Below are 56,746 nucleotides of genomic sequence, written 5' to 3' on the forward strand. Positions count from 1 at the left end.
CCCGGTGCCAGGAACGTGGCTGGGCCACCGCTCAGGTCGTGGAGCCTCAGGCGCTCCTGTGGTCGCGGCGCGCGGCGGCGGCGCGGAGGGAGTCGAGCTCCGCGCGGAGGACGTCGATCTCGGCCTCGAGCTCGGCGACGATCACGATCGCCTCGGCGGCACGGCCCTCGGCGTCGTCGCGGCCACTCTGCGCCTCGTCCCGGCCGCGCTCGGCGGCGTCGGCACGCCGGGCCTCCTGGCCACGCTTGAGGGTCTGCTCGGCCGCGTTCTTCTGGGCGTTGGAGAGGGCCCGCTCGAGGACGTCGATGGCCTCCTCGCGCTCGTTGATCTTGCGGCGCATGTCGGCGGCGAAGGCCGCGGACTCGGCCGTACGGCGCTCCGTCAGGGTGCGGTACTCCTGCGCCTGCACGGCGCGGTCGCGCGCGGCGTCGCGACGCGCCTGCATGAGCTCGGAGTGGGTGATGCGGGTGGCGGCTGCTCCGGCGAGCACGGCCACGACGGCAGCGACAGCGGTCAGTCCGGCCGACGAGGACGCGAGCGCGCCGATCACGAGCGCCGCGCCGACGGCGAGGAGCGTGACGGCCACGGCCAGGCGCGTGCTGCGCTGGCGGCGACGAGCAGGCGTACGAGACACCTGTGACTGCTGTGACTCCTGGGAAGGCATGGCGCCAGACTAGGCGCGCGGCAGCCCGCCGTCCGTGCGACACGCACGCTCCAGGGCCAGCGAGGCGAGGGTCACCCCCGCCGCACCGGCGGCGGCGACCAGCGAGCGGAGGATCCACCGGTCGGCGTAGTGCGACTCGTCGCCGAGCCAGCTGACGGCGTAGCCGACGTAGCCGGCGGTCACCGCGGCACCGGCGAGGGCGCACGCCCGGGCCAGGACGAGTCGGTTGACCGCCTGGTGCGGCTCGAGCCGTTGACCCCGCACCTGGACGGTCTGCCACGTGTGCCAGGCGAGGAAGCCCATGATCGCGGCGACCATCACCAGCACGAGGGCCTGCGCCCACGACACCAGCGGTGGCCGGCCGGCCACGGAGGTCATCACGGGGTGGATCGCCCAGCCGAGCGCCAGTCCGACGACGATGGACGCCGTCAGGGCGCGCGCAGAGGTGGGACGGAGCGTCCCGCGCGGCTCGTCAGGGTCCTCGTGGGGCGCGTCCGGGCCGGACTCGGTCACTCGGGGTCCCCGCGGCGTCCTGGGGAGGAGCGCAGCGGAGGAGCAGGAGGTCGCGGGGTGGTCACTCGACCTCGAGGGTGAGGTCCTCGCGCCTCTTCACACCCGAGGAGTCGGACGCGTCGAGCAGCTCGGCGATCGGGCCACGGTCGGGGAAGACCGCGTCGGGCTCGAGGTCGTGCCACGGCTGGAGGACGAAGGCGCGCTCGTGGGCGCGCGGGTGCGGCAGTCGCAGGAAGTCCTCGTTGGAGCGGCGGTCACCGACCACGATCAGGTCGACGTCGAGGGTGCGCGGGGCGTTGCGGATGTCGCTGCGCTCGCGGTCGAAGGCGTCCTCGATGGCCAGCGCACGCTCCATCAGCCGGGCGGCGGGGAGCGTGGTGTCGGCGAGCAGGACGGCGTTCAGGTAGGGGCGCGAGCCCTCCGGCGCGTCGACCGGCTCCGTCTCGTAGACCGGCGAGACGCCCGTGACGAAGAAGTCCGGGGTGTCCGCGAGCGCGTTGACCGCGCCCTGCAGGGAGCCCAGACGTTCGCCGAGGTTGGAGCCCAGGCCGAGCACCACCCGGCGGATCGGGTGCATCTCCCCCGTGAGGGAGTCGGCGTCCACGATGTGGGGGTTGGGAGTCTCAGTCATGAGCGTTGCCTCGCGTTCTGGTGATCGTCAGCGCGACGTCCGAGTACGTCGCGTCGATGGGCGCATCAGGTTTGTGGAGCGTGACTCGCGCCCATTCAACACGAGTGTCCAACAGGCACACGTCCGTGATGCGTTGAGCGACGGTTTCTATCAGGTCGACGGGGTCGCGCTCGACGGCAGCCTTCACGTCCGCCACCAGCGTGCCGTAGTTGACCGTGTCCACCAGGTCGTCGGAGGCAGCCGCAGGCCGGGTGTCGATGCCCAGCACGAGGTCGACGACGAAGACCTGGCCCTCGCGCCGCTCGAAGTCGAAGACACCGTGGTGGGCGAAGCACTCGATGCCCGTCACGGACAGCTCGTCCGTCATGTCGTGCCTCCATCCATCGCTGCCACGACCGCGAGTGCGTCCCGCGTGGCTCGTACGTCGTGCACGCGCAGGAGGTCGACCCCGCGGACGGCCAGCAGGGCGACCAGGGCGGCGTGGGCGTGCTCGCGCTCGTCGACCGGCCGCGGCACGCCGTCGACGGCCAGCAGGGAGCCGAGGAACGACTTGCGGCTGGCACCCACGAGCAGCGGGCAACCCAGCTCGCGCAAGCCGTCGAGCGAGGCGAGCAGCTCCCAGTTGTGGCCGGGCTTCTTGGCGAAGCCCAGCCCCGGATCGAGGACGACCCGCTCACGCGGGACGCCGGCGGCGAGGACCGCATCGAGCCGTTCGCCCAGCTCACGGCGTACGGACTCCACGACGCCGTCGGGCGAGTAGTCGGTGAAGTTGCGCATCCGGTCGGCGTGGGCGCGCCAGTGCATCGCGACGTAGGACGCGTCGCTGTCGGCGACGACGTCGAGGATCCGCGGGTCGGCGAGGCCGCCGGAGACGTCGTTGACGATCCCCGCGCCGGCGTCGATGGCCGCCGCGGCCACCTCGGCGCGCATCGTGTCGACCGACACCACGACGCCGTCGGTCGCCAGCTCACGGATGACCGGGACGACGCGGCCGAGCTCCTCGGCGACCAGTGGGCGGGTCGCGCCCGGCCGGGTCGACTCACCCCCGATGTCGAGGACGTCGGCCCCCTGCACCACGAGGTGTCGGCCGTGGGCGACGGCGGCCTCGGTGGTGTCCCACCGGCCGCCGTCGGAGAACGAGTCGGGCGTGACGTTGACGATCCCCATCACCCGGGTCGACCGGTCAGCGGGGGACGCCCCCTCGCTCACCTGGTGCCTGAGTGGATGAGCGCCATCGCCTCGGCGCGGGTGGCCTGCTGGGTCAGGAACATGCCGCGCACGGCAGACGTGATCGTGCGGGCGCCGGCCTTCTTGACCCCGCGCATCGTCATGCAGAGGTGCTCGGCCTCGATGACCACGATGACGCCGCGCGCCTCCAGGATCTCCATCAGCGAGTCGGCGACCTGCGTGGTGAGCCGCTCCTGGACCTGCGGGCGCTTGGCGTAGACGTCGACGAGCCGCGCGAGCTTGGACAGGCCGGTGATCTTGCCGGTCTCGGCCGGGATGTAGCCGACGTGGGCCACCCCGGTGAACGGCACCAGGTGGTGCTCGCACATCGACCAGAGCTCGATGTCACGCACCAGCACCATCTCCTCGTGACCGAGGTCGAAGGTGGTGGTCAGCACGTCGCGCGGGCTCTGGCGCAGGCCCTGGGTGAGCTCGGCGTAGGCGCGGGCGACCCGCGCCGGGGTCTCGTGCAGCCCCTCGCGCTCGGGGTCCTCGCCGATCGCGTAGAGCAGCTCGCGCACGGCGGCCTCGGCCCTGGCCTGGTCGAAGTCGGGCACGTCCTCCGGCTCGACCTGGGGCACGGTGACCGGGTCGGTCACGGCGCGTCCGGGCTGGGCGGGGTGGGGGTGTCCGGGTGGACGCCCTGGACGCCGTGGACGTCTCCACCCGCGCCGGGCGGCGTGAGGATCGCGCCGCTGGTCTCGGACTGCTGGGAGGCGATGTCGGCGTTGACCCGGTCACGGATCTCCTGCGGGATGTCGACCGGCGGGATCGTCGACGGCACGCGCTCGGGCGAGCCGGTCCACGCCGGACGCGTCGGACGCCGGGTCAACGGCTCGAAGATCGCCGCGATCTCACCCTTGTCGAGGGTCTCCTTGTCGAGCAGCGCGAGCACCAGCGCGTCGAGGACGTCGCGATTCTCGTGGAGGATCTCGAAGGCCTCCTGGTGGGCGTGGCCCAGCAGCGTCTTGATCTCCCCGTCCACCGCCGCGGCGGTCTCCTCGGAGTAGTTGCGCGTGTGGCCCATGTCGCGGCCCAGGAAGGGCTCGGAGTTGCTGTCGCCCAGCTTGACCGCACCGAGGCGCTCCGTCATGCCGTACTGGGTGACCATCGCCCGCGCGAGACCCGTCGCCTTCTCGATGTCGTTGCCGGCACCGGAGGTGACGTCGTGGAAGATCAGCGCCTCCGCGGCCATGCCGCCGAGCATGTAGGCGAGGGAGTCGAGCATCTCGCTGCGCGTCTGGGAGTACTTGTCACGGTCCGGCAGCACCATCGTGTATCCGAGCGCACGACCACGCGGCAGGATCGTCACCTTGTGCACCGGGTCGGTGCCGGGCAGGGCCGCGGCGACCAGGGCGTGGCCGCCCTCGTGGTAGGCGGTGATGAGCTTCTCGCGCTCGCTCATCAGGCGCGTACGACGCTGCGGACCGGCGATGACGCGGTCGATCGCCTCGTCGAGGGACTCGTCGGTGATCATCTTGGCGTTGCTGCGCGCGGTCAGCAGCGCCGCTTCGTTGAGCACGTTGGCCAGGTCGGCACCGGTGAAGCCGGGCGTGCGGCGGGCGATGCTGAGCAGGTCGATGTCCTGCGCGATCGGCTTGCCGCGCGAGTGGACCTTCAGGATCTGGTGGCGGCCGTTGAGGTCGGGGGCGTCCACCTGCACCTGGCGGTCGAAGCGGCCCGGGCGCAGCAGCGCGGGGTCGAGCACGTCGGGACGGTTGGTGGCGGCGATGAGGATGACCCCACCACGCACGTCGAAGCCGTCCATCTCGACGAGCAGCTGGTTGAGCGTCTGCTCGCGCTCGTCGTGGCCGCCGCCCATCCCGGCGCCGCGGTGGCGGCCGACGGCGTCGATCTCGTCGATGAAGACGATGGCCGGCGGGTTCTCCTTGGCCTGCTCGAAGAGGTCGCGGACGCGGCTCGCGCCCACACCCACGAACATCTCGACGAAGTCGGAGCCGGAGATGGAGTAGAACGGCACGCCCGCCTCGCCCGCGACCGCGCGCGCGAGGAGGGTCTTGCCGGTTCCGGGCGGGCCGTAGAGCAGCACGCCCTTGGGGATCTTGGCGCCGACGGCCTGGAACTTGGCCGGGTCGGTGAGGAACTCCTTGATCTCGCCGAGCTCCTCGATCGCCTCCTCGCAGCCGGCGACGTCGCTGAACGTCGTCTTCGGCATGTCCTTGGTGATCAGCTTGGCCTTGGACTTGCCGAACTGCATGACGCCGCGTCCGCCGCCGCCCTGGGCCTGGTTCATCAGGAAGATGAACAGCAGGATGATCAGCGCGAAGGGCAGCAGGGTGGCGAGCAGCGAGCCGAGGAAGCTCGGCTGCGGGACGGTCGAGTTGGCCTTGTCGATCGTGCCCGCGGCGACCTGCTCGTCGACGGCAGCGAGCAAGATCTCCTGCTGCCCGTCGATGTACTGCGCGACGACCTTGTCGCCGTCCTCGCGGGTGCCCTTGTCGAGCGTCGCCTGGATCTCGAAGTCGGCGCCGTTGAACTCGATCTCGTCGACCTTGCCGTCGTCGATGTAGGAGGCGAGGGTCGAGGTGTCGACCTCGTCGTAGCCGTCGCTGGGTGCGAGGAACTGGATCGCCAGGAGGACCGCGAACGCGGACAGGACGATCCACAGCCAGGGACCCTTGAATATGCGCTTCACAGGCAACTTTCGGCGGTTTCGGAGGTGAGGAGGCGACGCTACACGCCGCCGGGGCCCTTATTCTTTCAGGCGGGGTGAAGCGGTGCGACCCGTTCGAGGTCAGTGGCGCGCTCGGGCACGCTCGCTCAGGAGTAGACGTGGGGCGCGAGGGTGCCGATGTCGCGCAGGTTGCGGTAGCGCTCGCGATAGTCGAGGCCGTAGCCGACGACGAACTCGTTGGGGATGTCCCAGCCGATGTACTTCGGCTCCACGGGCATCGAGAGCGCCTCGGGCTTGCGCAGGAGCGTGGCGATCTCGACGCTCGCGGGGCTGCGGCTCGAGAGGTTGTTGACCAGCCAGCTCAGGGTCAGGCCGGTGTCGATGATCTCGTCGACGATCAGCACGTCGCGGCCGCTGATGTCGGTGTCGAGGTCCTTGAGGATGCGGACCACGCCGCTGGACTTGGTGCCCGACCCGTAGGAGCTGACGGCCATCCAGTCCATCTCCAGGTGCCGCGGCATCGACCGCGCGAGGTCGGCCATCACCATCACCGCCCCCCGCAGGACGCCGACGACGAGCAGGTCGCGTCCCTCGTAGTCCTCGGTGATCTGGAGGGCCATCTCGGCCAGCCGCTGCTGGATCTGCTCCTCAGTGAAGAGGATGTTGACCAGGTCGTTCTCCACGTGGGACGAGTCCATGGACGTCAGCCTAGGGGGCGACGGAGGGCACCGTGCAGGCAGTTCGGCCCGGCGCCGGTCACAGGTGGGCGTGCCCGCGGTGGCTGGTGCCGCGAACTGCCGTCACGGTGCCTCGATGAGCAGGAGTCCGTCGCGGCGAAGGGCGCGGAGCGGGCCGGGCAGGTCGATCCACTTCTGGCCCCGCCACCCGACGAGCAGCTCGTCGACGGCGAGGACGTGGTCGCGGGTCAGCTCGGACGGCGGTGACCCGGCGTCGAGGGCGGCGCGGTGGAGGACGCGGTGCCGGATCGACGGCTGCTCGCCGGTCAGGGTCTCGATGTCGAGGCCGCCGTCGCGGCGGGCGCGGGCGAGCGCCCGGTCGGCGAGGTCGTCGAGCAGCGCGGTGTCCTCGCGCAGCTGGTCGGCGGTGCGGGCCAGGGCGGCGGCGATCCCGGGTCCGAGCTCGGCCTCGAGGACCGGCAGCACCCGGTCACGTACGCGCACCCGGGTGTGGACCGGGTCGGAGTTGTGGGGGTCGTCCCAGGCCTCGAGCCGCTCCACCAGGCAGGCGGTGACGGTGTCGTCACGGCGTACGCCGAGCAGCGGGCGTGCGAACACCCCGAAGGACGACCGCATGCCCTGCAGGGACCGGCCGCCCGAGCCACGGGTGAGGCCGAGCAGCACCGTCTCGGCCTGGTCGTCGAGGGTGTGGCCGAGCAGCACGAGCCGTGCCTCGAGGTGCTCGGCGACCTGCTCCAGGACGGCGTACCTCGCCTCGCGCGCGGCGGCCTCCGGCCCCATCCCCGACGCGGCGTCGACGTCCACGCGCGCGGTGAGCGTCTCGTCGACGCCCATCGCGGCGAGCTGGGCGACGACACGGTCGGCCTGCTCCGCGGAGCCGGCCTGCAGGCCGTGGTCGACGGTCACGCCGACCACGCGCAGCCCGAGCTTGTGTCCCTCGAAGACGACCGCCGAGGCGAGGGCGAGGGAGTCCGCACCGCCGCTGCACGCCACGGCGACGGTCGCGCGCCCACCGTCTCGAGCCTCGAGGCGGGACAGCATCCGGCGCACCGGCAGCCGGACCGCCGCGACCGAGGGGTGGAGCGTCACAGCACGCGGGCGATCCAGGCGTCGGGGTCGCTGATCTCGGCCTTGGAGGGCAGGGTCTCGGTGCCGGTCCACACCGCGTTGAACTCCTCCATGCCGACCTTGTCGACGACGTGGCGCACGAAGACGGCCCCGTCGCGGTACTGCGCCATCTTGGCGTCGAGGCCCAACAGTCGCCGCAGCAGCTTGTCGACGCCACCGACGCCCTTGCGACGCTGGTTGAACTTCCGGCGGATCTCCGCCACCGACGGGATGACGGTCGGGCCGACGCCGTCCATCACGACGTCGGCGTGGCCCTCGAGCAGCGACATCACGCCGGTGACCCGGTCGAGGATCTCCTTCTGCTCGGGCGAGGAGACGAGGTCGATGATGCTGCCGTTGCTGCCGCGGAGCACGTCGGCGCCGCGGCGGAGCCCGTCGAGCACCGCGCTCGGCTCGAGGGTGTCGGCGACTGCGTGCATCTGGCTCATCAGGTGCTGGCCGAGCCACGGGTTGGCCGTGAACTGCACCCGGTGGGTCTCCTCGTGCAGGCACACCCACAGCCGGAAGTCGGTCGGGTCGGCGCCGATCTCGCGCTCGACGTGGACGATGTTGGGGGCCACCAGCAGCAGCCGGCCGAACGGCTCGTGGAACGGGTCGAACTGCCCCAGCACCTTGCTGCCGAGGAAGCCGAGCATCAGGCCGACCTCGGCGCCGGTGACCCGGGTGCCGACGGCCTCGGCGAACGCCGACGGGGGGCCCTTCTTCTCGATGAGCTTGTCCACGACCGGGCTCAGGAGCTTGGCGAAGCCGTCGGCGTTGGCCCGGAGCCAGCCGCTGCGATCCACGACCAGCACCGGCGCGGTGCCGGCCTCGGTGTGCAGCCCGGTGAACTCACGGACCAGCGGGGTCGAGCGGGTCGCACCCTCGCGGAGCTCGACGACCGCGGCGGCCGCCTCGTCGGGCGACACGTCCGGCCCGGGCCCGGCCACCCGGGTTCCCACGGTGACGGCGAAGTCCCAGTCGACGAGGTTCATATCGTGACCCTAGCCGGGAGCGAAGAATGAGCCCCCGGCGTGGGGAAGGAGGTCGAGTGGCCCCACGACCGAGCCTGCGAGGTCGTGACGGGACGTATCGAGACCCGCGGGCGGTGTCCGGGCGACAAAGGGATATGGGTCTCGATACGGACGCTCGCCGGGGCTCGCGACCTACTGGACCACCGAGTCGGCGGACGAGCTGCATCTGCAGGAGGCGAGGGAGGCGGCCGCGCGGTCGAGGGCCTCCTGCGAGTCGTAGCGCTCGATCGGCGGGGACTTGTCCGCGCCGAAGACGAAGGCGAGCGGCTGCCCGTCGCGGTCGACGGCGATGCCGGCGAGGGCGTGCACGCCGGTGAGGGTGCCGGTCTTGGCGCGCACGAGGCCGCGGGCGACGGCGGGGCCCTCGGCGAAGCGGTAGGTGAGCGACCCGGTGAACCCGGCGACGGGCATCCCGGTGACCAGGCTGCGCATGCCCGCGCCGTCCGGGCCGGCGGCGTGCTGGATCAGGTCGATGAGCAGGGACGTCGAGACCCGGTTGCGCCGCGACAGGCCGGAGCCGTCGTACACCTCGGCGCCGGCGACGTCGATCCCGAGTCCGCCGAGGGTGTCGAGCACGCCGGCCGCGCCCGCCTCGAACGACCCGGTGCCGGAGGTGGCGAGGCCGACCTGGTGGCCCACCACCTCGGCGCCCTCGTTGTCGCTGACGTCGAGGATCCGCTCCGCGACCTGCGACAGCGGCGCGCTCTCGACGGAGGCCAGCTCCTCTGCGCCGGCGGGCGCGACGACCCGCTGCGGCTGCCCGTTCACGCGCAGCCCCGCGGCGCGGAGGCCGTCGGCGAAGACCTGGGCGGTTGCCAGCGACGGCTCGTCGGACTTGAGGTCGCTGTCGGGCTCGTCGCCCCCGTCGACCATGAGCGCGGTGATCGGGCTGACGATGTCGTCGGGGACGTAGTCGCGGCGCCAGGCCGGGTTGTCGGTCGGGCCGGTGAAGAGGCTGTCGTCGAAGCGGACCCGGACGCGTCCCTGGCCGCCGAGCGCCTCCGCGACCTGCAGGGCGAGGGTCGTCACGTCGGCGCGGGCGGGGTACGTCGACTCGGCCTCGGCGACCGTGAGCGACCTGCTGGCCAGCAGCGGGTCTCCCCCGCCGACCAGCACGACGTCGCGCGGACCGGCGCCGCGCACGACCCGCGTGGTGAAGGTGTGGTCGGGCCCGAGCACGTCCAGTGCGGCCCCCAGGGTGAGCAGCTTGGTGGTCGAGGCCGGCAGGTAGCGCCCGTCCCCGGTGGTCCACTCGGCCGAGCCGGGGGCCAGGGGCGCGACCGCCCCCACGACGTGCTTGCCGAGGTCGGGGTCGGAGAGGTCGTCGGAGACGGCCGTGGCGACCCGGTCCGCGTCGAGGGCACCGGCGGTGTCGAGGGCGACGGCGTCGTCGGCCGGCGGCGTCCACTCGGGCAGGTCGAGGCCGGCGGGCGCGAGCACCTGCTCCGGCTCGGTCTGCGGGTCGGCGGCCAGACCCGGCAGGTAGCGCTGGCCCCACTCGAAGCGGTAGGCCCCCACTCCGGCCGCCAGCAGGGCGAGGACGAGGACCGTCGGCAGCCAGTGCCACACCGACCACCGGCGTCGCCGCGGGCCGGAGTGGCGTAGGTCACGTCCCACCCTTTTCGACCCTCTCGCTTCGCGCATCGGGGCCATTGTGCGCGACACTGCCCCCGTACCCATGCGTCGGGCCGTGCCCGGCGCAGCTGAGCGGCCCGATGGCGTGCCGGAGAAGGTGAGGAAGACGTGCTCGAGTTCGACGTGCTGGTGGAGATCCCCAAGGGTGAGCGCAACAAGTACGAGGTCGACCACGAGAGCGGGCGCCTGCGCCTCGACCGGATGCTCTTCACCTCGACCGCCTACCCGGCGGACTACGGCTTCATCGAGAACACCCTCGGCCAGGACGGCGACCCGCTCGACGCGCTCGTGATCCTGCAGGCGCCGACCTTCCCGGGCTGCCTCATCGCCTGCCGCGCGATCGGCATGTTCCGGATGACCGACGAGGCCGGCGGTGACGACAAGGTGCTGTGCGTGCCTGCCCACGACCCGCGACTGGAGCACCTGCGCGACATCAACCACGTCTCCAAGTACGACCGCCTGGAGATCCAGCACTTCTTCGAGGTCTACAAGGACCTCGAGCCCGGCAAGTCCGTCGAGGGCGCTGACTGGGTCGGCCGCGTCGAGGCCGAGGCCGAGGTCCAGGCCTCGTTCGAGCGCTTCAAGACCGAGGGCCACGGCAACGACCTCGACAACATCGCCGACGAGAGCCTGGGCGAGGACGCCTGAGGCTGTCGCCGGCGTTGCAGCTGCTCAGGCGGCCGCGTCCGTCGCGCCGAGCGACGAGGCCACAGGCTCGAGGGCCTCGGCCAGGATCTCGGTCACCCGCCCGACCGGACGCACGTCGAGCTCACTGAGCAGCTCGGCGGGTACGTCGTCGAGGTCGGCACGGTTGCGCTCCGGGACGTAGACCGTCGCCAGACCGGCCCGCTGGGCGGCGAGCAGCTTCTGCTTCACGCCACCGATCGGCAGCACCCGCCCCGAGAGCGTGACCTCGCCGGTCATGCCGACGTCGGAGCGCACGGGCCGTCCGGTGAGCAGCGAGACGAGGGCGGTCACCATCGTCACACCCGCGGACGGGCCGTCCTTGGGGATCGAGCCGGCCGGGAAGTGCACGTGGATCGACTGCTCGAACACGTCCGGGTCGATCCCGAGCTCGTCCGCGTGCGCGCGCACCCAGGACAGCGCGATCGAGGCCGATTCCTTCATCACGTCGCCGAGCTGGCCGGTCACGGTGAGCCCCGCCTTGCCGGCTGACACGGACGTCTCGACGTAGAGCACGTCGCCGCCGAGGCCGGTCACGGCGAGGCCGGTGGCGACACCGGGCACGTCGGTCCGCTCGTGGCTGTCGGGCGTGAAGCGCGGCCGCCCGACCAGGTCCACGAGCTCGTCGCGGTCGATGTCGAGCCGCTCGACGGCGCCGGTCGCAAGCCGGGTGGCGGCCTTGCGGAACGCCTTGGCCAGCAGCCGCTCGAGCTGGCGTACGCCGGCCTCGCGGGTGTAGTTGGCCGCGAGCTCGCCGAGCGCGTCGTCGGAGACGGTGACCTCCTCGGGGGTCAGCGCCGCCCGCTCCAGCTGGCGTGGGATCAGGAAGTCGCGCGCGATGGCGACCTTGTCGTCCTCGGTGTAGCCGTCGATGGTGACGAGCTCCATGCGGTCCAGCAGGGCCGACGGGATCTGCTCGACCACGTTGGCGGTGGCGATGAAGAGCACGTCGGACAGGTCGAGGTCGAGCTCGAGGTAGTGGTCGCGGAACGTGTGGTTCTGTGCCGGGTCGAGCACCTCGAGCAGCGCCGCGGCGGGGTCGCCGCGGTAGTCCGCGCCGACCTTGTCGACCTCGTCGAGCAGGACGACCGGGTTCATCGAGCCGGCCTCCTTGATCGCCCGCACGATGCGGCCGGGCAGGGCGCCGACGTACGTGCGCCGGTGGCCGCGGATCTCGGCCTCGTCACGCACGCCGCCGAGGGCGACGCGGACGAAGGTGCGGCCCAGTGCCCGGGCGACGGACTCGCCGAGCGAGGTCTTGCCGACGCCGGGAGGACCGGCGAGCAGCACCACAGCGCCGGAGCCGCGACCGCCGATCACCTCGAGGCCGCGCTCGGCGCGACGAGCACGCACGGCGAGGTACTCGGTGATGCGGTCCTTGACCTCGTCGAGGCCGTGGTGGTCGGCGTCGAGCACCGCTCGGGCGGCCGCGACGTCTGCACTGTCCTCGGTGCGCTCGTTCCACGGCAGCTCGAGGACCGTGTCGAGCCAGGTGCGGATCCAGCCGGCCTCCGGGGCCTGCTCGCTGGAGCGCTCGAGCTTGTCGACCTCGCGCAGCGCGGCATGCCGGACTGCCTCGGGCAGGTCGGCTGCCTCGACCCGGGCGCGGTAGTCGTCCGAGCCGTCGGGCTCGCCTTCGCCGAGCTCCTTGCGGATGGCGGCGAGCTGCTGGCGCAGCAGGAACTCGCGCTGGTTCTTCTCCAGGCCCTCGCGGACGTCCTGGCTGATCTTGTCGTTGACCTCGTCCTCGGCGTCGTAGGACCGCGTCCACTCGATGAGCAGGCGCAGCCGGTCGCCCAGGTCGGGGGTCTCCAGCACCTGGCGCTTCTGGTCGTCGGAGAGGTACGGCGCGTAGCCGGAGGTGTCGGCGAGCGCGTCGGGGTCGGCGAGGTGTCGGACGGTCTCGATCACCTGCCACGCCTCGCGGCGCTCCAGGATCGAGACGACGAGGGTGCGGTAGTCCTCGGCGAGCGCGCGGAGCTCGTCGGTGACGACCGCCTCGGGCACGGGCTCGGCCTCGACCCAGAGGGCCGCACCGGGTCCGGTCACCCCGGCGCCGATGGCGACGCGGCGCTCGGCGCGCAGCACCGCGGCGGGCCTGCCGCCGGCGAAGCGGCCGACCCGGTCGACCACGGCCACCACGCCGTGGGTGGCGTAGCGGTCCTCGAGCCGCGGGGCGACGAGGACGCGGGTGGGCTCGTTGTCGGCGGTGTCCGACTTCTGGGAGGCGTCGTGGGCGAGGCGGGCGGCGTCGATGGCCGCGCGGGCCTGGTCGTCGAGCTCGATGGGCACGACCATGCCGGGAAGCACGACCGTGTCGTGGAGGAACACCACCGGGAGGGAGATGGGAAGCGAAACGTTCTGCGTCATGTCCCTCCCAACGCACGGGATCGCGAGGTCGATGCCCGGACGGGTTTCGCCCACCGCGAACGGCCGGCGGCCGCTGTCACGAGCGGGAGAGCGGCACCTCGCCGGCCACCGAGCCGAGCTTGTCGGGGTTGCGGACCAGGAACAGCTGCGTCACCACGCCGTCCTCGACGAGCATCGTGCCGACGCCGTCGCGGTGCCCGGCGACCACGAACTGGATCGCCGGCGACCCGTTGAGCCAGACCGGCTCGAGCTCGAGCGCCTCCGGGGCGACGGCGGTGAGGAAGCGGAAGACCTTCTCGCGCCCGAAGATGGGGTTGAGCGCCGCCTTCACCTTGCCGCCGCCGTCGGTCATCAGCACGACGTCGGGGGCGAGCACGTCCATCAGGCCCTGCAGGTCGCCCGTCTCGGTGGCCGCACGGAACCGCTCGATCACCGCGTCGCGCTCGGCTGCGCTGACGGACGCGCGCGGGCGCTTGTCGGCGACGTGGGCCCGCGCGCGGCTGGCGATCTGACGCACCGCGGGCTCGGACTTCTCGACCGCCTCCGCGATCTCGGCGTACGGCACGTCGAAGACCTCGCGCAGCACGAAGACCGCCCGCTCGGTGGGCGGCAGCGTCTCCAGCACGAGCAGCATCGCGGTCGAGACGCTGTCCGCGAGCTCCACGTCCTGCGCCACGTCGGGCGCGGTGAGCACCGGCTCGGGCAGCCAGGTGCCGACGTAGTCCTCGCGACGCCGGGCGAGGGTCCGCAGCCGGTTGAGCGAGAGCCGGGTGGTCATCCGCACCAGGTAGGCCCGCGGGTCGCGCACCTCCTCGACCACGACGTCCGCCCAGCGCAGCCAGACCTCCTGCAGCACGTCCTCGGCGTCGGCGGCCGAGCCGAGCATCTCGTAGGAGACGGTGAAGAGCAGGTTGCGGTGGGCGGTGAAGTGATCGGTCGCGCTCACCTGCTGATCGTCCCAGCCTCCGCGAGCGGGAGCTCGCAGACGTCGCTGAAACCCTGCGAGACCAGGCCCATCGCCGAGTTGAAGCGCGAGCGCTGGTTCTCCACGGCGACCATCATCGTCAGCTCGACCATGGCGGCGTGGCCGAGCTGCCGGTCCAGGTCGGCGACCATCTCGTCGGTGACCCCCGGCGGCGTCACGGTCATCGCCTCGGCGTACGCCATCACGTCGCGCTCGAGGTCGGTGAAGACGTCCGACTCGCGCCAGCGCGGCACCTCGCGCACCTTGGCCTCGTCGAGGCCGTTGGTGTGGGCGAGGAAGTAGCCGAAGTCCAGGCACCACGAGCAACCGATCACTCCGGCGCTGGCCATCTCGGCGTACGTCTTGAGGTGGGGGTCCAGCGCGGACCACGTGCCGACCTTTCGCTCGAAGCCGAAGACCGCCTTGAGGACCGGCTTGTTGTGCCAGAGCACGTAGGCGTTGTCGGGGACCTTGCCCCACATGCGGCGGGCGACGCGGGTCATGATCGCGCCGTAGGCGCCGTCGATGGTCGCCTTCGGCAGTCTCATTCTCTGGGGCGGGAACTGGCTGGGCATGTCATCACTCCGTCTGGTGGGGGTCTCGATGACATGGAGACACCGGCCGGTTCAGACCTGTGACACGTCCCCCGGGAGGTCGGTCAGGAAGGCCTCGACCGCTCGCGCGACCTCGAGGTGGATCTCGGCGGTGCGGACCACGTCGGCGGTGCCCATGCTGTGGTCGGCGTCCGTCACCTCCAGCACCTCGCAGCCGGCGTCGGCGAGCTCGCGCGCGACGGAGACGTCCCACAGCTCGTCGGCGACACCGCCGACCAGCAGCTGCCGCCCCGGGTTGGCGGCGATCCCCTCGGCGACGACCGGGTCGACGAGGAGCGGCGTGAACCAGATCGCGTCGAGACCGCGCTCGGCGGCGTACGACGCTGCGCGGGTGCCGAGCGACTTGCCGACGACGAGCACGTGGTCGGCGTCCTCGCGGGCGTGCGCGGCGGCCACGTGCCGACGTACCCACGCCTCCGCGTCCTCGTCGCCGCGGGCGGTCGAGTCCCACCAGATCTGCTGGACGGTGAGGTCGTGCTGGAGAAGCGCGTTCCTGGCGAGCTCGAGAAGCGGCGCGGCCGGCGAGTACGCGCGGCCGGGAGCGACGAGCGCGACGCCGTGGCTGCGGCCCGCCGGCTCGAAGCGGGTGGGCAGTCCTCCGAAGGTCATCCGCGGTCCTCCTGCTTGGTCGCGTGGAAGTAGCCGAGCCCGCCGTGGAGCGTGAGCTCGACGTCGCGGCAGCCGTGCTCCCGCAGCCAGGTGACCGCCTCGGTCGAGGTGCACATCGGCCCGAGGATCCCGGCCCGCGTGCCGACCCGGCGCAGCAGCTCGTAGCGCGGGCCGGTGTCGGTGAACAGCGAGCTCCCCGTCAGCGCGGCGCCGGGGGCGAGCACGCGCACCATCTCGGCGATGGCACGGCGCGGGTCGGGGAAGCAGTGGATGCCGGTCAGGGAGATGACCAGGTCGAACGACGCATCGGCGAACGGAAGGGCGCCCACGTCGGCCGGGACGGTGGTGACCTGGTCGATGACGCCGAGGCGGGCCGCGGCCGCGCGCGCCCGGCCGAGCATCGTCGGCGAGATGTCGGCGGCGACGTAGTCGATCCCCTGACCGGGACGCAGGCCGCGCAGGGCGACGCCCGACCCGGTCGGCACGTCGAGGACCCGGGCACCGCCCGGGAGGGTGCCGATCTCGTCGGCCGTCTCGCGCAGGAGGGCCAGGTCGCTGCCGGTGCCGGCCCGCCAGGCCGCGCCGCCGACGCGGTCGTGCTCCACGAGCCACGGGTAGACGTAGGACCACAGCGGGTCCTCGTGCCAGCCACCCAGCGCGCGGAGCCGCACGTCAGTCGTCCGATCCGATGGGCCAGCCGAGGAGCTCGGGGCTGCGCAGCATCTGCTCCGGCACGCCGAACGCGTCGACGAGGTCGACCGCGAGCGGCCTCACCTTGCGGCACAGCGCGTTGATCTCGCGGCTGATCGCCTTGGAGCGGGCGCTGGAGAGTCGGCCGTGCTCCATGAACCAGGCCCGGTCGGCCTCGATCGTGGCGAGGGCGTGGAGGTCGCACAGCAGGTTGAGGGCGACCTTGAGGTCACCGTCGGGCAGGTTCGCGGTCTTCGAGACGAACGCCTCGAGCACGAGCCGCTCGGTGTGGGCGCGGGCGGCGGCGATGACGTGGTCCTGCACGCGGGAGAAGACGGCCCCGGGGTTCGCCCCCTGGTCGATGCCGCGCTTGAGCCGGCGCGCGACGCCGCCGATCATGTGCTCCTCGCGGAAGCGCAGCATCGCGAGCTGGTAGTTCGGGTCGAGCAGCCCGGCCTCCTGGTCCCAGGTGTCGCCCCCGGGCAGCAGGTCGCGCACCGACTGCACGAGCTTGTGCACCGCCGTCCGCTCGACGACGGTCTCGACCGCCAGGCCGGCGACGAAGCGGGCCATGCCGAGCTGGTCCATCTCCTCGAACTCGCCGGCGTAGTCGGTGAGCAGCCCCTTGGCGACCAGCTGGAGCAGGACGTGGTTGTCGCCCTCGAAGGTGGTGAAGACGTCGGTGTCGGCCTTCAGCGCGGCGAACCGGTTCTCGCTGAGGTAACCCGCACCGCCGCACGCCTCGCGGCACTCCTGGATGGTGCGGGTGGCGTGCCAGGTGCCGAGGGCCTTGGTGCCGGCGGCGCGCGACTCCAGCATCCGCCGGGCGTGCTCGTCGCTGCCCCCCTCGATCGGGCCGGGGCCGGAGAACACCTCGTGCAGCTGCCCGGCGACGATCTCCTGCGCGAAGTGGAGGGCGTACGTCCGCGCGATGAGCGGCAGCAGGCGGCGCTGGTGCATGCCGTAGTCGAGGAGCACCTGCTCCTCGTCGGGGTCGCTCGCCTCGAACTGGCGGCGGCGCACGGAGTAGCGGGTGGCGATGGCGAGCGCGACCTTCGACGCGTTGATGCCCGCGCCGCCGACGCAGACGCGGCCCTGGACGAGGGTGCCGAGCATCGTGAAGAAGCGCTTGTTGGGGTTGTCGATCGGTGACAGGTAGCGACCCTCGGGCGTCACCTCGGCGAACTGGTTCAGCAGTGCGGTGCGCGGCACCCGGACCCCGTCGAACCAGATGCGTCCGTTGTCGACGCCGTTGAGGCCCATCTTCGGGCCGCAGTCCTCGATGCGGACGCCGTCGAGCACCCGGCCGTCCTCGCGGACCGGGACGACGAAGGCGTGCACGCCGTGTCGCTCGCCGCCGACCTCGAGCTGGGCGAACACGACGGCCAGCTCGGCGTGGGCCGCCGCGTTGCCGATGTAGTCCTTGCGGCTCGTGTCGTCGGGCGTCGTGATCACGAACTCCTGCGCCTCGGCGTCGTACGTCGCCACGGTGCCCAGCGCCTGCACGTTGGAGCCGTGACCGCTCTCGGTCATCGCGAAGCAGCCCATCGTGCGGCCGCTCACGAGGTCGGCGAGGTAGGCGTCGTGGTGGTGCTTCGTGCCCAGCTGCAGGATCGCGCCGCCGAAGAGGCCGAACTGCACGCCCACCTTCACCAGCACCGACAGGTCGCCGAGGGCGAGGGTCTCGAAGGCGGCGATCGAGGCGCCGATGTCGCCGCCACCGCCGTACTCCTCCGGGAAGCCCATGCCGGTCTGGCCGGTCTCGGCCATCATCACCACGACGTCCTTGACGCGCTCGCGGAAGTCGGCGGTGGTCATCTGCTCCTGGTCGAGCAGGATCTGCGCGTGCTCGGTGAGGTTGTCGCGCACGAGGTCGCGGACCTCGCCGTAGCGGCCGTCGAGCAGCGTGCGCATCGCGTCGACGTCGACCTCCGGCCGCCGGTAGCCCGAGTCGTCGGCGTGGACGCCGTCGTCCTCGACGCGGGCCGGAGCCGTCTCCGGCAGAGGCGTGGGCAGCTCGTCGGCAATGGGCGGGACCTGGTCGGTGGCCATGTCGCCAACGGTAGCCATCCCTGTAGGTTCACCGCGATGAACGTGTCGGATGCCACCCCTCAGGGCGAGACGTTGGGGTCGATGCCCTACAACTTCGCCGTCGTGGGCGTGCAGAAGGGCGGTACGTCGACGCTGGCGGTCACGCTGAACCAGCACCGGCTCGTGTGCCAGGCGCCCGACAAGGAGCGCCACTACTTCGACGACGAGACCGTCGACTGGTCGGCCCCGGACTACGACCGCGACTACACCGCGCCGCGTCGCGCCCGCGTGCACCGGCTGCTCGGCGACGCCTCGCCCACCTACCTCTACTGGCCGCACGCGTTGGAGCGGATGCGCGCCTACAAGCCGGACATGCCGCTCGTCGCGGTGTTCCGCGACCCTCTCGAGCGGCTGTTCTCCCACTGGGTGATGCTGCGCTCGCGCAACCTCGCGTGGCCCGACTGGCCGGACTTCCTCACCGAGTGGCCGCACACCTCGCTGCCCGACGAGGTCCCCGACGACGTACGCACCATGCGGTGGCGGCACATGACCGGCCTGGCGCGCGGGTTCTACGGCGAGCAGCTGCAGCGCGGCTTCGAGCTCTTCGACCGGCGGCAGTGGCTGCTGATCGAGCTGCGCGCGATGCTCGGCGACTTCTCCGCCACGGTCGACCGCACCACCGACTTCCTCGACCTGCCCCGCTTCGAGCAGGTGCCGCCGCTCCAGAACTGGCACGCCGGCGCCGAGCAGGTGCCCGGCACCGCTCCCACCGGCGACGACCTCGCGCACGTCGCCGAGGTCTACGCCAAGGACCTCGCGCTCTTCGAGGAGCTGTCGGGCATCGACACGTCCGCCTGGCCGACGCGTCTCATCCTCGACGGGCAGCTCGACCCCGGCGAGCTGGCCGCGCGGCTGGCGCGCAAGGTCCGCTGACGCGATCCCCGGATATCCGGGGAACTTCCCGCTTGTCGGCCGAAACTTCGGACGCCAGGCGGGAGCTTCGGACGACAAGTCCGACGATCAGGGGCGGGCGAAGAAGTTCGGCGCCCGCCAGTAGTACATCGACTCCTGGCTCACCGGCCGGCCCGTGCGCGGAGCGTGGATGATCTGGCCGTCGCCGATGTAGAGGGCGACGTGGTAGATCGAGCCCGGGCTGCTCGAGGACCCCCAGAAGACCAGGTCTCCCGGTGCGAGCTGACCGGCGGTGATCTTCGTCGACTGGGTGTACTGCGCGACCGAGTAGTGCGGCAGCGCCTTGCCGGCCGCCGCCCACGCGCCCGCGGTGAGGCCCGAGCAGTCCCAGGCGTTCGGGCCCGAGGCGCCCCACTTGTACGGCTCGCCGATCTGTGCGGCGGCGAAGGCGATCACGGCCGCGGTACCGGTCGACGCCGGCGGGGGCGGGGTGGGCGGCGGGGTGGGCGGCGTGGTGGGCGGCGTGGTGGGCGGCGTGCTGGGCGGCGCGGTGGGAGTCGGTACCGGGGTCGGAGCCGGGGTCGGGGTCGCTGTCGGCGCTGGGGTCGGCGTGGGGGTCGCCGTCGGCGTCTCGGTAGGCGTAGGCGTAGGCGTAGGCGTCGCGGACGGCGTGGGTGTGGGCGTGGGCTCCGTGGTCGGCGTGCTGGTCGGAGTTGGCGTCGGCGTCGGCGTCGGCGTCGGCGTGGACTGTTGCTCCTGCTCCGCCTGGGCCTGCGCCTGGGCGTCCGCCTCGGCCTGCGCCTCAGCCTGGGCCGCGGCCTGCGCCTGGGCTGCGGCGGCCGCCGCCTCGGCGGCCTCCCGCTCGAGCGCGGACTGCCGCTTCTCGGCCAGGCGGACGCTGATCCCCTCGAGCTCGGCGAGCTCGGCGATCAGGTCGGCCTTCGTGGCGGACACCGACTGCGCCTCGGCACCGGCGGTGGCCTCGGCGGCCCCGGCGGCGGCGTACGCCTCCTCGGCCTCCGCCTCGGCGACCTCGGCCCGCTCGGAGGCCTGGGTGGCGGTCGAGGCGGTGACGTCGGCGACGGCCGACGAGGCCAGGAAGGAGTCGTACTGGTGGTTGAGCGCGTCGGAGGTGTTGCCCATCGTCACCGTGCGGTCGATCAGCGACTCGACCCCGTCGGCCTCGACGATCGCCGAGAGTCCCTGCACCTGGGTGCCGTCCTCGTAGGACTGCACGACCGTCGCGGCGTAGAGCTCGCGCTGCGACTCGACGTCCTCGCGCGCTGCCTCGGCGGCGTCCTCGGCCTCGTCAGCGTCGGCCCGCGCTTGCTCGGCACGCCAGCGGGCGCCGTTCCACGCCTCGGCGGCCTGGGCGGCGCGGTCACCGGCGGTCTCGAGCGCGAGGTTGGCGCGGATCAGGTCGGCCTGCACGGTGGCGACGCCGCGCCCCTTGGCGTCGGCGCGGTCCTTCGCGGCCGCGACGTCGGACTCGCTGGGCGTCGGGTCGTCGTCGGCGTACGCCGCGTGCCCGCCGCCGACGGCCAGGCCGGCGACGAGGACGACCGCGCTCGCCCAGCGCGACGTCGTACGCCGTCGTGGCTCGTGGTCGTGCGGTGCTGCGACGGGCACGGGGCTCCCTGGGTGGTCTCGGGCCCGTGCGACTTCCCCTTCGCACGGGCAACTCGAGGCACGTTAGTGAACTTTCGTCACACTGGGAACAGTTTCCTCAACTTTTTCACCTTCGCCCGGCGTGTCGACTTGCGAACTACATGGATGTAGTTCTATGCGCACGCCGGGGAGGTTCCCCGGATATCYGGGGATCGCGCGGGCAACGAGGGACGAGGGCGTACGCCGGTCACTCGGCGTCGACGGGAACCTGGCTGGTCGTCGAGGTCGGATGGCTCGCCAAGCCATGTCGATCGAACTTCTGCCCGCTCGCGAGCCCGCCGAGCCAGAAGGAGAAGAGGGCGATCACGACGCCGGCGAGGTCGTCGGCGATGTAGTGCCAGCCGAAGTAGAGAGTCGCCACGACGGTGATGGCGAAGTTGGTCCAGAACACGATGTGCAGGACCTTGTTGCGGAGCGTGTACTGCACCATCAGCGCGACGAGCAGGGTGATCGCGACGTGGAGCGAGGCGAAGCCGGCCACGGATTGCACGGCTCCTTCCGCGCCGTCGCGGATCACCCCCTTGCGTCCGTAGAACAGGGACTCCATCAACGCGCTCGACCCGGTGTCCGGGAGGTCTGCGTAGAGGTAGCTGTACTGGAAGCCGGGACCGAGGGTCGGCAGCGCGAAGTAGGACGCGGTGCCGAGCGACCAGGCCAGGCACTGCGAGGTGGCGAACCAGTAGCCGAAGGTGATGTTGCGCGACCACACCAGCCAGGCGGCGAGCGCCAGCGGCACGAGCGGCAGGAACCACAGGTAGATCGTGGACAGGATGTGGGCGGAGAACCCGGTGCCGAAGACCGTGTGCAGGATCGTCGCCGGCTCGTGGCCGAACATCAGCGCGCGGTCGACCAGGTGCAGCTCGCGGTCGTACTTGTCCTCGCCCATGATGAAGGGGAGGAACGACTTGAGGTTCCGGTAGCAGACGTAGGTGATGTAGAAGGACACGAGCCCGAGCACCACCAGGGTGATGCGCTCGCGGTCCCAGTGCTCGCGGATCCGCGTGTGCGCGATGTCGCGCATCAGCGCTGGGTTCATCCGCGAGTACCACAGCGTCCGGGGCAGGATGTCGAGCAGGAACGCGCCGAGGATCAGCAGGGGCAGCCGCAGCCACGACGGACCGAGGAAGCCCTCCGGGTCGACCAGAGGGCGGTCGAGCACGAGCGCAGCCGTGACAGCCAGCGCGCCCATGGTGGCGGCGACTCCCACGAGCAGGGCATAGGCCGGTCTGTACACGGGGGCCAGTCTAGGGACGCGGCACCGTCACCGGGTGATCGGCAGCACAGCGAGACGTGTCACGTCGACGCGCAGCGACACCTCGTCGCCGGGGGCCACCCGGCCGCCGAGCGGAGCGACGGCGTCCACGATGCCGACGCCCTCGACGCGGACGACCAGCCGGACCAGCTCCGGTGTCACGCGTGCGGACTCCACGACGGCGTGCAGGGAGCCGGCGTCGTCGACGACCAGGGCGGAGCGGCGGAGCGCGACGGCGTACGCCGGCGGCAGCGCGGCGGCGGCCAGCACGCGGTGCGCAGCATCGTCGCGCACCACCCGCGCGTAGCCGAGGAACAGGGCGGTCTCCTCGTCKACCGGCTCGCGCCACACCTCGTCGATCGCGCCGTGCTGCACGACGCGCCCGCCACGCATCACGGCCAGCCGGTCGGCCAGCGCGAAGGCCTCCTCGTGGTCGTGGGTGACCAGCAGGGCGGTCGTCCCCGCCGCGTGCAGGATCGACCGCAGGTCGCCGGCCAGCCGCTCGCGCAGGGAGGCGTCGAGCGCCGACAGCGGCTCGTCGAGCAGGATCAGCCGCGGCTCGACGGCCAGCGCCCGGGCGAGGGCGACCCGCTGCCGCTCTCCCCCGGACAGCGTGCCGGGAAGCCGGTCGTCGTACCCCGAAAGCCCGACGAGGTCGAGCAGCTCGCGCACCCGCGCGGCGACGCGCGCCGACGGCGTACGACGGAGCCGGAGCGCATAGGCGACGTTGCGGGCGACGGTCAGGTGGGCGAAGAGCTGGCCGTCCTGGAACATCAGCGCGAAGCCGCGCTTGTGGGTGGGCGTGCCGGCCAGGTCGGCGCCGTCCCACGCGATCGAGCCGGACGCGAGCGGCTCGAGGCCCGCGACGGCGCGCAGCAGGGTGGACTTCCCGCAGCCCGAGGGGCCGAGCACGGCGAGCACCTGTCCCGATGCGAGCTCGAGCGACACGTCGTCGACGGCCGCGGTGTCGCCGTAGCGCACGGTCACGTCCCGCAGGGCCAGCACCTCAGAACGCTCCCACACCCGGCACGCGCAGGCGCTCGACGGCCAGGACCACGACGGCCGTGACGACGGCGAGCACGACCGAGGCGGCCAGGGCCATGCCGTAGTTCATCTCGCCGGGATGCCCGATCAGCCGGAAGATCACGACCGGCAGGGTCGGGTTGGTGTCGCGGGCCAGGAAGGACGTCGCGCCGAACTCCCCCAGCGACACCGCGAAGGCGAAGCCGCAGGCGGCGAGCATCGGCTTCCAGACCACCGGCAGGTCGACGGTGAGCAGCGTCCGCCACGGGGAGGCGCCCAGCGAGGCGGCGGCCTGGCGCTGCCGGTCGTCGATGCCGCCCAGCACGGGGGCGAGGGTGCGCACGACGAGCGGCAGGGCGACCAGCGCCTGGGCCATCGGCACGAGCAGCGGCGAGTCGCGGAGGTCGAGCGGCGGCTCGTCGAGGGTGATCAACCAGCCGAAGCCGAGCGTCACCGCGCTCACGCCCAGGGGCAGCATGAAGAAGCCGTCGAGGGTCGAGCGCACGCGCCGCTCGCCGACCGAGTGCGAGCGGCGCGTGACGATCAGCGACACGACGCCGCCGACCAGGAGCGCCATCCACATGGCGTCGACGGCGGTGCGCAGGCTCGTCGCGAGCGCGGCGGTGACCGGCACGAGGAGGACCTGGTCGTCGCCGGCTGTGGTGAGCGCACGGTAGTTGTCGAGTCCCCAGCCGTCGCCGACGCTCAGCGACCCGAGCACGAGCGTGAGGATCGGCACGAGCATCGCCATCAGCACCAGCAGCGTCGCGACGACGACGGGCACGTCGGAGCGGCGGACGGCCCGCACGGGCGTCACCACGCGCTGGGCCGTCGCGTCCGGGGTCGCCCGCAGCCGTGCGGACAGGGCGAGCAGGCCGACGACGACCACGATCTGCAGCACGGACAGCGCGGCCGCGGCCTGCAGGTCGAAGACGGTGGTGGTGAGCAGGTAGATCTCGGTCTCGACCGTCGAGTAGCGGACCCCGCCGAGGGTGAGCACGATGCCGAAGGCGGTCGCGCAGAAGAGGAAGACGATGCTCGCGGAGCCGACGATGGCGGGCCGCAGAGCCGGCAGGGTCACGGTGCGCAGCACCTGCCACGGCGAGGCACCCAACGCAGCCGCGGCCTGCCCGGGCCGCGGGTCGAGCGACTCCCACGCGACCCCGACGGTGCGCACCACGACGGCGACGTTGAAGAAGACCAGCCCGCAGACGATGGCGATCGGCGTGCCGTCGAGGCCGAGGAACCCCAGCGGGCCGCCCTCCCCCAGCAGCTGGCGGAAGGCGACGCCGACGACGACCGTCGGGAGCACGAACGGCACGAGCAGCGCCGCGCGCACCGCCGTGCGGCCCGGCAGCGCGAGCCGGTGCAGGGCGTACGCCGCCGGCAGCCCGACGGCGACCGCGAGCAGCGTCGCGAGCCCGGAGGTCCACACGGTGAACCAGGCGACCCGGTGCACGCGGGGCCGCGCCAGGACGTCGAGCACCGCGCCCGGCGCGAAGCGCCCGTCCACCACGAACCCCTCGGCCACCATGCCGGCCACCGGCAGGACGAAGAGGACGCCCAGCACCAGGACCGGCGCGGCCGCGAGGGCGAGCAGGCCGGCGATCCGGCGCGAAGCCCTCGGTGGTCGAGTGGCCGGGCGAGGAACGAGCCCGGACGTGGCGGGACTCACCGGGAGATGACGTCCGTCCAGTCGGTCAGCCACTGCTCGCGGTTCGCGTCGATCTCGGCGGGGTCCACCTCGAAGGGGTCGCTCGGCTGCGGCGCGAACTCGGCCCAGTCCTCGGGGACGGTGGCGCCCGGCATCACCGGGAAGACGTACATCGACTCCGGCAGCGCGCTCTGCACCTCGTCGGTGAGCATCCAGTCGACCAGGGCCGCGGCGCCGTCGGGGTTGTCGGCACCCGCCAGCACACCGGCGTACTCCACCTGCCGGAAGCACGTGTCGAGCAGCGCCGCCGTCGTGGTCCTGCCGCCGCTCACGGTGAAGGCCGGGGAGGAGTCGTAGGACACGACGATCGAGCGGGTGCCGTTGTCGGCGGCGGCGGTGAAGTCGCCGTAGTAGGCGTCCTCCCACCCGTCGACGACCTTGGTGCCGTTGTCGAGCAGCTCGGTCCAGTAGTCGGGCCACGAGTCGCCGAAGGCGGCGACCGTCGCCAGGAAGAAGGCCATCCCGGGGCTGCTGGTCGAGGCGCCCGGCGTCACGAAGAGGTCGCGGTAGCGGTCGTCGGTGAGGTCCTCGAGGCTGCGCGGCGGCTCGAGGCCCTCCTGCTCGAACCACGCGGTGTCGACGTTGACGCACACGTTGGCCGAGTCGATCGGCACCAGCCGGTCGCCGCCCTCGGGCAGGGCGTACTCCGCCGGCGGAGTCGCCGTGGTCGTGACCTCGGCGAACGCGCCCTCGCCGAGCGGGCGGGACGCGAAGGTGTTGTCGATGCCGAACGCCGCGTCGGCGATCGGGTTGTCGGCGGTGAGGCTGAGCTTGGTGGCCAGCGTGCCGGCGTCGCCCGCGGCGCGGACCTCGAGGTCGTAGCCGGTCTCGGTCTCGAACGCCTTCACCAGCTTCTTGGGAAGGTGGAAGGACTCGTGGGTGGCCAGGACGACGGTGCCGCCGCCCTGCTCGGCCCCCGAGGAGGAGGCCGACGGCTCGGTGGCGGTGGACCCGTCACCGCCACCCCCGGCGAGGCTGCAGCCCACCAGGGACAGCGCCGCCACGGAGGCGAGGCTCGAGGCCGTGAGGGCAGCGCGGACGCGTACGTGCAACATGTGTGACTCCCTTGCGCCGGTGCTAACCGGATCAGGTTCGGAGGGTCTGCGGCTGGTCCGCACTCTCAGCACGCCTGCACGTGCTCCCCTGTCTTCGTGGTCCAACCCTAGCCTCCCCCTACGCTGCCTCCCATGCCGAGCCGCCGCCACGACCTCCTCGCCCGCCTGGTGCCCGCGCTGCGCCGCTCGCGCGAGCTCGACGACGAGCCGACCGAGCGGGCACGCGTCGAGGCCTGGCACGCCACCCTCGACCGGACGCTGCCGACCCGCGCGGTCCCTCGCTTCGCGAAGCGGTGGGAGGCCACGGTCACCGACATCGGCTTCCCGTGCCACGTCCTCACCCCGCGCGGCCGGCCGGTGACGCGGACGCTCTACTACGTGCACGGCGGCGGCTACATGGCGCCGATCGACCCCTTCCACGTCCGCTACGCCACCCGCCTGGCCGACGCGATCGGCGCCCGGGTGGTGATGCCCGACTACCCGCTCGCGCCCGAGCACACGTGGAAGGACTCCCACGACGCACTCGTCGACGACGCCGCGCGGTGGGCGGGCTCGGAGGGCGGCGCGGTGCTCGCCGGCGACTCCGCCGGCGGCGGGCTCGCGCTGTCGATGGCGCTGTCGATGCGCGACCGCGGACTGGCGCAGGCGACGTCGCTCGTGATGCACGCGCCGTGGGTGGACCTCACCACCTCGACGCCGGAGACCTTCGCCGCCGACGCGATCGACCCGTGGCTGTTCATCGGCAAGGTGCAGGCGTACGCCGCGTGGTGGGCGGGGTCGGCCGACGGCCTCGACCGTCCCGAGGTGTCGCCCGCGCTCGGCGACCTCACCGGGCTGCCGCGGGCCCTGATGCTCTACGGCACGCGCGACCTGCTCGCCCCCGGCTGCCGCCTGCTGGCGCGTCGGGGCGCGGAGGCCGGCTGGGACCTCAGCGCGATCGAGGAGCCGGACCTGATCCACGTCTACGGCCTGCTCCCCTTCGTCCCCGAGAGCGCCCGCGCCTTCCGCCAGGTGACGGAGTTCCTCCGGTGAGGGTGCTGGTCGCCGGCTTCGACGAGCTGCCAGTGCGCACGGCGTACGACGTGTGGCGGCTGCGCCAGCAGGTGTTCGTCGTGGAGCAGGACTGCCCCTACCCCGACCTCGACGGCCGTGACCTCGAGGACCCGACCCGCCACCTGGTGCTCCTCGACGACGAGGACGCGGTGATCGGCACCCTGCGCGTGCTCGACGACGGCGGGTGGTCGCGGATCGGCCGCGTGGTGGTCGCCCCGGCCGCCCGGGGGCGTGGCCTGGCGGCCGTGATGATGGACGAGGCGATGGCCCTCTGCGGCGACCGCGAGGTGCGCCTCGACGCCCAGACCGGGCTCACCACCTTCTACGAGGGCTACGGCTTCGTGGTGACGGGTCCGGAGTTCGACGAGGACGGCGTCATGCACGTGCCGATGGCCCGCGAGGGGCATCCCTCCACCTTGTGATCGGTGCCGGGCGAGCGAGACTGGAGGGACACGGCTCTTCGAAGGAGATGATCGCCGTGATCACCCTCGCCCACGACCTCGCCACGACCCACCACGACCTCCAGTACCGCCTCGACCTGGCCAGCAGCGCGCGCGGCGACCGGCGTCACCCCCGCGACCACTACACCGCGATCGACACCTTCCTCGCCATCGCCAGCCGCCACAACGCGGCGATGGTCGACGCGATCGCCCCCCTCGTGCGCCACCTCCCCGGGGGCCACGACCTCGCCCACGAGTACCTCGCCGCGAGCCGCACCTACGAGGAGGCCCTCGGCCAGGTGAAGGCCCGGCTCTACGGCTCGTCCTACGCCGTCAGCCGGCCGTGGCCCGAGATCTGGGCGGAGGTGCGCCGCGAGCTCGGCACGGTGTGCACGCTCGAGCTCCGGCTCGCCGAGGCGCTGCTCGACGAGGACCACGGCACCGAGGACCTCGGCACCCGTCTCCACCACGCCGAGCTCGCCTCGCCCACCCGCCCGCACCCGTGGATCCCGCACCAGGGCGTCGCGGGTCACCTCGCCCGGGCGGTGGCCCGGCGCATCGACCGCTTCTGGGACGCCGCGGAGGGCCGCATGGTCCCCGAGCCCGTACGCCACCACGACCGCACCCACCAGGGGAAGCTCACCCAGTACCTGCTCGCCGACCCGCACCTCGACGAGGAGGAGTGAGCGCCGCGCCCGCGGGTCAGCCGGCCGGGACCACCATCAGCACCGGGCCGAGCACCTCCTCGCGGACCAGCCGCGAGCCGGGGGCGACGCCGCCGACGACCGTCGGGGCGAACCACCACCCGGGCCGGTCGAGCGGCTGACCGCCGAGGGCGACGTCGCCGCCCTCCGCACGACCGAGGTCGACGTAGCGGCGCACCCGGTCGCGGGCGACGACCGAGCGCAGCGGCCCGCACCGGGTGGCGGGATCGGTCGGGTCACCGACGGCGACGTCCGCCATGCCGGCGACGGCGGCCTGCAGCGCCTCGGCGTGCCGGTGCACGGGCACGACGACGCTCGTCGGGAGCCCGCAGCCCTGTCCGGCGTTGGCTGCGACGTCGTACGCCGCCGCGGAGACGACCGCCGCGAGGTCGGCGTCGTCGGCCACCCGGACGGCGCGCGGACCGCCGACGTCGAGGCGGACGCGCTTGCCGGCCCGCTCACCGGCGACCTGCATCCGCTCGGCCACGTAGGGCGACCCGGTGAGGGAGACCGCGTCGACGCGCTCGTCGAGGCTGAGCCCGATGGCGACGTCGACGTCGCGGGTGGTGACGACGTTGAGCACACCTCGCGGCAGCACGTCGAGAGCGATCCGGCCGAGCTCGAGCGCGGCGGTCGCGGCCTCCGGCGCGGGCTTCAGCACGACGGTCCCGCCGTCGGCGAGCACGCGACCGATCTCCGCGAGCGCGACGGACAGGGGTGAGGTGGCGGGCGTGACGACGACCGTGACGCCGGCCGGTCCTCGCCGCGGGTCGGACGCCGTCCCGGACGCCATCGCGGCGACCGCGTCGTCGAGGTGGGCCGACCGCAGCGCGACCGGCACCCCGGTCTCGGCCGCCATCAGCGCGACCAGGTCGTCGGCGTGCTCGGCGACCGCGGCGGCGAGACGTCGTACGGCGTCGGCGCGCAGGTCGGCGTCGGTGCTCCACTGCGTCGCGTCGAAGGCGCGGCGCGCGGCGGTGACCGCGTCGCGGGCGTCGGCAGGCCCGGCGTCGGGCACGTCCCACAGCGGCTCCGCCGTCGCGGGGTTGCGCGCCGGGAAGGTCCAGCCGTCGGCCGTGGGCCGCTCCACGCCGTCCACCGGCAGCCCCCGGGGACGGGCGTGCTTGCTCATGGGACAACTCCACCACGCCGACCACCCGGCGCTCCTCACCCGGTGGTGCGAACCCCGCCGTGCGACGGGGTGGCTAGCCTCGGGCACATGCGCGACGACCTCGGGGCCGACGTACCGCTGCCGGGGCCGGCGACGCGGGTGGTCTCGCTCGTGCCGTCGCTGACCGAGGCGCTCGCGGTCACGGCACCCGACCGTCTCGTCGGTGCGACCGACTGGTGCACCCACCCCGCGGACCTCGACGTCGCCCGCGTGCGCGGCACCAAGAACCCCGACCTCGCGGCGATCCGGGCCCTCTCCCCCGACCTCGTCGTGGCCAACAAGGAGGAGAACCGCGAGCTCGACGTACGACGACTCCGCGACGCCGGTGTCGCGGTGTGGGTGACGCGGATCGAGACCGTCGAGGAGTCGCTCGACTCGATGTCACGGCTGCTCCACGAGGCCCTCGGGCTGCCGGACCCCGCGTGGCTGGTCGATGCCCGCGCCCTGTGGTCCGCCCCCGCCGCCCCGCGCCTCCGCGTCGCCGTGCCGATCTGGCGCGACCCGTGGATGGTCGTCGGGTCGCAGACCTACACCGACGACCTCCTCACCCGGGCCGGGCTGACCAACGTGGTTGCCCACGGTCCGGCAGCGAGGGACGGGCGCTACCCGACGGTGACCCCGGACGACATCGACGGCGCCGGCGCGGACGTCGTGCTGCTCCCGGACGAGCCCTACGTCTTCACCGCCGACGACGGCCCCGAGGCGCTGCGCACGCCGACGCGGCTGGTGTCGGGGCGGCTGCTCACGTGGTACGGCCCGGCGATGGTCGAGGCGCACGCCGTGCTGACCGGCCTGGCTGGGTAGCCTCCCGTCCTATGACGCGCGACCCGATCAGCGAGGCCCACCGGCAGTGGGTGGCCCACGGCTGGGCCGATGCCGCCGACGGGATGGCGATGGTGACCTCGGTCGTGCGCGCCCAGCAGCTGCTGATGGAGCGCATCGACGCCGTGCTGCGCCCGCGCGGGCTGACGTTCGCCCGCTACGAGGTGCTGCGGCTGCTGTCCTTCAGCCGCGGCGCCGCGATGCCGATGTCGCGGCTCGGGTCGCTGCTGCAGGTGCACCCCACCAGCGTCACCAGCGCGGTCGACCGCCTGGTGGCCCAGGGCTACGTCGAGCGCGTGCGCAGCGACGAGGACAAGCGTGTCGTGCGCGCGGTGCTGACCGACGCCGGCCGCGACGCGGTCGAGGAGGCCACGCACGCCCTCAACCGCAAGGTCTTCGAGACCCCCGGGCTTCCCGAGGGCGCCGTACGCGAGCTCACCGACCGGCTGACCGGCCTGCGGTCGGGGCTGGGCGACGTCTGAGCTGGCGCGGGGAACTTCCCCGGATATCCGGGGATCGCGCCGGGGACAACCTGGTGACTCGCGAGTATTAGTTGGAAGTCCTACTATCGGCTCATGGCCGACCTCCACACCCCCACGCACCCGATCCGCCTCGTCACGGCGTCCGCGCTGTTCGACGGCCACGACGCCTCGATCAACATCATGCGGCGGATCTTCATGAGCCAGGGCTGCGAGGTCATCCACCTCGGCCACAACCGCTCGGTGCAGGAGGTCGTCGACGCCGCGCTGGAGGAGGACGTCCAGGGCGTCGCGGTGTCGTCCTACCAGGGCGGCCACGTGGAGTACTTCGAGTACCTCGTCGAGTCGCTGCGCGCCGCGGGCGCGGGCCACGTGCGCGTGGTGGGCGGTGGCGGCGGCGTCATCGTGCCGAAGGAGATCCAGCGGCTGCGCGACTCCGGCGTCACGATCTTCTCCCCCGAGGACGGCCAGAAGATGGGCCTCGTCGGGATGATCAACTCCGTCGTCGCCGACTGCGACGTCGACCTGTGGGCCGACCGCCAGGTCACGGTCGAGCAGGTGCTCTCGGGCGACCGGTTCGCCGTCGCCCGCGCGATCACCGGCGCCGAGGGCGGCCGCCTCGACGAGTCGCTGGTCGAGGACGTACGCCGCGCGGCCGCGAACCGCGTCGTACCCGTGCTCGGGATCACCGGCACCGGCGGCTCGGGCAAGTCGAGCCTCACCGACGAGATCGTCCGCCGCTTCCGCACCGACCAGCAGGACAAGCTCCGCATCGCGGTCATCGCGGTCGACCCGACCCGGCGCAAGGGCGGCGGCGCGCTGCTCGGCGACCGGATCCGCGCCAACTCCCTCGACGGCGACCGCGTGTTCTTCCGCTCGCTGGCCACGCGCGGCGCGCACGAGGTTCCCGAGCACCTCGCCGACGTGATCGCGGTGATGAAGGCCGCCGGCAACGACCTCGTCATCGTCGAGACCCCCGGCATCGGGCAGGGCGACGCGGGCATCGTGCCGCTGGTCGACCACTCCCTCTACGTCATGACGCCGGAGTTCGGCGCCGCCTCGCAGCTCGAGAAGATCGACATGCTCGACTTCGCCGACAGCGTGGCGATCAACAAGTTCGAGCGCCGCGGCGCCAAGGACGCGCTGCGCGACGTCGGCCGCCAGCTCGTCCGCAACCGCGGCGCCTTCGGCAAGCAGCCGCACGACATGCCGGTCTTCGGCACCAGCGCCGCGACCTTCAACGACGACGGCGTCACCGCGCTCTACCAGCACCTGCGCGCCGAGCTCGCCGGCGCCGGGCTCGAGGTGACCGACGGCACGCTCCCCCACGTCGACGTCCGCCACTCCTCCGGCATCCGGCAGGTCGTGCCCGCCGACCGCGTCCGCTACCTCTCGGAGATCACCGAGACCGTCCGCGGCTACCACGGTCGTACGACAGAGCTGGCCGAGGCGGCGCGCAACCTCCAGCGCGTGCAGTACGTCGCCGACCAGCTGGCCGACGGCGACGCGGGCGGCGTGGCCGCCCTCCTCGAGCAGGCGCGCAAGGCCGTCCCGCACGAGGTGGCCGACCAGGTCGAGCGCTGGCCCGCCGTCGTGGAGTCCTACTCCGGCGACGAGCAGGTCGTGGTGGTGCGCGACCGCGAGATCACCACCAAGCTGACCCGGGAGTCGCTGAGCGGCAACAAGATCCCGCGCGTCGCGCTCCCCCGCTTCACCGACCACGGCGAGCTCGTGCGCTTCTGGCGCAACGAGAACCTGCCCGGCTACTTCCCCTTCACCGCCGGCGTCTTCCCGTTCAAGCGCGACAACGAGGACCCGGCGCGGATGTTCGCCGGCGAGGGCGATCCCGCGCGCACCAACCGCCGCTTCAAGATCCTCTCCGAGGGCAACGACGCGACCCGCCTGTCGACGGCGTTCGACTCGGTGACTCTCTACGGCCGCGACCCCGACCCGCGCCCCGACGTCTACGGCAAGGTCGGCACGTCCGGCGTCAGCGTGGCGACGCTCGACGACATGAAGGAGCTCTTCGACGGCTTCGACCTCGTCGCCCCGACGACGTCGGTGTCCCTCACCATCAACGGCCCCGCCCCCACCGTCCTGGCGTTCTTCCTCAACACCGCCATCGACCAGCAGATCGAGGCGTTCCGCGAGCGGGAGGGCCGCGAGCCGTCGGCCGAGGAGCGCGCGAGCGTGGCGGCGTACGCCCTCGCCAACGTCCGCGGCACCGTGCAGGCCGACATCCTCAAGGAGGACCAGGGCCAGAACACGGCGCTGTTCTCCACGGAGTTCTGCCTGCGGATGATGGCGGACATCCAGGAGTGGTTCATCGAGCAGCAGGTGCGCAACTTCTACTCGGTGTCGATCTCCGGCTACCACATCGCCGAGGCCGGGGCGAACCCCATCAGCCAGCTCGCCTTCACCCTCGCCAACGGCTTCACCTACGTCGAGGCCTATCTCGCGCGCGGCATGAAGATCGACGACTTCGCGCCCAACCTGTCGTTCTTCTTCTCCAACGGAATGGACCCGGAGTACAGCGTCCTCGGCCGCGTCGCCCGCCGCATCTGGGCGGTCACGATGAAGGAGAAGTACGGCGCCTCGGAGCGCTCGCAGAAGCTGAAGTACCACGTCCAGACGAGCGGTCGGTCGCTGCACGCGCAGGAGATGGACTTCAACGACATCCGCACCACGCTGCAGGCGCTCATCGCGATCTACGACAACGCCAACAGCCTCCACACCAACGCGTACGACGAGGCGGTGACGACCCCGACCGAGGAGTCGGTGCGCCGCGCGCTGGCGATCCAGCTGATCATCAACCGCGAGTGGGGCCTGGCGATGAACGAGAACCCGCTCCAGGGCTCCTACGTCATCGACGACCTCACCGACCTCGTCGAGGCGGCCGTGCTGGCCGAGTTCGACTCGATCAACGAGCGCGGCGGCGTGCTCGGCGCGATGGAGACGGGCTACCAGCGCGGCCGGATCCAGGACGAGTCGATGCTCTACGAGCACCGCAAGCACGACGGCTCGCTGCCGATCATCGGCGTGAACACCTTCGTCAAGGAGTCGGCCGCCGACGCGCAGCCCAAGGAGGTCGAGCTGGCCCGGGCGACCGAGTCCGAGAAGGAGTCGCAGCTCGCCCGCGTGCGCGGCTTCCAGGCCGAGCACGGCGCCGAGGCGCAGGAGGCGCTCGCCCGGCTCAAGGACGCCGCCATCTCGGGCGACAACGTCTTCGCCGTGCTGATGGACGCCGCTCGCGTCTGCTCGCTCCAGCAGGTCACCGAGGCGTTCTTCGAGGTCGGGGGCCAGTACCGCCGCAACGTGTGAGGCGGTGGCGGCTCAGCCGGGCGTGACGCCCCGGAAGCCGACGGCCACGTGGTCGTCGGTCCGTGCGTAGTCGTGCGAGGTCGTCGTGAGCAGCTCCGCCGCCGCCGAGATCGCGCTGGCGCCCGTGCCCAGGCTGCTCGCGGCAGCACCCAGCAGGCCCTCGACCGTCGCGGCGAGCGTGGCGGCGCGTGGCACCTCGCCGAGCGCCCCACCCGGGACCCGCAGGCCGCGGACCTCGTCGGCCGCGGCCTTCACGGGCCCGACGAGCGCAGAGAGCTCGGCGGCCGCACCCAGCAGGGTGCCGGGCTCCACGTCGACGTCCTCCGAAAGACCCAGCTCGGACAGCGGGGTGCGGGTCATGTGGGGGTTGGCCCAGAGGTCGCCGTAGTCGTCGCGAAGCCACCACCAGCCAGAGGTCCCAGTGATCGCGTGGTCGAACTCCTCGGCTCCCGACTCGTAGGTCACGACGAGCTGGCCGTCGACCTCGACCACGCCCTGCGACATGCTCGGCAGGTCGTAGGGCTCGCTGCGGTTGCCGTCGAGGTCCTGCACGTAGAGCTGGCTGTGGTCCTCGTGGCGGCCCGAGGAGGCGCTGAAGACGTACTCCCCGTCGCGGACCAGGACGCCCTGGCAGTGGGGCGGCGTGTCGACGGTCTCGACCTTCACCCACTGCCCGGAGGAGTCCTGCTCGTAGACGTGGAGCTCGTCCTTCTCGTGGTCACCGAGGTAGAGCCTCCCGCCCTTGACCGCGGAGTACGACCCGCCGTCGAGGCCGGTCTGCGGGGGCGCCTTCTGCGGGACGGTCTCGCCGTGCGACGCGGCCTGCAGGGCTGCGAGGGAGTAGGTGTAGACCTCGCCGTTGTCGACGACGTAGACGTCGTCGCCGCGCACGCTGACACCGCCGGCGTGCGTGGGCTTGCCGCCGCTGACGGGGTTGCCGTCCGCATCGAGATGGGTGTCGCCGAGGGTCACCTCGCCGACCTCGGCGCCGGTCGCCTCGTCGATCAGGGCGAGGTAGGACGCATCGCCGTGCCCCTCGACGTCCTTCGTGTAGTAGGACTGGAGCAGCGTCCCGGTCACCGGGTCGTAGCCCAGGCCCTGCGGGATCCAACCCCTGCCGTCGCCCGTGGCCGCGGTGTTGGGGATGATCGGCCCGAGCTCGCTGGCGTTGCCCTCGAGCCACTCCTCGTTCTTCGCCATCCCCTCCTCGACCCACGTGCGGGTCTCGTCGTCGAGGTCGTCGAGGTCGACGTCCTCGCCGCGCAGGACCGCCTCGACCCCGGCGAGCTGATGGTTGTAGGAGGAGCCGACCGACAGCAGGCGGGCGTTGACCACGCGGGCGAAGATCTCCTCGATCGCCGGCGGCAGCCCCGAGGGCCGGTTTCGCCAGAAGGAGATGTAGTGATCGGCCTGGTCCTCGGCGGACTCGTAGGCCGAGGCGGCCGTCTCCAGGGCCCCGCGCCCGCGGACCAGCGTCGCGCGGGTCACCCCCAGTCCCTGCCGCAGGCCCGCGGCCCGGACGGCGAACGCCATCGCGGCCAGTCCCGACCAGACCGGGACCTCCGCAGCGGCGGCGAGGTCCTGCCGCACGCCGACCATCGTGTGCAGGACGCCGTCGAGGGCGTCGACCACCCCACGCACGGAGGCGGCATCGCCCGACACCAGCCGCCGGTGCTCGATCTCCGGATCGGTCATCGCCTCGTCACTCCCCGCCCTGGAGCATGATCGCGGCCACGGAGGACCGCAGCGGGAACAGCACGGTCTCGCCGGCCGAGCCCTCGTGAACCGTGCACTCACCGGTGGCGACCGCGCACGACAGGAGGGTGACCGTGTCGCCCTCGGTGGTCTTCTTGCCCGTGCCCGGTCCGGTGATCACGGTGCCGACCACGGTGTCGGCGTCGGCCCACCAGGACAGGTTCCACCGCTCCTGCGGGACCTGGAGGTCGACGGCCCGTCCGTCGGCGTCGACGACACGGTCGGGGCCCGAGTCGGGCTTCTCGATGCGCCACGTCCCGTCGGGGCTGGTCAGCGGATCACGCACGAGGGGAGGCTCGTCGTGTCTCGCAGGCGCACCCTCTCCGGTGCGGAGGTCGTAGACCTCCTCGCCCTCGATGACGCGGGCGCGCACGCGCTCGTCGTCGACGGCGAGGATCTCCACCTCCGCCTCCAGCAGGTGGTCGACCGGGTCGTCGATGCCGGAGGTGTCCATCCCGTCCTCGGACGTGGTCTCCTCGCCGGACGGCAGGTCGAGGAACCGCATCACTGCGGTGCCCTCGTCGTAGTCCGGGTCGAGCACCACGAGGCGTGACCCGTCGGGCGTGCGGGCAAGGCCCGTCCCGGCGACCTCGAGCCCGGTCGACCCCGGGTCCGCTCCCGGGCGCACGAACCACAGGTCCGCGCCGGTGAACGCCGAGTCGCCGGCGGATGCGTCATCCTCGGCCGGCACGAAGTACACCCCGTCACCCGCAACGACGTAGGCCCGCGGCGGGCGGCCCGTGTCCACGGTGGTGCCGTCCGCGAGGTGGACCGTCGAGCCGACGGCCCAGGACAGGCCGGACGCGTCGACCGGCGCCGTGCTGGTGCGCCATGACCCGTCGTCCACCCGGCCCGCGGGCCCGGCGGACCCGTCCGCGTCGTCGGTGCACCCGGTCACCAGCGCGCCGAGCAGCAGCACGCCGCAGACCGCCGCCCCCGAAGACCTCACGGTGAGATCGTGCCACGGGAGCGAGCGGTCGAAACCTCCCACCTCGGACGGGCCGGCGGCGTCGGTCAGCCGGGGGTCGGACCGCCGAGGGCGGGCTCGGCCGCCGGCAGGTCGAACCGGAAGACCGTCCCGCTCCCCGGCGGGGTCGTGAGGCACTCGATGGTGCCGCCGTGGCGCTGCACGATGGTCTGGCAGATCGAGAGCCCCATCCCGGTCCCCCGGAAGTGCGCGCGTACGGCGCCGCTGCGGTGGAAGCGCTGGAAGATCAGCGACCGCTCGGAGTCCTCGACCCCGACGCCGCGGTCCTCGATCTCGACCACGACGCGCGATCCCTTGCGCCGCGCGCGGACGGCGATGGTCGCGGGCTCGCCGGGCCGGGCGTACTTCACCGCGTTGCCGACCAGGTTGCCGAACAGCTGCCGCAGCGCCACCGGGTCGGCGCGCACCGACGGCAGGTCGGGATCAGCGATGAGCACGTCGTCGGGGCCGAGCAGCCCGGAGACCTGGTCCAGCACCCCGTCGGGGCCGGTCAGCGGCACCTCGCGGGCGGCGAGCTCACCCGACTCCGCGAGGGCGTGCTCGAGCAGGTCGCCGATGAGCTCCCCCATCTGCTCCGACGCCCGTTCGGCGCGGCGCAGCGGCTCAGCGGCCGGGGACTCGGGCTCGAGGTCGTCGGCTGCCAGGCCGACCCAGGAGCGGATCGCCGAGAGCGGACCGCGCAGGTCGTGGGCGGCCGTCGACGCGAAGCCCGCGAGCGGCCGCAGGCCGGAGCGGTGCTCGGTCACCTCGCGCAGCACGAGCAGGACGCCGGCGCGACCGCTCGCACGGGAGAGCGTCGCGCGGGAGACGGCGAGGACGACCTCCTCACCGCTGCTCAACGAGATGACGACGTCGCCGACGCCCAGCTCGGCACGCATCGCGCCGGTGGCGGACGGGTCGGGGTCCAGCAGCAGGCCGACCAGCTCGGCCAGCGCCTCGGCGTCGGTGGTCGCCAGGCTCACCCGGTGCGCCAGCCGCCGGCTGGCGCCGTTGCTGCGCTCGACGCCGCCGTCGGCGTCGAGCACGACGAGCCCCTCGTCCATGCTCTCGGTCATCTCGGCGAGCAGCTCGGCCTGCTCGGCCGACTCTGCGCGGGCCGCGGTCGCGGCGGCGTACGACTCGTCGACCCGGTCACCGAGCGCGCCCACCGCCAGGCCGGTGAGCAGCACGGCGACCATGAAGAGCTGCGAGACCAGCACCTCAGCCACCGGGTCCTTGATCGCGTCGAACGGGCCGTGCCCGGTGAGGCTCAGCCAGAGCGCGATGCCGCCGAGGACCAGGCAGTGCAGCGCGGCGGGAAACGTCGGGAACCGGGCGGCCGACCACACCGCGAAGCCGATGACGAGGAAGACGACCGGGTAGGGCTGCACGAACAGCAGGACCGTCGCGGTGACCGAGACGACCCAGAGCGTCACCCACTCGGTGCGCGAGCCACCGTGGACACGGTCCGGGATCGTCTGGGTGCGCCACTCCCAGGCCAGGTGACCGACGGCACCGACGGTGAGGACGCCGGCGACGTGCCGGGCGAACCAGGCAAGAGGGGTCAGGACCGTCACCGGCGCGTCGTCGAGCCACACCCCGAGCGTCCCGATCGCCGCACCCAGGGCGCAGCCGATGGCCGCTGCCCCCGCCATGGCCGCCAGGTTGCGCGGCGAGCGGATGCTGGCGGTACCACCGGCGCCGAGCATCGTCGGGCACCAGCGCCGCAGCAGCAGTCCGGTGACGGCGGTCTGCAGCGTCACCGACGCAGCCCCGAAGAAGCCGAGGAGCGGCGACACCCCGGTCGCGAGGACCACGCCGAAGTGGATGGCCATCAGCGGGACGAGCACGCGCAGGACGTGGCGCGGCGACTCGGCGAGCAGCCAGAGGAGGGCGACACCCGAGCCCGGCCAGATGAGGCTGACGACCTGGCCCTCCGTGGCGGTGGCCCGCCCGATGAGGGTCAGCAGGGCGTACGCCGTGGCGAAGGCTGCGGCCCGCGCCGGCGACAGGGCCCTCGTCATGCGCAAAGACTAAGGCCGCTCACAGTCCCCCGAGCGAGGTTCGGCGCACCCCAGACCTCACGATCCGCTCACATCCGCCCCAGAATCGCGCCACGGCGGGACACCAGCACCCCCGGGGGTCCACACTCGGTCCCATGGCCCTGCGCAGCCTCGTCGCGGACGACGAGCCCGACATCCGCGACTTCATCGGCCACGTGCTCGAGCGTGCCGGCCACGTCGTGACCACCGCCGGGGACGGCGCCGAGGTCCTCGCGCACACGGCGACGGAGAGCTTCGACCTCGTCGTCATCGACCACCACATGCCGCGGATGACCGGCCTCGCGGTCGCCGACGAGCTGCGCCGCACCAGCCCGTCCACCAAGGTGCTCATCATGTCGGGCGACCTCGACGTCGGTGACGAGCACCGACACTTCCTGCCGAAGCCGTTCAACCGGGGCGAGTTCCTCACCGCCGTCGACACCCTGCTCGCCGTGCCCGGCATGGGGAGCGGGGCGGGCTGAGCGGGAGGTCCCTGCGGTCGGCTACCGCCCCGTGGTGGAGAGCGCCAGCCCGGTGCCGGCGTCGAAGATGTGGGCGCGGTCGAGGTCGACCGTGACCGACACCCGCTCCCCCGGCGTACCGGTCACGGTGGGCCTGGCCTTCACCTTCACCGTCTCCGAGCCGACCTTGACGTCGACGACGGTGCGGTCGCCGAGCGGCTCGAGGCCGTAGAGCTCGCCGGCCAGCGCCGTCTCGCCACGCTTCTCGACCGACACGTCCTCGGCACGCAGGCCGAGGAGCAGCGGCCGTCCGTCCTCGGCGGTGGTCCACCGCGGTCGCGGCAGGGACCAGCCCTCCGCCCCGACCAGCCGGTCGCCCTCGGCCCGGCAGGCGAGCAGGCTGATGCGGGGGCTGCCGACGAAACCGGCGACCCACTGGTTGGCGGGCCGCTCGTAGACCTCGGTCGGCGTGCCGACCTGCTGCACCCTCCCGTCGCGGAGCACCGCGATGTGGTCGGCCATCGACAGCGCCTCGACCTGGTCGTTGGTCACGTAGAGGAACGTCCCGCCGAGGGTGCGGTGGATCCGGGTGAGCTCGGTGCGCATCTCCACCCGCAGCTTGAGGTCGAGGTTGGTGAGCGGCTCGTCCATGAGGAACGCCCGCGGGCGACGGACCAGGGCCCGCGCCAGCGCGACGCGCTGCATCTCCCCACCCGACATCTGCGCGGGACGGCGCTGCAGCAGTCGCTCGATGTGCAGCAGGGCCGAGACCTGCTGGACCGCGGCCGCGATGTCGCTCGAGGAGGTCTTGCGGGCCCGCAGCGGCGAGGCGATGTTGTCGTACGCTGTGCGCCGCGGGTAGAGCGCGTAGCTCTGGAAGACCATCGCGAGGTCGCGGGCGGCCGGGGTGTCGGCGGTCGCGTCCCGGCCGTCGAGGTGCACCGAGCCGCCGTCGAGCTTCTCGAGGCCGGCGATCGCGCGCAAGGTCGTCGTCTTGCCGGCCCCGGACGGGCCGAGCACCACGAAGAACGATCCGTCCGGCACGTCGAGGTCGACCCCGTCGAGGGCCTGGACGTCGCCGAACGACTTGCGCAGCCCGTGCGCTTCCACGGTTCCCATCAGGCCACCAGCTCTTCCGTGCTCGTGTCGTAGACCGGCGGGGTCCCGCCGGCGTGGCGCAGCCCGACCCGGTCCTCGGCAGCGAAGCGCACCGTCGGTGGCATCCGGACCCGGACGTCGGCAGCGCCGCCGTGGTCGACGACGTAGATGATCTCGTCGCCCAGGGCCTCGGCCGAGACGACCCGCGCCGGCACCGTGTGCTCCGCGCCCGGTGCGGTCACCTCGAGCGCCTCCGGTCGTACGCCGGCGACGAGCGAGCGGTCGCGCGGCAGGCCGTCCGGCGGTGTGAGCACGAGCCCGCCGGGCCCGTGCAGCGCACCCTCCTCCACCTGCACCTCGATGAGGTTCATCGGCGGCGAGCCGATGAAGGCGGCGCAGAACAGGCTCGCCGGGCGGTCGTACACCTCGAGGGGCGTGCCGACCTGCTCGACGCGGCCCTTGTTGAGGATCGCGATGYGGTGCCCGAGCGACATGGCCTCCACCTGGTCGTGGGTGACGTAGACCATCGTCGTCCCGAGCTCGGCCTGCAGGTGCTTGATCTCGGTGCGCACGTCCGCACGCAGCTCCGCGTCGAGGTTCGTCAGCGGCTCGTCCATCAAGAAGGCCTGCGGCCGGCGGACGAGGGCGCGGGCCAGGGCGACCCGCTGCTGCTCGCCGCCCGAGAGGCGCTGCGGCTTGCGGTCGAGCAGTCGCTCGAGCTGCATCATCCGCGCGACCTCGGCGACCCGCTCCCTGACCTCCTTCTCGGGCTTGCCCTCGGCTCGGAGCGGGAAGGCGAGGTTGTCGCGGGTCTTGAGGTGCGGGTAGAGCGCATAGAACTGGAAGACCATCGCGATGTCGCGCTCCGCCGGCGGCAGGTCGTTGACGAGCGTCCGGCCGATGCGGATGTCGCCGGAGGTCTGTCGCTCCAGGCCGGCCATCGCACGCAGGGTCGTCGTCTTGCCGCATCCGGACGGGCCGAGCATCACGAACAGCTCGCCGTCACCGATCGACAGGTCCACGTGCTCCACGGCGACGGTGCCGTCGGGGTAGCGCTTGTGCAGTGAGGCCACCTCGATGCCGGCCATCAGCGTCGCACCGCCCCGAGGGTGACGCCGGCCACGAGGTGCTTGCGCACGAGGTAGGCGAACACCAGCACCGGCACCGCGAACACCACCGCCGACGCCGCAACCAGGCCCCAGTCCACGGTGGTGCCGCCGATCAGGCCGGCGATGGCGGGTGGTGCCGTGCGCACCTCCTGGCTGGAGGTGAGGAAGATGGCGAAGACGAACTCGTTCCACGAGAAGATCAGGGCGAAGACCGCCGTCGCGGCGATGCCCGGCACGAGCAGCGGCAGCGTGACGCGCCAGAACGCCTGCAGTCGGGTGTAGCCGTCGAGCATCGCTGCGTCCTCGTACTCCGCAGGGACCTCGTCGACGAAGCCCTTCATCATCCAGATCGTGAACGGCACGTTGAACGCGGCGTAGATGAGGACGAGGCCGAGCTTGCTGTCGATGAGCCCCAGCTCGCGGTACATCAGGAAGATCGGGATCACCACGACCACGGGCGGCATGAAGCGGGTCGACAGGATGAAGAACAGCTGGTCCTTCTTCGCCTTCAGGGTGAAGCGCGAGTAGGCCCACGCCGCGGGGACTCCCAGCACGGTGGCCAGCACGGTCGACGCGCCGGCCACGATCACCGAGTTGAGGAACGACCCGGACAGGTCCGACTGGCCGCCGCCCCGCGCGACGAACACGTCCTTGTAGTGCTCCAGGGTGATGTCGAAGCCGAAGAACTTCGCGGGCACGGCGTAGACGTCGCGGTTCTCCTTGATGGACGTCTCGAGCATCCACAGCACCGGGAAGAGCATGGCCACCGCCAGCGCGGTGAGGAGCAGGACCTCGACCACCATCCGGCCCCGACCGCTGCGGCGACGCTCCGCCGGCGCGTCGTCCGTGGCGGGGCCGGGCACGGCCTCGTCGATGGAGATGGCCATCACCCCTCCTTGAGCTTGTTCAGGTAGCGCAGGTAGAGCTGCGCCAGGACGATGACGACGAGGACCATGAGGATCCCGTACGCCGACGCGAGCCCGGTGTTGAAGCCGAGGAACGCGACCTTGTAGACGTGGAACGACAACGTCTCGGTGGAGACCCCGGGGCCTCCGCTGGTGAGGATGTAGACGAGGTCGAACAGCCGGAATGCCTCGATGGCACGGAACATGACCGCGATGAGCAGCAGCGGCCACACCATGGGCAGGGTGATGTGGCGGAAGCGGAACCACTCCGACGCGCGGTCGATGGACGCGGCCTCGTAGAGGTACTTCGGGACCGCGGTGAGGCCGGCGAGCGCGATGAGCATGATGAACGGCGTCCACTGCCACGTGTCGACCACGATCAGCGAGAACAACGCCGTCCTCTGCCGGGTGAGCCACTCCACCTGCCCGAAGCCGAGCGAACCGAGCATGGAGTTGATCACCCCGAACTGGGCGTCGAGCATGAACTTCCAGAACAGGCCCACCACGACCGGCGACAGCATCATCGGGACGAGGAACAGGGTGGTCAGCACCCCTCGTCCTCGGGTCCGCCGCGAGATCAGGTAGGCGATGCCGAAGCCCAGCACGGTCTGCAGCGCCACGGCGCCGGTGACGTAGACCAGTGTCGTGAGGGCCCGTTGCCACACCTCCGGGGACGTGAGGATGGTGGTGTAGTTCTCGAACCCGACGAAGTCGGCCGGCGCGTCGCGCGTGGCGGAGTAGTCGGTGAAGGACAGGTAGAGCGCCCACAGCAGCGGGAACACCGACATCGTCAGCAGCAGCAGCATGGCCGGTGAGATGAACACCAGCGCCAGCCGGCGGTCGGTGAGGCGGGGGGACCGTCCCGGTGCAGGCGGCGACGCCGCAGACGCCTCCTGCACCGGGTGGTCGGTCGTGGTGGTCATCGCGGTCGGCTCACAGCCCGCCACCGCTGGAGTCGAGCACCTGCTGCTGCTGCTCGGCGATGTCGTCGAGCGCCTCCTCGGGGTCCTTGGCCCCGTTGAGCGCGGCGTTGACGTTGGTGTTCTCGATGTCGATCAGGCGGGCGTACTCCGGCACGTTCCACATGTCGCGCATGCGGGACACCGAGTCGGCATACACCTGGTTGAACGGTCCGGCCTCGAGGAACTCCGGGGACTCGAGCGCGTCGGTGCGCGCCGGCACGCCGCCGGCCGCGGCCCACTTCTTCTGGATGTCCTCCTGCTCGAACCACTTCATGAAGTTGAGCGCCTCGGCCTGCCGATCGGCAGGGGCGTAGGCGGAGACGTGCATGCCCATCCCGCCGAGCGGCACGACGTCGGCCTCCTGGGTCGGCAGGGTGGCGAAGCCGAGCTTGTCGAGGATCTCGTCCTCGGTCGTGCCGAGCGTCGACTGTGCCGGGTCGACCAGGCCCCCGGCTGCAGCGATCCACTGGAACGCGATGCAGGCCTTGCCCTGCGCGACCGCGGCGTTGACCTCGTCGATGAACCAGTTGCCCGAGCCCTTCGCGGTCAGCGGCTTCATCTCGTTGACGAGGACGTCCATGGCCTTCTGGCCGGCCTCGTCGTTGATGACGCCCTCGATCGTCTTGTCCTCGGCGTTCCAGAGGTTGCCGCCGTAGACACCGTTGACCGTGTTGTAGGTGACGGCTGCGGCGTCGGAGCCGTTGGCCTGGTGGAAGGCGAGCCCGCTGACGCCCGGGTTCTCGTCCTGGCACGTCTTGGCGGCGTCGATCATCTCGTCCCACGTCTTCGGGGGCTCGTCGCCGATGAGGTCCTTGCGGTAGATCATCGTCCACGTGTCGCCGAGCAGCGGCAGGCCGTAGAGGCTCGCGTCCTCGTCGCGCTGGCCCGTCTCGGCCTGCGGGTACTGGCCGTACGCCGCCAGCAGGTAGGGGTCGTAGGCGTCGACCTCGATGTTCTCGTCGACGAAGTCGGTGAGGTCGAGGATGTTGCCGTTGGTGACGGCCTCACCGATGTGCTGGGAGTCCAGGATCGGGATGTCGAAGTCGGTCTGCCGCGCGGCGAACTGCGTGAACATCGCGTCGTGCCAGTTGGCGTTGGGCACCGTGTTGACCTCGATGGTCACGTTGGGCCGCTCCTTGGTGTACTCCGCGTTGGCGAAGTCCTCCAGCGCCTGGGCCGGCGGCCACTCGAACCAGATGAAGCTGAGCGTGAGGGGGTCGTCGGTGAGCTCGGGGATCGTGGCCGGCGCCTTGGCGCCGCTCGCTGCCTCGGCACTGCCGCCACCGTCGCCGTCACCGCCGCCGCAGGCCGCGAGGGCCGTCGCCATCAGGATGGCCGCCGTGGCCAGGCGTGCCTGCCGGCCGGGGAGGGACCTGCGTCCCGCTCGCTGTAGGTACCGCATCTGCTTCCTGCTTCCTGCTCGGGGTGGGTGATCGGGTGGTGCTGGGCTGGTGCCGAGACGGTCGACGCTGCTGAAGAAGTGGTGGGCTACCAGGACGTGGCGACGTACTGGGCCTCCATGAACTCGAGCAGTCCCTCGGTGCTGCCCTCGCGGCCGAGTCCGCTCTGCTTGGTGCCGCCGAAGGGGGCGGCGGGGTCCGAGACGAGCCCGCGGTTGAGCCCGACCATCCCGCTCTCGAGGCGCTCCGCGAGGTGGAGCCCACGGGCGAGGTCGCGGGTGTAGAGGTAGCTGACGAGGCCGAGGTCGGTGTCGTTGACCAGGGGCAGCAGGTCCTCCTCGCGGTCGAAGCGGACGACGGGCGCGACCGGCCCGAAGACCTCCTCGTGCAGGACCTGCGCGTCGAGGGGTACGTCGACCAGCACGGTGGGCGGGTAGAACGAACCGGGTCCGTCCGGTGCGCGGCCGCCGATCATGGCGCGGGCGCCGCGCCGGACGGCGTCGCGGACCAGGAGGTCGACCTTGCGGACGGCGTGGTCGTTGATCAGGGGACCGCATTGTGTGGCCTCGTCCGTGCCGGGGCCGACCCGGATCGCGGCCATCCGGGCGATGAGGCCCTCGACGAAGGCGTCGTGGACCGAGTCGTGCACGTAGAAGCGGTTGGCCGCGGTGCAGGCCTGGCCGCCGTTGCGCATCTTGGCGACCATCGCCCCGTCGAGCGCCGCGTCGACGTCGGCGTCGGCCAGCACCACGAAGGGGGCGTTGCCGCCGAGCTCCATCGCGCACTTGAGGACGTGGTCGGCCGCGGTGCGGAGCAGCACCCGGCCGACCTCGGTGGAGCCGGTGAACGACACCATGCGCGTGCGCCGGTCCGTCAACATGGTCTCCACGACCGGGCCCGGGCGCGACGTCGTGACGACGTTCAGCACGCCGGCGGGCAGCCCGACCTCCTCCAGGAGCGCGGCCACGGCCAGTGCGGTCAGGGGTGTCTCCGCCGCCGGCTTGAGGACCGTCGTGCACCCCGCCGCGAGGGCCGGCGCGATCTTGCGCGTGGCCATCGCCGCGGGGAAGTTCCAGGGCGTGACGAGCACGCTGACGCCGACCGGCTGGTAGGTCACCATCAGCCGGTTGGCCCCGCTGGGCGCGTGGCCCACCTGGCCCCGCAGCCGCACGCCCTCCTCGGCGTACCAGCGGAAGAACTCCGCCGCGTAGGCCACCTCGCCGCGGGCGTCGGCCAACGACTTGCCGTTCTCGAGGGAGATCAGCAGCGCGAGCTCCTCGCTCCGCTCCTGCATCAGGTGGAACGCGCGCATCAGGAGGTCCGCGCGCGAGCGGGGCGACGTCGCCGCCCAGTCGGCGGCGGCCGCGGCGGCGGCGTCGACGGCCGCGGTCGCGTCGTCGGTGTCCGCGTCCGCGACCGTGGCGAGCACCGAGCCCGTGGCCGGGTCGGCCACCTCCAGTCGACGGCCGGCGGCGGCGGGACGCCAGGTGCCCGCCACGAACAGGTCCGTCGGTACGTCGATCACGTCGGCGACCGGGCGCAGCACCTCGTCCACGACCGTCATCACGCACCTCCCTTCGCAGCGAGCCCGGCAGGCGTCGGCACGGCCTCGCGCAGCGCCGAGCGGTCGCCGGCGTGGGCGGCGCGCACGATGTGCTCGAGCGCGTCGACGTCGAGCGGCCGCGGGTTGTTGGCGACCAGCCGTTCGGCGCCTGCGGCCTGCTCGGCCGTCCACCGCAGCTGGTCGGCCGGCACCCCGAGCTCGGCCAGGGTGGCGGGGATCCCCACCGAGGCCAGCAGGGCGGTCACCCGGTCGATCGCCTCGTCGGCGAGGTCCTCGGCCGACCAGTCGGGCGAGGCGCCCATCGCGACGGCCACGGCCGCCAGCTCGGGGACCCGGGCCGGTCGGTTGAACTCCATGACGTAGGGCAGGAGGGCGCCGACCCCCACGCCGTGCGGGGTGTGGGTCAGGGCTCCGACCGGGTACTGGATGGCGTGCGCCGCCGCCGTACCGGCCGTGCCGAGGGCGAAACCGCCGGCGGTCGCGCCGAGCATCATCGCCTCGCGGGCCTCGACGTCGTCGGGGGCGGACCACGCGCGGTGCAGGCTCCCGGCGATCAGGCGCACACCGAGCAGCGCGTAGGTGTCGGTCAGCTCGTTCTTGCCGACGAAGACCCGCTCGGTGGCGAGCTCGGACGTCACCGGCCGGCGGATCGCGGTGAAGGCCTCGACGACGTGGGAGAGGGCGTCCGCACCCGCGCTCGCCGTGAGCGGGGCCGGGCAGCCGACCGTGAGCTCCGGGTCGCAGACGGCGGCGTGCGGGATCAGGTAGGGACTGGAGATCCCCACCTTGCTGATCCGGTCGGGGTCGGTGAGCACCGCCACCGGCGTCACCTCCGAGCCCGTGCCCGCCGTCGTGGGCAGGGCGACGACCGGCACGACAGGCCCGGGCACCCGGAGCTCGCCGTAGTAGTCGGCGGGCGTCCCGCCGTGGGAGAGCAGCACGGCCACGGCCTTGGCCAGGTCGAGGCAGCTGCCCCCTCCCATCCCGACGACGACGTCGGGCTCGGCTGCCGCGGCGAGCTCGGCGCACCGGACGACCTGGTGCACCGGGACGTCCGGCTCCACCTCGGTGTACGCCGTCACCTGCACGCCGGCGTCCTCGAGCAGCCGGACGAGCTGGGCGAACTCCGGGGTCGCTCCGAACCGGGCGTCGGTGCAGACCAGGGCGCGCGAGCCCAGGGCCGAGACGACCGTCCCGAGCGCATGGCGCTGCCCGGCTCCGAACAGGACCTGGCGGGGACCGCGCAGGACGCCGAGCAAGCTCATGGGTGCTCCGAGGGGGAGGAGGGATGGGGATCGGGACCGGGTGGAGGTGGTGGGCGGCCGACCAGTGGCCTTGCCAGCGGACCCATTTCCTATACGATCCGATTGGTGCGAGAGCATGAGCCACGGCACCGGCCGCTGTCAACAGGTCCGGGCTCGACACGCGGGAGAAGGGACCAGGACATGGACGGGGACATGAGCGAGGCGACGACGGGCCACGCCGGCGGGCCGTGGGCCCCGGCCACCGGCGACGGGCTCCGCGTGGACCGCACGCGCGGCCGCCTGGCCGACGAGGTCTACGACACCCTCCTGGGGCAGCTGATGTCGCTGCGCATCGAGCCGGGATCGCGGGTGACGATCGACGCGCTGGCGCGCGAGCTGCGCGTCTCCCAGACACCGATCCGCGACGCGCTCAACCGCATGGAGGCCGACGGCCTCGTCGTCCGCGTGCCGCACGCCGGCTACCGGATCCCGCCGCAGATCACGCGCGAACGCTTCGAGGACATGGTGGAGATCCGCCTCCTCCTCGAGCCTGCCGCCGCCCGCCACGCGGCCGAACGCGCCTCGTCCGAGCAGGTCAGCGGCCTGCGGCTGATGCTCGACGAGATGGCCGAGCTGGGCGAGGGGGACCGGCACGTCGCCTACGGCGCCTTCGGCCTGCGCGACGCCGCCTTCCACGACCTCGTCGCCGACAGCGCCGGCAACCAGGTGGTCCGCGAGGCGCTGGCCCGGCTGCACACGCACGTGCACCTCTTCCGGCTGCTCTACGACGCCGAGGTGACCTTCCTGGCGATGGGCGAGCACGAGGAGGTCCTCAGCGCCATCGCCGCGCGCGACCCCGACGCGGCGGCGTACGCCATGCGGCGCCACATCCTGCTGTCGCGCGACCGCTTCCGACGGCTCTTCGACGAGTCCGAGGAGGCGGGCCGGTCCGGACAGGGTCTTGACGGCAGCCCGCGGTCGGCGGAATCCTAGGCCACCCGATCCAATCCGATCCGATGGGATCGACCGTCAGCCCACCCGCTGCAGAGTGCGAGGAGATCCAGGTGCCCAGAGCACTGCTCATGACCGGCGACGCCGCCGAAGAGCTCGACACCATGTACCCCTACTACCGCGTGCAGGAGGGCGGGTGGGACGTCGACGTCGCCTCGTTGACGACGCGCGACATCCAGCTCGTGATCCACGAGTTCGACCCCAACTGCGACGCCTACGTCGAGAAGAACGGCCGCAAGCTGCCGGTCGACCTCACCTGGGCCGAGGTCGACGTGGAGCGCTACGACGCCCTGATCATCCCGGGCGGCCGAGCCCCCGAGTGGATCCGCGTCGACGCCGACGTGCGCCGCATCACCGAGCACTTCTTCGCCCGCGACCTGCCCATCGCGCTGGTCTGCCACGGCGCGCAGGTCCCCGCCGTCTACGGCCTGCTCAAGGGGCGCCGGACCGCGTGCTTCCCGCCCATCACCGGCGACATGGAGAACGCCGGCGCGACGGTCGTCGACGCCCCGGACTGCGTGGACGGCAACCTCGTCTCCTGCCGCGGCTGGCCCGACATGCCGCAGTTCGGCCGGGCCATGATGGAGGTCTTCGACAAGTCCATCGGCGACGCGTCGGCATGACCGCCTCCACCCGCGCGTCCTCGACGGCGCGGTGACGGGCCACCGCACCGTCGAAGTCGCCGGATCGCCCGTGCAGGTGCTCGATGCCGGAGCCGGGCCCGCCGTGCTGATGCTGCACGGGTCGGGGCCCGGCACCACGGGTGCCGGCGCGTGGGCGGCGACCGCCGCGGCCCTCGCCGGGTCGCACCGCGTGGTGGCCCCCGACCAGGCCGGTTTCGGCAGCACGCCGCTGCCTCCCGGGACGTCGGGGGGCCTGCGGGCCTGGACGGACCAGGCGGCCGGCCTCATGGACGCCCTCGGCGAGACGTCGTACGCCGTCGTGGGCCACTCCATGGGCGGCGCCGTCGCGCTCGCCCTGGCGGCCGCCCGTCCACGCCAGGTCACCCGCGTCGTCGCCGTCGCCACCATGGGTGCTCCCGGCGCGCCGCTGTCCGCCGACCTCAACGCCGTGTGGGCAGCGGCTCCCGGCCGCGCCGGCGCCCGCGACATGCTGGGCCGCCTCGTCCTCGACCAGTCACTCGTCACCGAGGAGGCGGTCGCCGGGCGGGCGGACGCGATGGAGGCCGGTGCGGAGTCGTTCGCGGTGTTGTTCCCTCCGCCCCGCACCCGGTGGGTCGACGACCTGACCCTGTCCGCGACCACCCTGTCCGCCGTGCGCGCACCGGTGCTGCTGGTCCACGGGGCGCAGGACCGGCTGACGCCGCTGCGGACAGCCGCGCTGCCGCTCCTCGACCACCTCGCCGACGTACGACTCCACGTCCTCGGCCGCTGTGGTCACGCGCCGCCGCTGGAGCAGCCGTCGGCGTTCCGGGAGCTCCTGGCGGGCTTCCTCGGCCGGGGGTCGATCAGAGGTTGATCAGAGGCTGATCAGAGGTTGATGGTGATGTCCGCGTCCTTGCGGAGGTCCTTCACCAGCGCCGTCGCGACCTTGCCGGTCTCCTGGCTCGACGCCTGCTCCGCGAGCTGGTCACGCACCTGGGCGAACGGCGGGATCTCCTGGCCGCCACCGCCCGAGGCCGCCTGCTGCTTCTTGACCTGGTCGTAGAGCTTGCGCAGCTCCTTGTCGGTCGGCTCGATGGGGCCGTTCTCGTCCTCGACGAGCTGCTCGACCATCGCCTGAGTCTCGACCTGCTCGCGCGCCTGGTCGGCGCTGACGCCCTGCGCCTCGACCGCCTTGAGCAGCTCGTCGGCCGTCTTCATGCCGTTCTGCTCGGCCAGGCTGGTGAGCTCGGCCTCGACGGCCTCGTCGGAGACCTCGAGCCCACGGGACTCGGCCTCCTGGAGCAGCAGCTCGGTGTCGACGAGGTTGTCGGCGGTCTCCTTGCGGAGCGCCTCCTCGTCGGGGTCCTCGCCACCCATCTGGGCCTGGGCGGCCGCCTGCTGGAAGGCCGCCTCGTAGATCGGGACGAACTCCTCCTTGGTCACCTCCTCGCCGTTGACCTCGGCCACGACGTCGGGAATGGCGTCGAGGTCGGGCTGGGGGCCCTCGGCGGCGCCGTCCGAGGCACCGGCCGACGGCGACGCGCTCGACGGGGCGTCCTTGGAGGCGTCCTTGCCGGCGTCGGAGTCGGAGGAGCCCGAGCCRCCGCAGGCGGAGAGGGTGAGGACGGCGGCGACCGAGAGGGCGCCGAGGGCCGTGCGCGCGCGCGTGCTGAACAGGGAAGTCATCGTGGAAGTCATCGCACCCGACGGTACGCACCCAACCTGAGCGCCGTCCTCAGGGTTCTCAGAGCGTGGTCCCCGTCACAGGCCGTCGAGCGAGTCGGGCACGATGAGCGCGTCGGGGTCCTGGCGCACCGGGAGCTGCGCGAGCGCCGTGCGCACGAGCGTGAGACGGGCGGCCACCGTGACCTTCTGGCGCAGCCGGCCCACCCCGGTCTCGCCGAGCGTCTGCTCCACCGCCTCCCCGATCTGGGCGTCGGTGAAGGTGGGGCGGGTGCCGGAGGCCACCTCCACGTCGGGCAGCGCGAGCAGCACGGGCAGCACCTGGCTGCCCACCGCCTCGAGGAGGTGGTAGCGGTCGATCTTGCTCATCGACTCCCACGCCTCCTCCCCCTTGGCGCGGCGGCCGACCTTGCCGCCGGCCACGATCTTGGCGGCGGCGGTGACGGCGACGGTCAGCTCGTGCTCGGTGAAGCGCATGGGTCCCAGTCTGCCCCGACCGCGGACGGCCCGCCCGCGGAGGCCCGGCGCAAGAAGTGACGCGCACCTGACTCCGTACCGGGGGCGGCCGGCGCCACCCCCGGTACGGTCGCGCACGACGGCACCCACACCCCACCAGCAGGAGACCGCGTGCGCCTGCCCGACCTGACCCCCGCCGAGCTGGGCGACGCGCAGCGTGCGCTGCGCGAGCAGATCCTCGGCGGACCGCGCGGGAACGGCCCGCAGCACTTCCCGCTCGTCCACGAGGACGGCTCGCTGACCGGCCCGTTCGGGGTCATGCTCCACGAGCCGGCGCTCGGCGCCCCGCTGCAGGAGCTCGGCTCCGCGATCCGCTACGCCACCGGCCTCAGCGCCCGCACGCGCGAGATCGCGATCCTGTCCGTCGCGAGCGCGACCGGCAGCGAGTTCGAGGCGTACGCCCACGAGCGCGTCGGGCGGGCGGCCGGGCTCGCCGAGGACGAGCTGGCCGCTCTCGCCGACGGATCCTTCACCTCGGCGGACCCCCACGAGCACGCCGCGCACGAGCTGTGTCGGCGACTGGTGGCCGACGCCGGCACGGGCGCCCGGATGGACGACCAGACCTACGGCGCGTACGCCGCCGCGCTGGGCACCACGACCCTCACCGAGCTGGTCGTGCTCGTCGGCTACTACCGCACGCTCGCGCAGCTGCTCGACGTGTTCGACGTGGGCATGCCGGAGGAGTAGCCGCCGGGGCTGCAGCAGGCCGTCAGTAGTGCGCCGTCATCACGTGCTTGATGCGCGTGTAGTCGTCGAAGCCGTAGCCGGACAGGTCCTTGCCGTAGCCGGAGGCGCCGAAGCCGCCGTGCGGCATCTCCGAGACGAACGGGATGTGGGTGTTGACCCACACGCACCCGAAGTCGAGCTCGCGGGTGAGCCGGTCGGCGACGCCGACGTCGCGGGTCCACACGCTGGCAGCGAGCCCGTAGGGCACGCCGTTGGCCATCGCGACCGCGTCGGCCTCGTCGTCGAAGGACTGCACGGTGAGCACCGGTCCGAAGACCTCCTCCTGCACGATGCGGTCGTCCTGGCGTACGCCGGTGACGACGGTGGGGGCGAAGAAGAACCCCGCCTCGCCGTGCCGGCTCCCCCCGGTGCGGACGGTCGCATGGTCGGGCAGCTCGGCGAGGAACGCCTCGACCTTCGCGAGGTGGCCGGCGTTGTTGAGCGGCCCGTAGTCCGCCTCCTCGTCCGACGGCGCGCCGGGCAACGTGTCCTCCGCCGCCTTCACGAGCAGGTCGGCCAGCTCGTCGTGGACGCTGCTGTGCGCGATGACGCGGGTGGCGGCGGTGCAGTCCTGGCCGGCGTTGAAGTAGGCCGCCGCGGCGATCATCTCCGCGGCGCGAGGAAGGTCGGCGTCCGGCATCACGACGACGGGCGCCTTGCCGCCGAGCTCGAGGTGCACGCGCTTGAGGGACTTCGCCGCCGACAGCGCGACCTCGGTGCCGGCCCGGACGGAGCCGGTGATGGCGACCAGTCCGGGCGTCGGGTGCTCGACGAGGTAGCGACCGGTCGAGGCGTCGCCGTTGACGACGTTGAGCACCCCGGGAGGCAGCACGCCGCCGGCGATCTCGGCGAGCAGCACGGTGGACCGGGGCGTGGTGTCGCTGGGCTTGAGCACGACCGTGTTGCCGGCGGCGAGGGCGGGCGCGACCTTCCAGATCGCCATCGCGAACGGGTAGTTCCACGGCGTCACCTGTCCGACGACGCCGATGGGCTCACGGCGGATCGCCGAGGTGTGGCCCTCGAGGTACTCCCCCGACGACTTCCCCTCCAGCAGCCGCGCGGCGCCGGCGAAGAACCGCAGCTGGTCGACCCCCTGGTCGACCTCCTCGCTGGCGATGTACCGCACCGGCTGGCCGGTGTCGCGGGCCTGCACCGCGCTGATCTCCTCGCGTCGCCCGGCGATCGCGGTGGCGAGGTCGAGGAGGTACGCCTGTCGCGCCCCGGGGGTGAGCCGCTTCCACGTGGTCGACGCGCGCTCGGCAGCGGCGTACGCCCGGTCGACCTCCTCGTGCGTCGAGATCGGCGAGCGACCGTCGGGCTCGCCGGTCACCGGGTCGACGAGGTCGATGAAGTCGGTGGTCGCCGACGCGACGAGCTCGCCGTCGATGAAGTTGCGGACCGTCTGGTCGGTGGGCTCGGTCATGGGGGGCTCCTCCGGTGCTCAGGCGACGTAGATCTTGCGGATGGTCTCGCGGACGACCCAGGTGGTGCGCTCGCCTGCCCGCAGGCGGACGACGCTGCCGGGCGCGAGGTCGACCTGCTCGCCGTCGTCGTCGAAGGACACCGTGCCCGAGCCGGACAGCACGACGAACACCTCGTCGACCTCGACGTCGGTCGCGGTGCCCGGCGTCATCTCCCACACGCCGACCTCGACCCCGGAGACCGCGGCCAGCGCGCGTGAGCCCGCTGCGGGGGCGCCGTCGACGACGGTGCCGGGGTCGAGCGGAGTGGTCGGCACGGTGGCGGCGACGTCCAGGACACGGGTGGTCACGCGGGTCATGTCCAGCATCGTCCCCAGCGGCGGGGCACCGGTGGGCCGACGATCTGTCGTCACTTCGGCCGCCCGCCCAACAGTTCGTCTGCCACGAGCGCGACGTGGAGCGAGACGCGGACATCGGGGTCGTCGAGGTCGGCGTCGAGGACCGCCTCGATCCGCGCCAGCCGGTCGTAGAAGGCGGCCCGCGACAGGTGCAGGCTGGCGGCCGCCTCGGTCTTGCTGGACGGGTGCAGCAGCAGCGCGCGGAGGGCAGCGAGGAGCTCGGTCCGGGACCCGTCGGCCCGGTCGTGCTCCTGCAGCGGCCCGAGCTCGCGCTCGACGAAGAGCCGGACGCGCTCGTCCTCGCCGAGCAGCGCCAGCAGGCCGCGCAGGTGGAGGTCGGCGAGCCGGTGCACGTCGGGGTCCTGCTCGCGCCGCGCCTGCGGTGCGGCGTCGGCGACCTGCCCGGCCTCGGCGACCGTGCGGGCGACGCCGGTGCGGTCGGGTGCGGTGCGGCCCGCGGCGACGACGACGTCGTGGTGGGCCAGCACGCGCGCGGCCAGCCGGTCGACCAGCTCGTCGGCGTCCGCGCCGGGGGTGGTCGACACGAGCACCCGCAGGTCGCGCTCGACCTCGCACACCAGCGCCGGCACCCGCAGCGCGTGCGCGGCCCGGACGACCGTGGCGGCCACCTCGTCCAGGTCCACGGGCGCCACGCTGCCCACCCGGCCGCGCACGACGACGCCGGTGAGGCTGCGACGGTGCACCGGGAAGCCGGCCAGCTCGCAGCGACGTCGTACGTCGTCGGAGCCGGGGTCCTCGGCCAGCCCGGTGAGCAGCTCGAGGTGCGTGCGACGCATGAGGGTGCCGCGGTCGCGGTCGTGCAGCCGGTGCAGCGCGAGTGCGGATGCGGCGCGCTCGGCGACGGCGACCAGCCGCTGCGACGGCGCCTGGGGCGACCCGATGACCAGCCGGCCCCACGTCCGGTCGGCCGTGCCGAGCCTGGTCACCAGCCAGCCGTTGGCGGCGTCCCAGCCGGTGCGGCCGGCCACCTCGACGCGGCGCGAGCGGGCCGGCCACCCGTCGAGGAAGCCGTCGTCCTCGTCCGGCCCGGCGAAGAAGTCGAGCGGCCGGTGCTGGGCGTTCTCCACGACCACGGGCGCATCGGCGAGACGCTGCACGGCCCGGAGGACCTCGACGGGGCTGGCCAGCTCGTTGCTGAGCTCGGTGAAGGTCTCGTGCACGCGCTGCGCCTCGCGCAGCTCGGCGAGCTGCTGGTCGACCACGCGCTCGCCGATCTCCTGCGCGAGCGCCGCGAACCGGGTCTCCCGGGCCAGCACGACCAGGGGCAGGCCGTGCCGCTCGCAGGCGTCGACCAGGGCGTCGGGCAGCGCGGACCCCCACCGCCGGCCGAGCTCGACGACCACTCCCGCACTGCCGACGTCGGCGAGCTCGTCGACGAACGACACCAGTCCGGCCGCGTCGTCGTCGCCCGGCAGGCCGGTGCCCATGGTGAGCAGGAGGTCGCCCGCGCGGAGCAGCTGGCGCACGTCGGGGCGCTCGGTGGCGTGCACCCATCGGATCGCCCGGTCCGTCCCGGCGGCGCCGGCGAGCACCTCGGGTGCGGCGCGGCGGAAGGCGGGGAGCTCCAGCGCCTCGCGGAGCGTCACTCCCGGCGTCACGTCGACCACGGCGCCCAGCCTACGCGCGCACGGGGTGACGAAGTGTCCGGCCGCCGCGTCCGATGCCGACGATCCGACACCCGCCGACGTGTCGTACGCCGAGCAGGATGAGCCGCATGACAGCCACTCCCCACGAGGTCCCCGCCGAGATCGTGCACTGGGTCGACGGCTCGCCCCTGACCGGCTCCCCCACCGGCTGGGCCGACGTGACCAACCCCGCGACCGGTCGCGTCACCGGTCGCGTCGCGCTCGCGAGCGAGGCCGACGCCGCCCACGTCATCGCCGCCGCGTCGCGCGCCGCCCGGGCCTGGGGCACGACGTCGCTGGCACGTCGTACGCAGGTGCTCTTCTCCTTCCGCGAGCTGCTCAACGCCCGCAAGGACGAGCTCGCCGCGATCATCACCGCCGAGCACGGCAAGGTGCACTCCGACGCGATGGGCGAGATCGCCCGCGGGCTCGAGGTGGTGGAGTTCGCGTGCGGCATCTCCCACCTGCTCAAGGGCGGCCACAGCGAGGAGGCCTCGACCGGCATCGACGTGCACTCCAAGCGCGTCCCGCTCGGCGTGGTGGGCATCATCAGCCCCTTCAACTTCCCGGCGATGGTCCCGATGTGGTTCTTCCCCATCGCGATCGCGGCGGGCAACGCCGTCGTGCTCAAGCCGAGCGAGAAGGACCCGAGCGCGGCGAGCTGGATCGCCGCGCTGTGGCAGGAGGCCGGGCTCCCCGACGGCGTCTTCAACGTCCTGCACGGCGACAAGACCGCCGTCGACGCGCTGCTCACCAGCCCCGACGTGCAGGCCATCAGCTTCGTCGGCTCCACGCCGATCGCGGAGTACGTCTACGAGACCGCGAGCCGGCACGGCAAGCGCGTCCAGGCCCTCGGCGGCGCCAAGAACCACATGGTCGTGCTGCCCGACGCCGACCTCGACCTCGCCGCGGACTCGGCGGTCAACGCGGGCTACGGCAGCGCGGGCGAGCGCTGCATGGCGATCAGCGTGCTCGTCGCGGTCGACCCCATAGGCGACGAGCTCGTCGCCCGGATCGCCGACCGCACCCGCACCCTGCTGATCGGCGACGGCGGCCGGGAGGCCACCGGAGAGGCGAAGGAGGCCGACATGGGGCCGCTCGTCACGAAGGCCCACCGCGACAGGGTCAGCTCGTTCATCGACTCCGGCGAGGCCGCCGGCGCGAAGGTGGTCGTCGACGGCCGCGACGTCGCGGCCCGGGGCGGGGAGGAGGGCTTCTGGCTCGGCCCGACGCTCTTCGACGACGTCACCCCCGACATGGACGTCTACCGCGAGGAGATCTTCGGCCCCGTCCTGTCGGTGGTCCGCGCGAAGTCGTACGAGGAGGCGGTCGCGCTGGTCAACGCCAACGAGTACGGCAACGGGACCGCCGTCTTCACCAACGACGGTGGCGCGGCCCGCCGCTTCGAGGCCGACGTGACGGTCGGGATGATCGGCGTCAACGTGCCCGTCCCGGTGCCGGTCGCCTACTACTCCTTCGGCGGCTGGAAGCGCTCGCTGTTCGGCGACACCCA

General features: G+C 72.6%; 52 protein-coding genes and 1 riboswitch (1 of these 53 cut by a window edge). Of the genes, 14 read left to right on the forward strand and 38 right to left on the reverse strand.

What is annotated here, in order from left to right; all coding sequences use genetic code 11:
• Window positions 1-46: 46 nt before the first annotated feature.
• The 11 genes from AC1DP1_RS08265 to dacB all read right to left on the reverse strand — a co-directional run bounded on the left by AC1DP1_RS08265 (window position 47) and on the right by dacB (window position 10,126).
• Entirely contained in the window at window positions 47-664 is a 618-nt protein-coding gene (locus AC1DP1_RS08265) for a hypothetical protein (RefSeq protein WP_457188505.1), read from the reverse strand.
• 9 nt (window positions 665-673) lie between these two features.
• On the reverse strand, window positions 674-1,177 hold the full coding sequence (locus AC1DP1_RS08270; RefSeq protein ID WP_477506459.1) for a DUF3180 domain-containing protein: 504 nt from the start codon (window positions 1,175-1,177) through the stop codon (window positions 674-676).
• 61 nt (window positions 1,178-1,238) lie between these two features.
• Window positions 1,239-1,808 (reverse strand): 2-amino-4-hydroxy-6-hydroxymethyldihydropteridine diphosphokinase, encoded by a 570-nt coding sequence (gene folK, locus AC1DP1_RS08275; protein ID WP_191194337.1) that lies wholly within the window; start codon window positions 1,806-1,808, stop codon window positions 1,239-1,241.
• Window positions 1,801-2,175 (reverse strand): dihydroneopterin aldolase, encoded by a 375-nt coding sequence (gene folB, locus AC1DP1_RS08280; protein WP_191194336.1) that lies wholly within the window; start codon window positions 2,173-2,175, stop codon window positions 1,801-1,803. The genes folK and folB overlap by 8 nt, the downstream gene beginning before the upstream one ends.
• Window positions 2,172-2,975 (reverse strand): dihydropteroate synthase, encoded by an 804-nt coding sequence (gene folP, locus AC1DP1_RS08285; RefSeq protein WP_477506591.1) that lies wholly within the window; start codon window positions 2,973-2,975, stop codon window positions 2,172-2,174. Before folP ends, folB begins: the two co-directional genes overlap by 4 nt.
• A gap of 38 nt (window positions 2,976-3,013) precedes the next feature.
• Window positions 3,014-3,634: a GTP cyclohydrolase I FolE gene (folE, locus tag AC1DP1_RS08290; protein WP_477506460.1), complete on the reverse strand. Its 621-nt coding sequence runs from the start codon at window positions 3,632-3,634 to the stop codon at window positions 3,014-3,016.
• Window positions 3,631-5,691, reverse strand: a complete 2,061-nt coding sequence (gene ftsH, locus AC1DP1_RS08295) for an ATP-dependent zinc metalloprotease FtsH (protein ID WP_477506461.1) — start codon at window positions 5,689-5,691, stop codon at window positions 3,631-3,633. The genes folE and ftsH overlap by 4 nt, the downstream gene beginning before the upstream one ends.
• A gap of 125 nt (window positions 5,692-5,816) precedes the next feature.
• Window positions 5,817-6,368: a hypoxanthine phosphoribosyltransferase gene (gene hpt, locus AC1DP1_RS08300; protein ID WP_191194333.1), complete on the reverse strand. Its 552-nt coding sequence runs from the start codon at window positions 6,366-6,368 to the stop codon at window positions 5,817-5,819.
• A gap of 102 nt (window positions 6,369-6,470) precedes the next feature.
• Window positions 6,471-7,457, reverse strand: coding sequence for a tRNA lysidine(34) synthetase TilS (gene tilS / locus AC1DP1_RS08305; protein ID WP_477506462.1), 987 nt, complete (start codon window positions 7,455-7,457; stop codon window positions 6,471-6,473).
• The gene (locus tag AC1DP1_RS08310) at window positions 7,454-8,470 is read right to left on the reverse strand and encodes a zinc-dependent metalloprotease (protein ID WP_477506463.1); all 1,017 of its coding nucleotides are present in this window, start codon (window positions 8,468-8,470) and stop codon (window positions 7,454-7,456) included. Before AC1DP1_RS08310 ends, tilS begins: the two co-directional genes overlap by 4 nt.
• A 171-nt stretch (window positions 8,471-8,641) precedes the next feature.
• Entirely contained in the window at window positions 8,642-10,126 is a 1,485-nt protein-coding gene (dacB, locus tag AC1DP1_RS08315) for a D-alanyl-D-alanine carboxypeptidase/D-alanyl-D-alanine endopeptidase (RefSeq protein WP_477506464.1), read from the reverse strand.
• A gap of 126 nt (window positions 10,127-10,252) precedes the next feature.
• On the opposite strand from dacB, the gene AC1DP1_RS08320 reads away from it, so the two are divergent.
• Entirely contained in the window at window positions 10,253-10,792 is a 540-nt protein-coding gene (locus tag AC1DP1_RS08320; protein ID WP_457188489.1) for an inorganic diphosphatase, read from the forward strand.
• 24 nt (window positions 10,793-10,816) lie between these two features.
• On the opposite strand, the gene lon is transcribed toward AC1DP1_RS08320, so the two are convergent.
• From lon to AC1DP1_RS08350, 6 genes are all read right to left on the reverse strand, one after another.
• Window positions 10,817-13,198: an endopeptidase La gene (gene lon / locus AC1DP1_RS08325; protein WP_477506465.1), complete on the reverse strand. Its 2,382-nt coding sequence runs from the start codon at window positions 13,196-13,198 to the stop codon at window positions 10,817-10,819.
• Between the two features lie 76 nt (window positions 13,199-13,274).
• On the reverse strand, window positions 13,275-14,084 hold the full coding sequence (locus AC1DP1_RS08330; protein ID WP_477506592.1) for an RNA polymerase sigma-70 factor: 810 nt from the start codon (window positions 14,082-14,084) through the stop codon (window positions 13,275-13,277).
• A gap of 56 nt (window positions 14,085-14,140) precedes the next feature.
• Entirely contained in the window at window positions 14,141-14,710 is a 570-nt protein-coding gene (locus AC1DP1_RS08335) for a carboxymuconolactone decarboxylase family protein (RefSeq protein WP_477506466.1), read from the reverse strand.
• A 78-nt stretch (window positions 14,711-14,788) separates the two neighbouring features.
• The gene (locus tag AC1DP1_RS08340) at window positions 14,789-15,385 is read right to left on the reverse strand and encodes a hypothetical protein (RefSeq protein WP_477506467.1); all 597 of its coding nucleotides are present in this window, start codon (window positions 15,383-15,385) and stop codon (window positions 14,789-14,791) included.
• Window positions 15,382-16,056, reverse strand: coding sequence for a class I SAM-dependent methyltransferase (locus AC1DP1_RS08345; RefSeq protein WP_477506468.1), 675 nt, complete (start codon window positions 16,054-16,056; stop codon window positions 15,382-15,384). The genes AC1DP1_RS08340 and AC1DP1_RS08345 overlap by 4 nt, the downstream gene beginning before the upstream one ends.
• 1 nt (window position 16,057) lies before the next feature.
• Window positions 16,058-18,127, reverse strand: a complete 2,070-nt coding sequence (locus tag AC1DP1_RS08350; protein ID WP_477506469.1) for an acyl-CoA dehydrogenase family protein — start codon at window positions 18,125-18,127, stop codon at window positions 16,058-16,060.
• Between the two features lie 36 nt (window positions 18,128-18,163).
• Here AC1DP1_RS08350 and AC1DP1_RS08355 point away from each other — a divergent pair, with 36 nt between their 5' ends.
• Window positions 18,164-19,039 (forward strand): sulfotransferase domain-containing protein, encoded by an 876-nt coding sequence (locus tag AC1DP1_RS08355; protein WP_457188477.1) that lies wholly within the window; start codon window positions 18,164-18,166, stop codon window positions 19,037-19,039.
• Between the two features lie 87 nt (window positions 19,040-19,126).
• On the opposite strand, the gene AC1DP1_RS08360 is transcribed toward AC1DP1_RS08355, so the two are convergent.
• The 5 genes from AC1DP1_RS08360 to AC1DP1_RS08380 all read right to left on the reverse strand — a co-directional run bounded on the left by AC1DP1_RS08360 (window position 19,127) and on the right by AC1DP1_RS08380 (window position 25,730).
• Entirely contained in the window at window positions 19,127-20,647 is a 1,521-nt protein-coding gene (locus AC1DP1_RS08360; protein WP_477506470.1) for a C40 family peptidase, read from the reverse strand.
• Window positions 20,648-20,873: 226 nt separating this feature from the next.
• Complete coding sequence (locus tag AC1DP1_RS08365) at window positions 20,874-21,920, reverse strand: phosphatase PAP2 family protein (protein ID WP_477506471.1); 1,047 nt, start codon at window positions 21,918-21,920, stop codon at window positions 20,874-20,876.
• 27 nt (window positions 21,921-21,947) lie between these two features.
• Window positions 21,948-22,943 carry an ABC transporter ATP-binding protein gene (locus tag AC1DP1_RS08370; RefSeq protein WP_457188471.1) on the reverse strand — a complete coding sequence of 332 codons (996 nt, stop codon included), beginning with the start codon at window positions 22,941-22,943 and terminating at the stop codon, window positions 21,948-21,950.
• 1 nt (window position 22,944) lies between these two features.
• Complete coding sequence (locus AC1DP1_RS08375; RefSeq protein ID WP_477506472.1) at window positions 22,945-24,636, reverse strand: ABC transporter permease; 1,692 nt, start codon at window positions 24,634-24,636, stop codon at window positions 22,945-22,947.
• A complete protein-coding gene (locus tag AC1DP1_RS08380) occupies window positions 24,633-25,730 on the reverse strand; it encodes a thiamine ABC transporter substrate-binding protein (protein ID WP_477506473.1) in 1,098 nt (365 codons plus the stop codon). Before AC1DP1_RS08380 ends, AC1DP1_RS08375 begins: the two co-directional genes overlap by 4 nt.
• A riboswitch (TPP riboswitch) is annotated at window positions 25,721-25,830 on the reverse strand. Its footprint overlaps the gene before it by 10 nt.
• Window positions 25,831-25,862: 32 nt before the next feature.
• Between AC1DP1_RS08380 and AC1DP1_RS08385 the strand changes: the two genes are divergently transcribed.
• The 3 genes from AC1DP1_RS08385 to AC1DP1_RS08395 are packed head-to-tail and all read left to right on the forward strand — an operon-like array spanning window position 25,863 to window position 27,909.
• Window positions 25,863-26,762: an alpha/beta hydrolase gene (locus AC1DP1_RS08385; RefSeq protein ID WP_477506474.1), complete on the forward strand. Its 900-nt coding sequence runs from the start codon at window positions 25,863-25,865 to the stop codon at window positions 26,760-26,762.
• The gene (locus tag AC1DP1_RS08390) at window positions 26,759-27,205 is read left to right on the forward strand and encodes a GNAT family N-acetyltransferase (protein ID WP_477506475.1); all 447 of its coding nucleotides are present in this window, start codon (window positions 26,759-26,761) and stop codon (window positions 27,203-27,205) included. The genes AC1DP1_RS08385 and AC1DP1_RS08390 overlap by 4 nt, the downstream gene beginning before the upstream one ends.
• 56 nt (window positions 27,206-27,261) lie before the next feature.
• Complete coding sequence (locus AC1DP1_RS08395) at window positions 27,262-27,909, forward strand: hypothetical protein (RefSeq protein WP_477506476.1); 648 nt, start codon at window positions 27,262-27,264, stop codon at window positions 27,907-27,909.
• Window positions 27,910-27,925: 16 nt separating this feature from the next.
• Here AC1DP1_RS08395 and AC1DP1_RS08400 read toward each other — a convergent pair whose 3' ends face one another.
• The gene (locus tag AC1DP1_RS08400) at window positions 27,926-29,059 is read right to left on the reverse strand and encodes an aldehyde dehydrogenase family protein (protein WP_477506477.1); all 1,134 of its coding nucleotides are present in this window, start codon (window positions 29,057-29,059) and stop codon (window positions 27,926-27,928) included.
• Window positions 29,060-29,146: 87 nt separating this feature from the next.
• Between AC1DP1_RS08400 and AC1DP1_RS08405 the strand changes: the two genes are divergently transcribed.
• From AC1DP1_RS08405 to icmF, 3 genes are all read left to right on the forward strand, one after another.
• A complete protein-coding gene (locus AC1DP1_RS08405; RefSeq protein WP_477506478.1) occupies window positions 29,147-29,902 on the forward strand; it encodes a helical backbone metal receptor in 756 nt (251 codons plus the stop codon).
• Window positions 29,903-29,913: 11 nt separating this feature from the next.
• Window positions 29,914-30,402, forward strand: coding sequence for a MarR family winged helix-turn-helix transcriptional regulator (locus tag AC1DP1_RS08410; RefSeq protein WP_477506479.1), 489 nt, complete (start codon window positions 29,914-29,916; stop codon window positions 30,400-30,402).
• 93 nt (window positions 30,403-30,495) lie between these two features.
• Complete coding sequence (gene icmF / locus AC1DP1_RS08415) at window positions 30,496-33,720, forward strand: fused isobutyryl-CoA mutase/GTPase IcmF (RefSeq protein ID WP_477506480.1); 3,225 nt, start codon at window positions 30,496-30,498, stop codon at window positions 33,718-33,720.
• A gap of 12 nt (window positions 33,721-33,732) precedes the next feature.
• Here icmF and AC1DP1_RS08420 read toward each other — a convergent pair whose 3' ends face one another.
• The 3 genes from AC1DP1_RS08420 to AC1DP1_RS08430 form a co-directional block, all read right to left on the reverse strand.
• Window positions 33,733-35,415, reverse strand: coding sequence for a hypothetical protein (locus AC1DP1_RS08420; RefSeq protein ID WP_477506481.1), 1,683 nt, complete (start codon window positions 35,413-35,415; stop codon window positions 33,733-33,735).
• Between the two features lie 7 nt (window positions 35,416-35,422).
• Window positions 35,423-36,424, reverse strand: coding sequence for a hypothetical protein (locus AC1DP1_RS08425; RefSeq protein WP_477506482.1), 1,002 nt, complete (start codon window positions 36,422-36,424; stop codon window positions 35,423-35,425).
• 65 nt (window positions 36,425-36,489) lie between these two features.
• On the reverse strand, window positions 36,490-38,466 hold the full coding sequence (locus AC1DP1_RS08430; protein ID WP_477506483.1) for an ATP-binding protein: 1,977 nt from the start codon (window positions 38,464-38,466) through the stop codon (window positions 36,490-36,492).
• A gap of 134 nt (window positions 38,467-38,600) precedes the next feature.
• Between AC1DP1_RS08430 and AC1DP1_RS08435 the strand changes: the two genes are divergently transcribed.
• Entirely contained in the window at window positions 38,601-38,966 is a 366-nt protein-coding gene (locus AC1DP1_RS08435) for a response regulator (protein WP_477506484.1), read from the forward strand.
• Window positions 38,967-38,987: 21 nt separating this feature from the next.
• Here the strand turns inward: AC1DP1_RS08435 and AC1DP1_RS08440 are convergent, their stop codons facing one another.
• The 7 genes from AC1DP1_RS08440 to AC1DP1_RS08470 all read right to left on the reverse strand — a co-directional run bounded on the left by AC1DP1_RS08440 (window position 38,988) and on the right by AC1DP1_RS08470 (window position 47,248).
• On the reverse strand, window positions 38,988-40,064 hold the full coding sequence (locus tag AC1DP1_RS08440) for an ABC transporter ATP-binding protein (RefSeq protein ID WP_477506485.1): 1,077 nt from the start codon (window positions 40,062-40,064) through the stop codon (window positions 38,988-38,990).
• Complete coding sequence (locus AC1DP1_RS08445) at window positions 40,064-41,131, reverse strand: ABC transporter ATP-binding protein (protein ID WP_477506486.1); 1,068 nt, start codon at window positions 41,129-41,131, stop codon at window positions 40,064-40,066. The genes AC1DP1_RS08440 and AC1DP1_RS08445 overlap by 1 nt, the downstream gene beginning before the upstream one ends.
• The gene (locus tag AC1DP1_RS08450) at window positions 41,131-42,039 is read right to left on the reverse strand and encodes a carbohydrate ABC transporter permease (RefSeq protein ID WP_477506487.1); all 909 of its coding nucleotides are present in this window, start codon (window positions 42,037-42,039) and stop codon (window positions 41,131-41,133) included. Before AC1DP1_RS08450 ends, AC1DP1_RS08445 begins: the two co-directional genes overlap by 1 nt.
• Window positions 42,039-42,980, reverse strand: coding sequence for a carbohydrate ABC transporter permease (locus AC1DP1_RS08455; RefSeq protein WP_300049177.1), 942 nt, complete (start codon window positions 42,978-42,980; stop codon window positions 42,039-42,041). The genes AC1DP1_RS08450 and AC1DP1_RS08455 overlap by 1 nt, the downstream gene beginning before the upstream one ends.
• A gap of 10 nt (window positions 42,981-42,990) precedes the next feature.
• The gene (locus tag AC1DP1_RS08460; protein WP_477506488.1) at window positions 42,991-44,421 is read right to left on the reverse strand and encodes an extracellular solute-binding protein; all 1,431 of its coding nucleotides are present in this window, start codon (window positions 44,419-44,421) and stop codon (window positions 42,991-42,993) included.
• Window positions 44,422-44,507: 86 nt separating this feature from the next.
• Window positions 44,508-45,983: an NAD-dependent succinate-semialdehyde dehydrogenase gene (locus tag AC1DP1_RS08465; RefSeq protein ID WP_457188433.1), complete on the reverse strand. Its 1,476-nt coding sequence runs from the start codon at window positions 45,981-45,983 to the stop codon at window positions 44,508-44,510.
• A complete protein-coding gene (locus AC1DP1_RS08470) occupies window positions 45,983-47,248 on the reverse strand; it encodes an iron-containing alcohol dehydrogenase (protein WP_477506489.1) in 1,266 nt (421 codons plus the stop codon). Before AC1DP1_RS08470 ends, AC1DP1_RS08465 begins: the two co-directional genes overlap by 1 nt.
• 180 nt (window positions 47,249-47,428) lie before the next feature.
• Here AC1DP1_RS08470 and AC1DP1_RS08475 point away from each other — a divergent pair, with 180 nt between their 5' ends.
• The 3 genes from AC1DP1_RS08475 (at window position 47,429) to AC1DP1_RS08485 (ending at window position 49,717) form a co-directional block, all read left to right on the forward strand.
• Window positions 47,429-48,220 (forward strand): GntR family transcriptional regulator, encoded by a 792-nt coding sequence (locus AC1DP1_RS08475; protein WP_477506490.1) that lies wholly within the window; start codon window positions 47,429-47,431, stop codon window positions 48,218-48,220.
• A gap of 71 nt (window positions 48,221-48,291) precedes the next feature.
• Complete coding sequence (locus AC1DP1_RS08480) at window positions 48,292-48,861, forward strand: DJ-1/PfpI family protein (RefSeq protein ID WP_300049167.1); 570 nt, start codon at window positions 48,292-48,294, stop codon at window positions 48,859-48,861.
• A 70-nt stretch (window positions 48,862-48,931) separates the two neighbouring features.
• Complete coding sequence (locus tag AC1DP1_RS08485; RefSeq protein ID WP_477506491.1) at window positions 48,932-49,717, forward strand: alpha/beta fold hydrolase; 786 nt, start codon at window positions 48,932-48,934, stop codon at window positions 49,715-49,717.
• 11 nt (window positions 49,718-49,728) lie between these two features.
• Here AC1DP1_RS08485 and AC1DP1_RS08490 read toward each other — a convergent pair whose 3' ends face one another.
• Together AC1DP1_RS08490 and AC1DP1_RS08495 are read right to left on the reverse strand one after the other, a co-directional pair.
• Window positions 49,729-50,541: a SurA N-terminal domain-containing protein gene (locus AC1DP1_RS08490; protein WP_477506492.1), complete on the reverse strand. Its 813-nt coding sequence runs from the start codon at window positions 50,539-50,541 to the stop codon at window positions 49,729-49,731.
• Window positions 50,542-50,604: 63 nt separating this feature from the next.
• Window positions 50,605-51,003 (reverse strand): hypothetical protein, encoded by a 399-nt coding sequence (locus AC1DP1_RS08495; protein WP_300049161.1) that lies wholly within the window; start codon window positions 51,001-51,003, stop codon window positions 50,605-50,607.
• A gap of 150 nt (window positions 51,004-51,153) precedes the next feature.
• Between AC1DP1_RS08495 and AC1DP1_RS08500 the strand changes: the two genes are divergently transcribed.
• Window positions 51,154-51,729 carry a carboxymuconolactone decarboxylase family protein gene (locus tag AC1DP1_RS08500; RefSeq protein ID WP_477506493.1) on the forward strand — a complete coding sequence of 192 codons (576 nt, stop codon included), beginning with the start codon at window positions 51,154-51,156 and terminating at the stop codon, window positions 51,727-51,729.
• Window positions 51,730-51,751: 22 nt separating this feature from the next.
• Here AC1DP1_RS08500 and AC1DP1_RS08505 read toward each other — a convergent pair whose 3' ends face one another.
• The 3 genes from AC1DP1_RS08505 to AC1DP1_RS08515 are packed head-to-tail and all read right to left on the reverse strand — an operon-like array spanning window position 51,752 to window position 55,215.
• Window positions 51,752-53,191 carry a gamma-aminobutyraldehyde dehydrogenase gene (locus AC1DP1_RS08505; protein ID WP_477506494.1) on the reverse strand — a complete coding sequence of 480 codons (1,440 nt, stop codon included), beginning with the start codon at window positions 53,189-53,191 and terminating at the stop codon, window positions 51,752-51,754.
• 18 nt (window positions 53,192-53,209) lie between these two features.
• A complete protein-coding gene (locus tag AC1DP1_RS08510; RefSeq protein ID WP_477506495.1) occupies window positions 53,210-53,548 on the reverse strand; it encodes a cupin domain-containing protein in 339 nt (112 codons plus the stop codon).
• A gap of 50 nt (window positions 53,549-53,598) precedes the next feature.
• Window positions 53,599-55,215 carry a PucR family transcriptional regulator gene (locus AC1DP1_RS08515; RefSeq protein WP_477506496.1) on the reverse strand — a complete coding sequence of 539 codons (1,617 nt, stop codon included), beginning with the start codon at window positions 55,213-55,215 and terminating at the stop codon, window positions 53,599-53,601.
• Between the two features lie 107 nt (window positions 55,216-55,322).
• Between AC1DP1_RS08515 and AC1DP1_RS08520 the strand changes: the two genes are divergently transcribed.
• Window positions 55,323-56,746, forward strand: the 5' portion of a protein-coding gene (locus tag AC1DP1_RS08520; RefSeq protein WP_477506497.1) for a CoA-acylating methylmalonate-semialdehyde dehydrogenase. The gene runs 121 nt beyond the window's last position; the window shows 1,424 of its 1,545 coding nt (coding positions 1-1,424); its start codon is at window positions 55,323-55,325; the stop codon falls past the right edge of the window.

Source organism: Nocardioides sp. P4_G10 (genome assembly GCF_056401175.1).

Coding starts and splice junctions, on each gene's coding strand:
- AC1DP1_RS08265 (WP_457188505.1), bottom strand. CDS start 664: ATGCCTTCCCAGGAGTCACAGCAGTCACAGGTGTCTCGTACGCCTGCT.
- folK (WP_191194337.1), bottom strand. CDS start 1,808: ATGACTGAGACTCCCAACCCCCACATCGTGGACGCCGACTCCCTCACG.
- folB (WP_191194336.1), bottom strand. CDS start 2,175: ATGACGGACGAGCTGTCCGTGACGGGCATCGAGTGCTTCGCCCACCAC.
- folP (WP_477506591.1), bottom strand. CDS start 2,975: ATGGGGATCGTCAACGTCACGCCCGACTCGTTCTCCGACGGCGGCCGG.
- hpt (WP_191194333.1), bottom strand. CDS start 6,368: ATGGACTCGTCCCACGTGGAGAACGACCTGGTCAACATCCTCTTCACT.
- AC1DP1_RS08310 (WP_477506463.1), bottom strand. CDS start 8,470: ATGAACCTCGTCGACTGGGACTTCGCCGTCACCGTGGGAACCCGGGTG.
- lon (WP_477506465.1), bottom strand. CDS start 13,198: ATGACGCAGAACGTTTCGCTTCCCATCTCCCTCCCGGTGGTGTTCCTC.
- AC1DP1_RS08330 (WP_477506592.1), bottom strand. CDS start 14,084: ATGCTCGGCTCGGCCGCCGACGCCGAGGACGTGCTGCAGGAGGTCTGG.
- AC1DP1_RS08335 (WP_477506466.1), bottom strand. CDS start 14,710: ATGAGACTGCCGAAGGCGACCATCGACGGCGCCTACGGCGCGATCATG.
- AC1DP1_RS08340 (WP_477506467.1), bottom strand. CDS start 15,385: ATGACCTTCGGAGGACTGCCCACCCGCTTCGAGCCGGCGGGCCGCAGC.
- AC1DP1_RS08350 (WP_477506469.1), bottom strand. CDS start 18,127: ATGGCCACCGACCAGGTCCCGCCCATTGCCGACGAGCTGCCCACGCCT.
- AC1DP1_RS08355 (WP_457188477.1), top strand. CDS start 18,164: ATGAACGTGTCGGATGCCACCCCTCAGGGCGAGACGTTGGGGTCGATG.
- AC1DP1_RS08380 (WP_477506473.1), bottom strand. CDS start 25,730: ATGTTGCACGTACGCGTCCGCGCTGCCCTCACGGCCTCGAGCCTCGCC.
- AC1DP1_RS08385 (WP_477506474.1), top strand. CDS start 25,863: ATGCCGAGCCGCCGCCACGACCTCCTCGCCCGCCTGGTGCCCGCGCTG.
- AC1DP1_RS08400 (WP_477506477.1), bottom strand. CDS start 29,059: ATGAGCAAGCACGCCCGTCCCCGGGGGCTGCCGGTGGACGGCGTGGAG.
- AC1DP1_RS08405 (WP_477506478.1), top strand. CDS start 29,147: ATGCGCGACGACCTCGGGGCCGACGTACCGCTGCCGGGGCCGGCGACG.
- AC1DP1_RS08410 (WP_477506479.1), top strand. CDS start 29,914: ATGACGCGCGACCCGATCAGCGAGGCCCACCGGCAGTGGGTGGCCCAC.
- icmF (WP_477506480.1), top strand. CDS start 30,496: ATGGCCGACCTCCACACCCCCACGCACCCGATCCGCCTCGTCACGGCG.
- AC1DP1_RS08420 (WP_477506481.1), bottom strand. CDS start 35,415: ATGACCGATCCGGAGATCGAGCACCGGCGGCTGGTGTCGGGCGATGCC.
- AC1DP1_RS08430 (WP_477506483.1), bottom strand. CDS start 38,466: ATGACGAGGGCCCTGTCGCCGGCGCGGGCCGCAGCCTTCGCCACGGCG.
- AC1DP1_RS08435 (WP_477506484.1), top strand. CDS start 38,601: ATGGCCCTGCGCAGCCTCGTCGCGGACGACGAGCCCGACATCCGCGAC.
- AC1DP1_RS08440 (WP_477506485.1), bottom strand. CDS start 40,064: ATGGGAACCGTGGAAGCGCACGGGCTGCGCAAGTCGTTCGGCGACGTC.
- AC1DP1_RS08450 (WP_477506487.1), bottom strand. CDS start 42,039: ATGGCCATCTCCATCGACGAGGCCGTGCCCGGCCCCGCCACGGACGAC.
- AC1DP1_RS08455 (WP_300049177.1), bottom strand. CDS start 42,980: ATGACCACCACGACCGACCACCCGGTGCAGGAGGCGTCTGCGGCGTCG.
- AC1DP1_RS08460 (WP_477506488.1), bottom strand. CDS start 44,421: ATGCGGTACCTACAGCGAGCGGGACGCAGGTCCCTCCCCGGCCGGCAG.
- AC1DP1_RS08465 (WP_457188433.1), bottom strand. CDS start 45,983: ATGACGGTCGTGGACGAGGTGCTGCGCCCGGTCGCCGACGTGATCGAC.
- AC1DP1_RS08470 (WP_477506489.1), bottom strand. CDS start 47,248: ATGAGCTTGCTCGGCGTCCTGCGCGGTCCCCGCCAGGTCCTGTTCGGA.
- AC1DP1_RS08475 (WP_477506490.1), top strand. CDS start 47,429: ATGGACGGGGACATGAGCGAGGCGACGACGGGCCACGCCGGCGGGCCG.
- AC1DP1_RS08495 (WP_300049161.1), bottom strand. CDS start 51,003: ATGCGCTTCACCGAGCACGAGCTGACCGTCGCCGTCACCGCCGCCGCC.
- AC1DP1_RS08505 (WP_477506494.1), bottom strand. CDS start 53,191: ATGACCGAGCCCACCGACCAGACGGTCCGCAACTTCATCGACGGCGAG.
- AC1DP1_RS08510 (WP_477506495.1), bottom strand. CDS start 53,548: ATGACCCGCGTGACCACCCGTGTCCTGGACGTCGCCGCCACCGTGCCG.